The following is a 55987-nucleotide window of genomic DNA, read 5'->3' as shown; positions in this document are numbered from 1 at the left end:
GAGGTCTGCACCGAGTTCGTGCGCGACCTGACGACCCCGGCCCCGGCAACCGCCTGAACGGCCCGGACACGCCCCGGACATGTCCACGGACGTGTCCGGGCGCTGCCCGGACAGTCGGCCGGACACCCGCGCCACCTGCCCGGACAGCGTCCAGACACACCCAACTCACCGACGGAGGACCCCCGATGGTCACCGCTCCGCACAAGGCCCGCACGGGACACGTCTACGTGATCCCCTGCTCCGGCAAGAAGCTCGACCACGCGGCACCGGCCCGCGAGCTGTACCGCGGCTCGTACTTCCGCGCCTGCTGGCGGACCGCCGCCGCGCTCGCCGGGGACGACGACCTGGTCCTCATCCTCAGTGCCCGCCACGGGCTCGCGCCGGTCGACAAGGTGCTGGAGCCGTACGACGCGCAGTTCGGGAACAGGTCTGCCGTGTCGGACCGGGTCCTCGCCGCGCAGGCCAGGTTGTTGGGTATCGAGCACGCCCGCGAGGTCACCGTCCTCGCCGGCTCCGCCTACGTGCGTGCTGTCCGTACGGTGTGGCCGCACGCCAAGGCGCCGTTGACCGGGCTCAACATCGGCAAGCAGCTCCAGCTCCTCAACGAGCTGCGCACCAAGGCCGAGTTGGATGAGCGGCCGGATGAAGGCGGCCCCGCCCCGGCGGCCGGGGAGACGCCGGAGTTCGCCGGGCATCCGGTCGACGAGGTCGCCGGGCGCGGCTCGCTGTACGAGCTGCCGTACGACTACAAGCAGACGGCCCGGGACTTCACCGTGGCCGTGGCCGGTCCCGGGCGGTACGAGGGCAAGCCGCCGTACAGGTACCTGGTGAAGGAGTACAGCACCGCGCTGGCCTGGGCGAAGGTCTTGGCGTGGTTCATGGTCGAGCAGGAGAGCCCGGACGCGTACGTGGTCGGTGCGCTGTCCTTCGAGGGCGCGCCCGAGCCCGGGTGCGGTTACTTCTGGACCGACTTGCGCGGGGAGTTCGCGCGCCAGGAAGCGCTCGACGACCTCGCCGACCAGGCGGCCGAGACCGTCACCGAGTTCGAGTCGAAGACGTACGGCATGACCCGCGAGGGCGTCGTGCTCCCCGACCGGCAGGCCGAGTACAACCAGGCCCGTGACGCGGCGGCGGCAGCAGCGTGGCCGCTCGTGGTGCGGATGGCCGAGAACGACGGCCGGTGATGGGCGGCAATGCGCGGGCGCGCGCCCTCCAGTGGTCGACCCGCCAGGCGGAACTGGTCGCCGCGGCCGACGCCGGGCAGCTCCGGTACGGCCCGGACGGCGTGCTCCGCGAGCACCCCCGCCCCGGGCAGGCCGGGCGTACCGTCGCGGACGGCCGTCTCGTACCGCTGCTGCGCGCCGGGTTTCTCACCCGCGACGGCCAGCGCGTCGCGGTCACGGCCGACGGCCGGGAAGCGCTGCGGCTGTGGCGCCGGTGACGTCCGGCCCCGGTCGAGCGGGACCGCAGCGAGGAGCGGCAGGCGTCGCTGCGGCCCCTGCTCGGCGGGGAGGAAGCCGCCCGCCGGGCCGCCGCCGCGGCCGAGGACGAGCGGCGGCGGGCCGAAGAGCGGGAAGCCCTGTACGCGGCGCTGGAACGGCTGCACGCGTGGGAGGCCCGGGACGAGCGCCTGTATGCGGTGTGGGCGCGGGTCCAGGGCATCACCCACCGGCTCGGCCGGCGACGCCCTCCCGGCTGGGTGCCCACCGCCGAGGAGATCGCGCGGCACCACCTCGACCCGGAACTGGTCGACGAGCTGCGCGCCGACGCCGAGTCACCGCAGGAACGGCCGGAGGTCCCCCGCACGCCAGCGCTGCGCACCCCGGAGCTGCCGCCGCTGCCCGCCGCGCCCGACGCGGTCGAACAGCTCGACCTCTTCGCCTCCGCGGCGGGCGTGGGTGAATGCAGCCGTACGGCTGCCTCCGCCGGATAGCCTGACCGCATTCACCAGGAGCAAGGAGCCGACCATGGGAGCCATCCAGGAGCCCACGACCACGATGGGGCCGTACCGGACGGAGATCCGCAGCGAGTCGTTCTACCTCACGGTCAGCGGCCCCACGGCGACGCCTGGCGCGCGGCGCGTCGACCGCCAGACCCTGAGCGTCCCGGCCGCGCACGCTCCGTTCATCCTGGCGGCCCTGGACCAGGTCACCGCGCACAACGGGTGGAAGGACTGGAACGGCACGCGCCGCACTGGTGCGATCACCGTGACCCGGGACGGCGACGAACTCCTTCTCCGCGTCGACGAACCGGTCTACGCCCAGGAGTGGAATGACGAGGACCGCGCGGACACATCTGTCTCCACCGAGATCGGGTACGAGGATGTCGGCGACCTCCGGGAACAGGTCAAGCCCTGCGCCTGACCCGGCGCGCACGACGACGAAGGCGTCCCGCACAACAGAGTGCGGGGCGCCTTCGCGCGTATCGGGGTCTCGCCGGGCGGTGGGTCAGGAGTCGGGCTGGACCGTACGGCGGGGGCCGGGCTGCCGTGAGTGGCCCTGGATGATGTCGCTGACCCGCTGGGGCTTGCAGTTGATGCGCTGGGCGATCTCGTCGCGGCTGTGCGTGTGGCGGAGTTCGGTGACGACCCGGCCTCGCTCGGTCTTTAGCCAGCGCTGGAGCGCGGGCACGTTCTCCAGCGCCCGGGTCAGCGCCTCGGCCTGGGAGAGGGTTGGTTCGCCGTCGGCGAGGCGGGCCAGGTAGGCGTACGGCTCGGGGAGCTGATCGTGATCCATAGCCTCATGCTATTGGGTACCCAATAGCTCTGACGATCAAGGTCCCGCTAGTCGTGTTTTCGCAGGCCAAGGGCCTGATATTCCGTCGCGATCCAGGTGCCCAAATGGATTTACCCAAGTCGATTTGTGGAATGATGTATGTAGTTCAACAAACCACCCCGAAAGGACACGAGATGGACGCCGCGACCGCTCTGAAGCGCCTCACCGACCGCGCCGAGGTCCATATCGAGGCCGACGAGAAGGCGCGCACCGCGCTGGCCGAAGCGCTCGCGAACGCGCCCGCCACCGACCTCACCATGCAGATCGACGGCACGTTCAGGGAATCCGCGAACGCGACGCCCTGGCGGCAGCTCATGAAGCGCGTGGAGCGCCACGGGGTCCGCGAGGGCCTGGCCAAGCAGAAGGCCGAAGTGCTGGAAGTCCTTCTCTCCTACGGGATGGGCATGAGCACCAGCATGGTCGCCAACAGCGCGCGCCTGGCCGAGCAGGACGGGCTGCGCCGCTTCCTCGACGTGGTGGACACCATCGAGATCGACGAGGACAGCGACCTGGCCGGCACCCCGGTCGAGGTCCCGGAGACGACCGAGGGTCAGCGCGCGGTCCTGCGGGCCATCAAGGAGACCGGCGTCGTACTCAAGGAGGCGCACGTCCTCGACGGCGGCGTTCGCACCGAGAACCGCCAGGGCACCACCGCGCCGACCCCCGACCGCATCGACTGGGCGGTCAGGCAGGGCTGGGCCGTGGTGGACACCTCCGCCGAGCTGCGCGAGGGCCAGGCGGTGACGCTCACCAGCCTCGGCGAGGCGATCATCGCGGGCTGACCGGACGCCCGCTCGGCGGGGCCGACCGGCCCCGCCCCTCCCCACCGTTCGAGAGAGGTGCACCCATGCCCACACAGCAGCTCACCCCCGACCAGGTCGAACAGCTCGGAGAGGCCACCGGCAAGATCGCGGCGCTGGCGGCGAAGGCCCTCCACCACACCTGGCCGCACCTGCGGTTGAAGGACCTGGTCGAGCAGTTCACGCGGGACAGCGCACTGGAGCTGATCGCCCTCACCTACCCGGAGGGGATCGAGCACGACCGTACGCCGGGCGAGGCAGCCGGCGAGGCGGGCGCCGTCCTGATCCGCGTCTGGGCGGACGCCCGGCTGGAGGCCCGCGCCCAGCTCGACGCGCAGCGCACGGACGGCCCGGCCACCGAGCCGGTCGTCGTATGCGCCTGCGGGACCTCGGTCCCCGACAACGACGAGGCCCGCCGCGGCCACGCCGACGCCTGGCACTCCGAGAAGTCCCCGGCGGTGTGGGGGCCGCCGGTCGTCCCGCGCCGCCACACCTGACCACCCGTCTGGGCGGGGCCGACCGGCTCTGCCTCGACCAGCAACCGGAAGGAGTTCGCCCCATGGCGGACATCACGATCACGCACAGCAGACTGGAAGGAACGCTCATCGACGGCTCCGTGAAGGGGGACGGCGTTTGGGATGTCGTCCGCCACCACGGCTTCCGCTCCTCCCGCAACGTCGGCCTGTACGTACCGCACTCCCGCGACAAGGAGGCCGACCTCTGGCGGATCAACAGGGCGAAGCTGGCCCTGGAGGCAGACGGGCACTCCGTGACCGTCGAGATCGACGAGGAGACACGGCGGACCTTCGCCGAGGCCGAAGCCGACCGGGTCGAGCGTGCCGAGGAGCGCGTCGAGCGGTTCGAGGGCTACGCCGACAACGCGGCCCGCTCCTCGAACGCGCGCCGCGCGAGAGCGGACGACATTTCCCGCCGGTTCGAGTTCGGGCAGCCGATCCTCGTCGGGCACCATTCCGAGGGGAAGGCACGCCGCGACGCCGCCCGCATCGACACCAACATGCGCAAGAGCTTCGAGGACGCGGACCGTGCCGGTCACTTCCAGCACCGGGCGGGCGCCGCAGCCGCCTACGAGCAGCACCGCAACGACCCGTACCGGACGCTGCGCAGGCTGGAGAAGCTGCGGGCCGAACTGCGCGTCATCGAGCGCCGCAACGGCGGTCCCGTTGCCGACGACGTCCCACCCACCGACCGGGACGGTCGGATCATGCGCGACCTGCGGGAGGAGATCGCCCACTGGGAGGAGGTCGTCGCCAAGGCCGAAGCGGACGGCGTGAAGATCTGGCGGCCGGAGGACTTCGCGCCCGGGGACTTCGTGCTCAGCCGCCGCACCTGGTACCAGATCGCGCGGGTCAACCCCAAGACGCTGTCGATCGCGTGGAACCTGCGCCTCGCGCCGAAGCAGGTGATGACCCTGGAAGACGCGACGTTCGACGACGGCCGGGTCGGCACGTTCACCGTCGACTACACGAACGCGCGCGCCCGCTGCCCGGAGAAGGCGATGGCTGCGTTCCTCGCCGACGGCAAGGTGCCCGGCGCCAGGTCGGTCGGCGAAGCGTCGGCGCAGTACCCGGCCGAGGACGTCCGCCGGGAACAGGCGGAGGCGAAGAAGGCCAGGCCGAAGGCGCCGAAGAAGCGCAGCGACCCGAAGATCCCGAAGCGGGTGCTGGTCGAGTGCGAATTGGGCGCCAGTGAGGCCACGCTGACGTGGCTGAACGGCAACAGCCAGCCGCACCCCGACCACAAGCCGGAGACGATCACCGCCCCGGAGGGGGAGAAGTACCACCGGGCGACCTGGTCGCGGAATCTGATGAAGCAGGTGGACGAGCTGCTGGCCGAGCGCGGATACGAGCGCAGCGGGAAGTGGAAACCCCGCCGGGGCTGGGGCGAGGTCACCGCGATCGTGCCCGCCCCGGCCAAGGACGGCGAGCCGAAGCAGGAGGAGCTGTCGTGATCGACATCGACGAGCTGGTGCGGATCGGCCGCGAGACTCCGGCGTACCACACCGAGGACGACTGCCTGGACTGCGGCGCTGCGGCCGGCCAGCCGTGCACGGTGCACTGCGAGCACCGCGGCGGTGAGGCGCGGCAGGCGGTGAAGGAGCGGATCACGGATCTGGGCGACGTGGAGTTCCGTGAGCTGCTGGACGCGGCCCGGCACCGGCGGGGCTTCGGCAAGGACGAGCCTGGGTTCTCCTGGGCGTGGCTCGCGATCGAGGACGAGGTCGAGGAGCGCGGCCTGGTCCCCGTCGAGTAGGCGTCTGACCTGCGAAAATTCGTGGATTTTCGCGGTTCACCAACTGTACGGGCTATTGGGTACCCAATAGAATTGATCTTGTTCACCCCCTCCCAACACCGGTTGGGAGGGGGTGCGGCATGTGCGCAGCGAGAGAGAGGACAGCGACGTGATCACCTTCGACGAACTGGTGAAGATCGGCCGCGACACCCAGAACGACGACCTCGGCGACGAGTGCCTGATCTGCCAGGCCGAACCCGGCCAGCCGTGCGGCGTCGAGTGCGACAAGCGCGGCGAGCTGGCCGCACGCCGCGTGCGGGAGATGACCGTCAACCTGCCCGGCGCCCAGTTCGAGGAACTGCTGGCCGCCGCGCACGAGCGCGAGGCCCGCGACGACGAGACGCCCGGCTTCTTCTGGGCCTGGTGCGCGGTCGACGAGGAGGCCACGGCCCGCGGCCTCGGCGTCGCCCGGCCCTCGCCCGCCGAGCACCTGCGGGACTTCTGGTCCTGACCATCGGAGATCCGCACACCACCCGACCGCTCCTCATACCCGAGAGGAACAGACGATGACCGCCACCAAGACCGACACCCCGAGGAAGCCCGCCAAGCGCAGGGCGCCCGCCAAGAAGACGGCGACGACGGCCGCTCCGGCCCGGGCCAAGAAGACCGTCGAGCCGACGAAGGTCAGCAAGCGCCGCGAGGTCGTCGCCGAGCAGGCAGCGAAGACGGCCGAGCAGGTGCGCACCGTACTGAAGCGCATCCCGGTCGACCGGATCGACCGCGACCCGAAGCAGCCGCGTGAGCACTTCGACCAGGCCAAGCTGAACGAGCTGGCCGGCTCCATGAAGCGGATCGGACAGCAGCAGGCGATCAGCGTGCGGTACAACCCGGGCAGCCGCCGGTACACGCTCATCATGGGTGAGCGCCGCTGGCGGGCCGCGAAGATCGCTGGCTTGACCGAGCTGGACGCGCTCGTGCAGCACGGCATCAAGGACGGCGACCGCACGATCCTGATGAAGGCCGTCGCCGAGAACGTGAGCCGCGCCGACATGACCGAGATCGAAGAGGCCAAGGCGTTCCAGCGGCTCGTCGAGGACGACGGCTACACCATCGAAGAGGTCGCCGAGGGCGTCGGCCGCTCGGCCGCGTACATCGGGTGGCGGATCGACCTGCTGAAGCTGTGCCCGACCGCCCTGGAGGCCATGTCCAAGGGCCACTTGCCGCCCACGCTGGCCTGGTATGTGTCCAAGCTGTCGGCCGACAACCAGAGCCGGTTCCTCGCGAAGTACCTGCGCGGCGCGTTCTCGAGTACGCGGGACGCGGAGGCGTTCGTCAACGCGTGCCGCGCCGAAGAGGAGCGCCGGGCGTCGCAGGGCAGCTTCTTCGTCCTCGCCGACGAGACGGCCGCGCCCGGACGGCCCGGTGCGCAGGATGCGCTGCCCGGCGCGCACGACGTGCCCGAGGAGGAGCGCGAGCGGATCGTTGCGGACCGGAACCGGCTGACCAAGCGCGTCGACAAGCTCAGCACGGCCGGCGAGATCCTGTCCGAGCTGGTCGCCGCGGACCCCGACGAACTGGCCGTGCTCCTCGCGGGCGTCGGCGGCGGCGTCGCCGGATACCGCACGCGCATCGAGCACCTGCGTGACCTGACGACGAAGGCGATCAAGAACCTGCGCGACGCCCAGGCCATCGCCGCCGTCCGCGCGGGCGCCATCGAGATCAACCCCGAGGCCGCGGCCTGACGTTCCGTTAGGCCGGGGCGACTCGACTGCGCCCCGGCATGTCCCGATCCCCGCACCTGGAGGTGCCATGCAGTTCCCGCCCGAAGTGCTGCGCGTGCTCACCGACCCGCGCACGATCATTCGAGACGACCGAGTCCACATCCCGTTTCAGTTCGAGCTGACGGATTGGAGGCGAATGAACGAGATCCTGAAGGAGATGGGTGGCCGATGGGACAACCGCAAGGCGGTCCGCGCGCACGTCTTCCCGTACCGGATCGAGGAGTTCATGCGTCAGTGCCTCGCGGCCGGCGAGTACCCGAGCCGGTACGAGCAGGGGTGGTTCCCCACTCCGCCGAGTCTGGTCATGCAGATCTGCGACCTGGCGGGCATCTGCGCCGGGATGACCGTCCTGGAACCCTCGGCCGGATCGGGAGCGATGACGAGCGAGATCGCCCGGCGCGGCGGCGTCGTGGACGCCGTCGAGCTGGACGCCCGCCGGACCGAGGTCCTGCGCGAGCAAGGCGACTGCCGCCGCGTGGTGCACGGTGACTTCCTCGACCTGGACCCGCTGGACTACGCGGAGGAGGGCTTCGACCGGGTGGTGATGAACCCGCCGTTCGCGGGCGGGCTCGACCACATCAAGCACGCGCTGGGGTTCATGAGGGACGACGGGATTCTCGTCTCCGTCATGTCCAACGGGCTGATGTGGTGGAGCGACAAGGCGACGGCCGAGTTCCGCGAGATGGTCGAAGAGGTCGGCGGGGAGATCGAGGCCCTGCCCGAGGACGCGTTCGCGGTGTGCGGGACCAACGTCCGCACGTGCCTGCTCTTCCTGCCCGGGTACGCGGGCAGCCGGCTCCCGACGTACGACTGGCTCCTGCGGCAGCCGCGCCAGCTCGACCTGTTCGCGGCGGCCTAACTCCCCGTATTTCCATGGCCGTTCCACTGGTTGGACTATTGGGTACCCAATAGACTTGATCTTGTTCTCATCACCTCACCACCAAGGGAGCCCCATGGACAACGAGACCACCAAGGCAGTTCAGGAAGGCGACCTCTTCCTCCTCACCGGCGAGGAAATGCGGCTCCTCCTGCCCTGGCTCCGCGACACCCTCACCGCACAGGAGAAGAGAGACGAGAACTCGGACCTCTGCCAGCTCACGAGCCGCATCCTGCGGCTCTCCAGCCGGCTCTACGGCACGGCCTCCGAGTCCCGCGAGACCTGCATCTGTCGCGGCTAACGTCCTCCGGCCGGGCCATCGGGTCCGGCCGGAAAGGCACAACAGAAAGAGATCAACGTGACCCAACAGATCAAGTTGGCGACCTGCACGTACCAGGAATTCACCCCCGCCATGGGCACTCCCGTGCGCACCACGGTCGGCCATCCGCGATTCCCCCTCGCCTACCAGCTCGGCGGCATCGCGCGCTCCGTGACGCCCACACGGACTCTGCTGAAGATCGAGGCCGAGGACGCGTACGAGTGGGCCTACCGGCGGCTGCTGGCCGAGCGGGGCGTCGACGCGATCCGCGAAGAACTGACCGCCATCGCCGGAGCGAACGATCTGGAGGTGCCGGTCGTGCTGCTGTGCTTCGACAAGCTCAGCAAGCCCGGCAACTGGTGCCACCGCACGATGTTCGGCCGCTGGTGGACCGAGGAGACCGGCGAGCCGGTGCCCGAGCTGGGCGCCTCGCCCACGCCGAAGCCGACGCCGCCGCCGTCCCTGTTCTGACCGCGGCATTCGACCGGGGCGGGCTGGCACGAACAGTGCCAGACCCGCCCCGACCCATGAGCGAAGGGAGAGACCGTGCACCGCGTCATGGTCAGCAACAACGACAGGGACAAGTACCCGGCGGCCACCGACCCGGCCGAGTGCGATGACGAGGGGTACGTGAAGCCGTACTTCGACCTGGACACCGTGCGGGAGCTGGCCGCGAACACGCAGGCTGCCGCGAAGGAGTTCGGGCACGACTCGATCGACACCGTGCACGTCGTCGACGGCGACGCGGACGGCAAGCCGCCCGCCTTGGTAGTCGTCGTGACCTGGATGGACATCGAGTCCAAGGGCGTCGCAAAGGCCACGACGATCGTCGAGCCGATCCGACACCGCGAGGACGAGGACCAGGACGACGACCCCGAGGACGCCGGCGACTGGCTCTGGCCGGTCGGCGGACTCGCCTGGCGCTGGTACGCGTTCGGCCCCGACGGCATTCACCCGCAGATCCCGTACAAGCCCGAGCAGTAGCAGCGGGCCACCTCCGGGCGGGCGCGGGCCGGGAATCCCCGCCCGCCCGGAAGCAGCGAAGAACCTCACCCAAGGAGAGCAGCGATGGCTGTGATCAGCACCTTCGTGTGCGTCGACGACGAGCACGCCTACCCGGCCGTGGTGGACCCGACCGAGCGGTGGAACGGCTGGGTCAACCCTGGCTTCGCCATCGAAGCCGTGTGCCAACTTGCCGCGCACACCGAAGAGATGGCCGAGGAGTTCGGCCACGACTGCACCGACCAGATCAAGGTCATCGAGGGCGGCCCCGTCCCTGTTGTGCTGCACATCCGCTGGCAGTACCTCGGCGACGAGCCCGGCAGCGCGGCGAACGTCGTCGAGCCCGACAAGAACGGCCTGTACTGGATCGGCGGGTATGAGTGGACCTGGTACATCGTTGAGGACGGCCCGCTGTTCTACAGCAAGAAGGCCGCGTTCAACGCCTGGGTCGGGATGCTCGACGCCACCGCGCGCCGTATCGGCGAAGTCGGGCGTTCCCAGATGCCCGACGCGCTCGCCGCGATCGTTGACCTCCACGGCCTCGGCCACATCCAGGCGGTCGCCTCCGCCAGTGGCAACGACTGGCCGAGCGAAACCGAGGACGACGGCGAGGACGAGTACGGACCGTTCGACACCGAGACGCTGGGCGAGGGCGACGAACTGCTGCGCAAGGCACTCGACTTCGGGCGCGATCCGATCGAGCTGGAGATGGGCGGCTGGCGCCTCGCCCGGGAGATCGGCCCGGGCCTGCACCGGATCGTGTTCGGGCCGCTGGATGCCGAACCGGCCGGCGACGGCCCTCTGGAGACGATCCGCGAGCGGTTCACCGAAGCTCGGCGGAAGCTCCTGACCGACTACGTGCCGACCCTGGCCGAGGTGAGCCGCGATGCCGTTCCGGGCGCGACCGGTGTCGTCGCCTCGCGCATCAGCCCCCGGCGGCTGCTCTGGTTCACGACCAGCGATGAAGGCGTTCGCACGCGGAGCATCAGCATCCCCGCCGACAAGACGCAGGTCGTCATCGACCGGCTGTCGGTTGTACTCGCGTACGAGCCGACGACCGAGGACCTGGCCGCGTGCGGCTGGAAGCCGGTCGACGGCCAGGAGGACATCGACGCGCACCTGCTGTTCTTCCCCGCCGCGTAACCCCCCTGTGCCCACTGCCGGGGCGGCCCTCGTGCCGCCCCGGCCCGACCCCTGCCCGGAAGAAGGATCACCGTGCACAACGAACCCGAAGCGAAGTCCTACCCGCTGCCAGAAGGCCCCGACATGGGCCAAGCCGTCGACTCGGCACTGAAGGCGAGCCAAGCGGCTGCGCAGCGCCTCGGCCGCGTCATGTGCGTCATCACCGCCGCAGCGGTCCGCGACGTCCTGACCGACCGCGACCACGACGCCCCGTTCGACGCCGAGTGGGTCGAGGTCGCCGTGAGCGGCGACGGCTCCCTGTTCGCCACCGGCTGGTACTGGCCGGTGTCCGGCGAGCGCACCGCGTTCGCAGACGTCGTCGACGACGCCGCCAACGAGGTCTTCGACATGAACGAGTGGACGCCCTACCTCGACGACAGCAACCGCGAGGTCTGGGAGCCGATCAGCGAGCGCCTGCCGGACCACCGCGACGGCCGGCGCGTGTGGCGCATCAACCTCGCGGCAGCAGCGGCTCTGCCGCTGGCCTGACCGATCCCCGGGCGGGCGCGGGGCGGGAATCCCCGCCCCGCCCGGATGACAGCAGCGATGAACCTCACCACCAGGAAGGCCAGAGAGCGATGGCGTACCTACACGACGGCACAGACCTCACGGTTCAGGACTGGTTCTGTGGCGCAGGCGGCTCCAGCCAGGCGGCGGCGAAGGTGCCCGGGCTCCGGGTGTCCTTCGCTGCGAACCACTGGAAGCAGGCGATCAAGTCCCACATGTTCAACTTCCCCGGCGTCGCGCACTACACGGGGGACATCCGCCGCGCCCCGGTCTGGTCGTGGCCGGTCGCTGACCTGCACTGGGGATCTCCGGAGTGCACGAACTGGAGCATCGCCAAGGGCCAGAAGCGCAGCTTCGCGAAGGCGGTGCAGGGCGACCTGCTGGAGCTGTACGCGGACGAGGAGGCGGACAAGTTCCGAACAGCCGGCGACGGCGACCCCGACGGCCCCACCGAGGAGGAGAAGGAAAGCCGTGCGCTGATGGAGGAGGTGCCCCTCTACCTGCGCGGCGTGATCGAACGCGGGCGGCTGGTTAAAGCGGGTGTGGTCGAGAACGTGGTCGACGTCCGAGCGTGGGCCGAGTGGGATCGGTGGATCGCCGAGTTCCACAAGCTCGGCTACCGCACGAAGGTGATCGCGCTCAACTCGATGCACGCCGATCCGCGCAGCGTGCATCGAGCCCCGCAGAGCCGCGACCGGCTGTACGTGGCGTACTGGCACAGTAGCCTCGGCCGCGAACCCAACTGGGACAAGTGGCTCAGGCCGAGGGCTTGGTGTGCAGACTGCGACGAAGTCGTGGCCGCGCTCCAGGTGTTCCGCAAGCCGGGCCGGGACATGGGCCGCTACCGGCAAGCGTACGACTACCGCTGCCCGAGGAAAACCTGCCGGGCCATCGTCGAGCCCGAGACGCTGCCCGCCGCAGCGGCGATCGACTGGAGCATCAAGGGCACGCCGATCGGCAGCCGCCCCAAGAGCAAGGACTGCCCCGAGGGCCTGGCCCCGGCGACCATGACACGCATCCGGGCCGGGGTCGCCCGGTACTGGCCGCAGTTCGGCGGCACTGACGACTTCGACGGCCAGGGCTCGCTGTTCGGCGACGACGAAGCGGTGCCGGTCCCCGGGGCCTCGCCGCTGCTCGTGCCCACCGGCGGCACCTGGCGCAACGGCGCGAGCAGCGTGGACGTGCCGATGCCCACGCGGACGACGACCGAGGGCGACGCCCTGGTGGTCCCGCCGCTGCTGATCCCGTGCGAGGGCCGCGACGGCAAGAAGGCGATGCCTCTGGGCATGCCGCTGCGTACCCAGACGTCGCGGGCCGAGACCGCCATCGCGTACGCCCCGTTCGTGGTGCCCATGCGCGGAGGCGGCGACAAGGAGAAGGCCCGCCACATCCGGCAGCCGCTCCACGCGGTGACGGCCGGCGGCAACCACCACGGTCTGGTGACCCCGCCGCTGCTGATGCCGTACTACGGCAACGGGCAGGCCCGCACCGCGCACGAGCCGATCGGCGCCCTGCCGACGCGGGACCGGTACGCGCTCCTGGAGAACGGCGAGTACGACATCTCCAAGATCCTCTTCCGGATGCTGCAACCGCATGAGATCGGCAGGGCGATGGCGTTCGCGGACGACTACCGGGTGCTCGGGTCGAAGCGGCAGCAGGTCAAGCAGTACGGGAACGCGGTGACGCCCCCGGCCGCCGAGGTCTTGTTGTGCGCGCTCGTGGAGTGCATCACGGGTGAGCCGATCGACCGGTATGCCGACCCGGACCGCATGGCGCTGGTCGCCTGACCTGCACATTCATACCCCCAAACAGGGTTACCCAAATGCATTTGGGGAAGAATGTGTATGTAACACCTTCAACACCAGCGAAGCGGCCGACGGGCACAAAAGGGAATCCCGTCGGCCGCGCGCGCCCAGCAGCGATGGGCCTCACGACCCGACCAGGCGTGACGCCCACCGTACCCACATTCAGATCACGGAGGTACGCGTGAGCAGCATCAATCCCCGCTCCACCTGGAGCGCGCAGACCATCCGGGCTGTGGACCTCGTCGACAACGACGACGTCCTGATCGGCGGCCGATGGCGGGAAGTCCTCGACACCTGGCAGGACACCGACGATCCGGCTGCCCAGTTCGGCGACGACCACGAGACGACCAAGGCGATCGAGGCCAAGACGGCCTGGTTCTCCCCGTGTTGGATCGCCGTTCGCTACGTCGACGAGGACAACTCGACGCCCGACGAGATCCATGACCGCCTGCACTTCTTCCGCCTGCGGGACCTGGTGCAGGTCCAGCGCGAGCACAAGCCGGACCCGGCCGAGGACGGCCCCCTCGCGGACCTTCTCACCCTGATGAGCCCCCTCGACCTGCGCGGCGCGCTCCGCGCTGGCGCCGAGCTGCACGCCGCCTACGGCGACCCGAACGACGAGTTCAGCTCCTCGCAGCGCCGCAACCTGCGCGCGCTCGCCGAGCACTTCGCCCACCTCGACGCCCAGTGACCGAGAAGGAAGACACCGCCATGAGCAGCGAAATCCGAGAGTTCATCCTCATCGGCCAGGACAAGGGAGCCGACTACGAGCTGTGGGACATCGCGCCCGCACCGACCGACCCCGTCAACCGTGCGATCAGGCTCGAAGAGATCGGCGTCGACGCCATGGACGCCCTCGGTGGCGTGACCACGGTGTGGGCCACCGACGAGGACGCCGCGATCGAGAAGTTCCGCCGCGAGCAGGCCGAGATCAGCGGCCTGGACGACTTCCGCGTCATCCGGCACGGGCAGGAGGCCGTGACCACGGTGAGCACTGCCACGGCCGCCGGAGGCGTTCTGTACGGCATCGAGGCCGAAGTACAGCGCGGGGTTCCCTCGTTCACGATCGAGGGCGCGGGTCGCTGGTCCCACGAGGTCAGGGACAGGGTGCGCGCGGGCATCTCGAACGCGGGCCTGCCCTGGCCGCTGGCCCGGGTCACCGTCCGGCTCACCCCGGCCGGTGAGCCCGCCCAGGCCCGGACCAGCACCCTGGACTTCTCCATCGCCTTCGCCGTCCTCGCGGCGTCCGGTCACCTTCCGGACGAGTGCCTGGACGGGGTTGCCCTGGTCGGCGAACTCGGACTCGACGGGTCACTGCGGCCTGTGCGCGGCATGACCGCAAACGCAGCGGTGCTCGCCGAGCACGGACACCGGACCTTGATGGTGCCCGGCAGCGTCCGGCTGCGCGACGCAGACCTGCCGCCCGGCGTCTTGGCCGTACATGTCCACGGTCTCAACGAAGCCCTTGCGGACCTGACCGGACACGTCCACCACCCGATGGACTGCCTGCACTGCGGACGCGGAGACCGGCCGCACGGCCCGTGCACCTACGACCTGCCGTGCCGTACGTGCCGCGACGACGGCATGGAGCCCGTCGGCGCCTGACCGCCCACGGCCACCGGGGCCGGTCGCGACGCACAGCGTCCCGGCCGGCCCCGGCTCATTCCCCTCAGACTTCACCACCCGAGAGGACCCTGTGATGGGTTACGCCATGCCCACCGTCCGCTTCAAGCCGTACGGACCCGACCGTTTCCTCCGCCACCTGCCGTTCGGCGCCACCGGCTACCTGTTCACCGTGCCCGGCAACCACCCGGCCGACCTGCCCGACTTCTTCCGCGTCACCAACTGGGAGATGGCCGTCTACCGCACCCGCGGATCGGGCGCCCCGATGTGGGAGGTCCGCGACGTCAACGGGCACCGCCGCGTGTGGGGCGAGGACACCACCCGGCGAGGCGCCGTCGGCCTCGCCTTCGCGGAGCTGGCCCGCCACCGCCGGAAGCAGGCCGACGAGGTCCGCGACCGTCGCGTCAACGTCCTCGGCCTGGAGCCCGTCCCGCCGTATCGCGTCGAGACCAGCGGCGGCGTCTGCCTCATCCTCAGCCTGGCCGGCGTCGGCCGCCTGACCCGCGTCGAACCTGCCGATGAAGGCCCGGCCACCTACCGGTACACCGACCTTGCCACCGGCAAGGAGCGCACCGTCGCGGCCGACGGCCCGGTGGAACTGCGCGACATCACGGCCGGACTGCTCCACGACCGGTGCACCTGTTCCGTCCCGGGGCTTGTCGGGCATCACGAGCATCGCGAGGACGCGACCGCGTACCTCGAAGAGAACTACGACGCGTGGTGGCCGTGCACCGGCCGCGCGGCCTGACCCGGAAGGACCGCGTCATGGACGACTGGAAGCCGCGCCCGATTCGTATGCCCGACGAGCACCTGCCGAACAGTGCGCGCGAGATCTGGAACTGCCGGGCCTGCTTGACACCGTGGCCGTGCGACACAACGCGCGGCTACCTGACCCCCGGCCGGTGCCAGTGCGGCTCCGCCACCTGGTGGGAGGAGCGCGGCCCGCGCAACTGGCACCTTGGCCCGCGCTGCTACACCGAGCAGGACCGCATGGACGCTCTCGCCCGCGAACTGCGGCAGATCCACAACGCGCACCCGCACTTCCCACCGAGCCACTACTACCCGCCCAAGCCGCGCCGCCCGGTACGGCAGCGCCCGCCGTACACGCACACCCCGCGCAGGTCCGGCGACATCGCGCCGGGCACCTGGCTGTGGGTCAAGCCCGGCGGCCTGCACCCGGGATGGGGCGACCTGCACCATCTCGCGATGCTCACGGCGGTCGGCACCCCGACGTGCGAGGTGTGGCTGCACCTCGACGGCACCGTGCACCAGGTCCGTGCTGACCTGCTGATTCTGGAGCTGACCGCCCGCCGCGCCGGAGTCGAGGTCACGCGGAACCGGGCGCTGCCGGACGCGTACCGGTGGCTGCGCTGGACCGTCGCCCAGCACCTCGACCACCGGGCGCCTGCCCGGCCCGAGCCGCCGGTCGCCGAACAGGAGGCCCTGTTCGCGGCCTGATCCCGCGAACCCCCGGAGGGGGCCTGACGGCACACGCCCGTCAGGCCCCCTCCCCGTGTCTCCAAGCCCTCCCGTACGACCGCCTTCCCCCACTCCACACGGGCGCTCCGCGGCGGTCACAGGCCCAGCCAGCCCCGCCCAGAGATCGTCTCCGCGCCCGCCCGACCGCATCGCCCCAGGTCACAGCAGTAACCACGATGCCGAAGCGGCCACTCTGAGTGTGTGTATCATCCCTGTCCGCGATCGGCCGTCCTGAGCAGCGGCGCGGCCGATTGCGGCAGGCGCCGGTGGTCGCAACGCAGCACGCTCGCCTTCCGGGCGAGAGGTCCAGGTGCAAGCCCTGGCCGGCGCTCTCCCCACACCCGTACCAGGGGGCGGCGCCATGTTCCACGGATCGATCCCGGCTCCCCTCCGCTCGATCATCTACGAGCACGCCGGGGCCTGGCCGGAGACCGACATCTACGTCGGCTGCTCGGGCAACTTCACCATCGAGCGCGTGCTGCACAGCAGGTTCGGCAACGCCCGGCCCGTGCACGGCAACGACATCACCGGCTATAGCTGCGCGTTGGGCTGGTTCCTCGCTGGGGAGGAGCTGCCGTTCAAGCTGCGCGAGGAGTACGAGGACGAGCTGGGGTGGGTCGTCCCGTACATGGAGGACCGCACCGACCGCCTGGCCGTGCTCATGCTCGGCACCCGCTTCCTCCAGTACGTCGGCAAGGAGGGCACCTACTACCGGCGGATGCTGGACGCGACCCGGGCGCAGTGGCCCCGGATGCACGAGAAGACCGCGGCCAAGCTCCGCGCGCTGGAGACCCGCCTCGGCTCCTTCTACGCCGGCGACGTCCTGGACTACCTCCGCGACGAGGTGCCCGACGAGGCCCCCGTCGTGATGTTCCCGCCGTTCTACGCGAAGGACTACCAAGCCCAGTTCGCGCCGATCGACGCCGCTTTCTCCTGGCCCGAGCCCACGTTCGGCGAGCTGACCGAGGACGGTAAAGAGGAGATCATCCGCCAGGTGCAGGACCGGCCAAACTGGGTGCTGGGTCTGCACATCGAGCGCCCGGAGCTGCGCCACCGTCTCGCCGGGGTCGTACAGACCGCGAACCGCGGCCTGCCGATCTACGTGTACGCAGCCGGAGGCCACCGGCGCATCGTCCGCCCCCGGCAGCCGGTCGAGCCGATCCCCATGCCGAAGATCGGCACGGACGAGGATCTGGGCGACCGCATGACCCTGCACGTCCTCTCCAGCGGCCAGTTCGCGGGCATCCGCTCCCAGTTCATGTCCAAGACGATCAAGCCCGGGTCGCCGCTGCTCGCGTGCGGCGTCGCCGTCGACGGCAAGCTCGTGGGCGCGTTCGCGTACCTGCCGCCGAAGTTCGACCCGGCGACCGCGTACCTGATGAGCGACTTCCCGGTGAGCTGGACGAAGTACCGGCGCCTAGCCAAGTTGATCGTGATGGCCGCGAGCACGTCCGAGGCGCAACTGCTGCTCCAGCGGTCGCTGTCGAAGCGGCTGACCTCATGGTCGACGACCGCGTTCACCGACCGGCCCAACAGCTCGAAGTACGGGCGCGGCATCCCCGGGGTGAAGCTTCAGAAGCGATCCGAGCCGGGCGACAAGGGAGACGGCATCCACCGCTACCAGCTCCAGTACGGCGGGCCGCTCGGCGGCTACGACCTCGCGGGCGCCCTGGAGCTGTGGAAGCGCAAGCACGGCACCGACATCAGGAAGGGCGGTGCCCGATGAGCACTCCCCGCGAGGACGGCGTCCCGGCCGCTTCCACCTACCGCGCCGAGCTGGCCTTCTACGAGATCCGCGACGGGCGCCGCGTCAACGAGATGACCGTCGACGTACGCGGCTCCACCAGCTTCGTGACCCGCCTGGCCGACGCGGCTGCCGGCGCCTTCGAGGAGGAGACCAGCCGATGAGCACCGACAACACGCAGGCCGCCCGGAAGATCCGGCCGCGCCTCGTCCGCCGCAATCCGCGCGAGCTGACCCCGCTGCCTGTGAACGCGAGGTTCATGCGCAAGGAGGAGTGGGACCGGCTCGTCGAGAACGTCCGCGCCGACGGCTGCCTCACGAGCGTGCCGCTGATCTACGGGGCCGGTGAGTACGACGAGGGCCACGAGCTGATCCTGTCCGGCAACCACCGCACCCTGGCGGCCGTAGAGGCGGAAGTCGACGAGATCGACTGCATGCTGATCGACGACCCGCAGGAGAAGGACGAGCTGATCGCGCGCCAGCTCTCGCACAACGCGATCAACGGCCAGGACGACCCGGCAACGCTGCGCGAGTTGTACGACCAGATCGAGGACGTCGACTGGCGCGCGTACTCCGGCCTGGACGACGACCAGCTCAACCTGCTCGCCGAGGTCTCGCCCGAGGGCCTGTCGGAGGCGAACCTCGACTTCGCCACCGTGAGCCTGATCTTCCTGCCGAACGAGCTGGAGGCCGCGCGCACCGCGTTCGCCGATGCCCGGATGGGCCAGAACGAGAGCTGGCTGGCCGCACGCGCCGACTACGACCGGGTCCTCGACACGCTCGCGTCCACGCACGCCGCGCACAAGGTCGGGAACGTGGCCACCGCTCTGCACGCCATCCTGACGATCGTCGAGGACCACCTGACGGACCTCCAGGCCGGCTACACCTCCCCGGACGGCGACCCGCTGCACACCGGGCACGTCGGACTGGAGACCGTCCTCGGCGCCCGTACGCTGCCCGCCCCCGCAGCCGTCACCCTCAACAAGGCCATCGCGGCAGCCGAGGGCAGGGGCGAGATCGAGCCCGGGCAGGGCTGGCGGCTCCTCGAACGCCTCGCGGGCGAGTACCTGTCCGGCCCGAACCACACCGCGGCCGAACCCGCGTCCTCGGCATGAGCGCCCCCACGCCGATCACGCTCGACTCCACGATCCCGGCCTGGGAGCAACAGCCCGGCGAGACCGCCAAGCGTTACGGACAGTTCGTGACGTACCGGGACCTAGGGCGCGCCCGGACGCTACCAAAGGCTGCCGAACTGCTACAGCGCCACCCGGTGACCGTGCGCAAGACGTCGGCCGAGTTCCGGTGGCTGGAGCGGGCCGAGGCGTACGACCGGCATCTGGACCGGATGTACGAGGCGATGTGGCTGGAGGAGCGCCGCAAGGCCGCCGAAGCCGATGCGAAGATCCTCGGCGCCGCCATCGGCAAGGTGGCGCAGCGCCTGCCGTCCCTGAACGCGCAGGAGATGTCTGCGAGCGACGTGATTCGGCTGATGGACGTCGCGATGCGGCACCGGCGCGTCCTGTTCGGCGACCCGACGGACACGGTCGTCGTCACCGACCAGCCGATGAGCCCGCTCGCCGGGCGTCTGGCCGAGTTCGCCGATCTGCCCGTCGACCAGCGGCACAAGCGGCTCGCGGAGATGGCCGCCGCCGTCACCCGCCGCGTGCAGGCCGTCGAGGGCGACGACGATGACGACGAGGAGGCGTACCCGGCCGGTGAACAAGGGGGTGCGGGGTGAGCATCGCCTACGCCGAGGAGCTGCCGTACCTCGACGACACCACGGTGTACCAGCAACTCGTCGCGGCCGAGCGGGCCGTCAGCCGTGATTTGCTGCGCGACCCGGTCACGCTCGCACGAGGGCTGGACGCAACATTTCGGTTGCGCCCGCATCTGCGGGTCATCGGCAACGCGCTGGCCGAGGTCGGGCGCGGCGAGTGCGACCGCCTCATGATCTTCACGCCGCCGCAGTGCGGGAAATCCACGGTGGTCGCGGAGTGGTTTCCATTCTGGTGGCTGTGCCTGTACGGCGGGGATCGGGTAGTGATCACGTCCTACGGTGACGACCTGGCGCTACGGCGCGGCAAGACGATCCGCTCTCATGTGGAGGAGTACGGCTCCGAGTACGAGCTGGCGATGAAGGCCGGGTCGGGCGCACAGCAGGACTGGTCAGTTACTTCCGGCGGCGGCGTCCGCTCCGTGAGCGTCGGCAAGGGCCTCACCGGACACAGCGCGAACCTCCTCGTGGTCGACGACCCGCACAAGGACCGCGCAGACGCCGAATCCGAGGCCAGCAGGCGGGCACTGCACGACTGGTACTCCTCGACCGCGTTGAAGCGGCTCCAGCCCGACCGCCACGCCGTTGTCGGCATTCAGACGCGCTGGCACCCGGACGACTGGGCTGGCAGGCGCCTCGCCGAGGAAGGCCGCAAGGAAGAGGGCGGTAGATGGCGAGTCATCCACCTGCCGGCCATTGCTGACCCGAAGTTCGGTGCCGACCCCCTCGGCCGCGCGCCGGGAGACCCGCTACCCCACCCGAAAATCCGTACCCGTGACCGGCGCGCGCTGATGGCGTGGTGGGCCGATATGAAGAGGACGTCGATCGTGAGGGACTGGCACGCGCTCGCCCAGGGCGACCCGCAGCCCGCCGAAGGCGCGCTGGTCTCGGATGAGCTGCTGCGCCTGCTGCGGGACACGAGCACCACGGTGGAGCCGCAGAAGATCGCCGTCGCGATCGACCCGTCCGGCGGCGGCCGGGACGTGGCCGGCGTAGTCGGCGGCTTCCTCGGCGACGACGGCCGGGTGTGGATCACCGACGACGTCTCCGCGGCGATGTCCTCGGCGGACTGGTCGATGGCCGCCTGCCGTCTCGCGCACCGCACCGAAGCGGCGATCATCTTCGTGGAGTGGAACTACGGCCGCGACATGTGCGAACTCGCCATCCGCACGAGCTGGGAGACGTTGCAGCGCGAAGGCGAGATCCCCGACGACGTCCTCATGCCGCAGATCGCCCCGGTCCGCGCCAAGCAGGGCAAGCTCTTGCGCGCCGAGCCCGTGGCGCAGCAGATGGTCCAGGACCGCGTCCGGCTGCGCGGAGTGTTCACCGACCTCGAACGCGAGTGGGCGACGTGGATGCCCACGGACCCGGACTCGCCGGGCCGGATCGACGCCTCAACGATCCTCGTGTACGGGCTGATCCCCGACGCGAACAAGGGCGCCATCGTGCACGCCCCGCTCCCGCAGGCCCCCCAGCCCGGCAGGACCCCCCAGCCGCCGCAGGCCGCGTCGGCGTACGGGCGGCGCATCGGGAAGTAGGTGATCCTAAGAGGTTCTTGCGGGCGATGCGATGGCAGATGCCGCGCTCGCAGACCCCTGATGTAGGTGCTGTGGGCGGGCAGCCCCACTCGCGGCCCCCATGGTTGAGTATCTGGACCGCCTGGAGAGGGGCACAGCGATGAACAAGGACGGCCTGGAGCTTCCCGCAACGTTTGACCAGGAGTTCGTCCGGCAGGACGGACACCGCGGCCACTTCGGCAAGAACGTGCTGAAGGGGCTGGTGGACGGGATGGAAGACTTCCTGGAGGAAAAGCGACGCACGCCGGGATTTCGGAGCATGGGGCCGGTGGCACTGGGCGGCTTCCTCTGGCTCGACGACCCGGAGGTGGCCGCCTGCCTGGCCCGGTTCGCCCATACCTGCGTGGTCGTCTCCAAACAGGGGCGCAGCAAACGCGAACTGCAGAAGCTGAGCGAACTCCAGCCCTTCGCCGACGGCGACAACGGAATGCCGGCCCGTGTCTTCGCCGAGCTGACCAATCTGGACTGGCGGGAGGAGGGACGCGCCAAGGTGGTGGGGCCGACCGCGCAGATGCCCGAGGTAATGATCCCGCCTCTACGGACTATCGGGTTCCGCCGCCAGCCCAAGAAGGACATGGTGCCCTTCCTCCACACAAAGATCATGCTGCTCGGCGAGCTGTGGTGGCACGACGAGGACGCCTTGGGCGGCGTCGCCGACGTCATCGGCTTCCGCCCGGAGCGACTGTGGGTGGGCAGCGCCAACGCCACCGCACGAAGCAGGTACAACCTGGAGTTCGGGATGTGGCTCGATGACCCGAAGGCGCTGCAAGCAGCGCAGACCTTCCTGGTGCAGCTCATGGCACACTCCGAAGCGCTCGACCCGGACAGTGACCTGTTCGAACCGGAGCTGCTGCCGGTGGACTTCGACGACGAGGCATTCGCCGAGTACGCCGCAGAGTACGGGTGGGGAGAACACGACGACGCCTGAAGAGCACCATCGCGAGAAGCGCAGCACCACGGCCTGACCCTCGCTCGGCACGGGGCTTTGGCCGCAAGTTCCCGCAAGTTCCTGGCGCTCGTGAGCCCGGGTTCGTGACAGTGAGCAGGTGACCCGTCTCTTCCGCGAGGTGCACCGCCTCGACAGCCACCACCGCACAATGCCGGGCACACGACCCCTGACGGAGCGGCAGCAGGGGTATCGGGCCGGGCTGCTCGCTGCTGCGGCCATCAGTCGTGGGGCGGCGCCGGAGCGCGGCGAGGAGATGTTCGCGGCGTGGCTGCGCAAGCAAGGAACCCGTCTCCCGCCGTGTGACTGCCAGGTGTGCACGGTCGTCGGTGAGGCGTTGGCCGCCCTCGAAGCGGACTGAACATGGGTGCGCGCGTACGGCACTGGGTAACGTGTTGCTTCGGCTTGTACCGCTCGAAGGGGGATTCATGCTCGGTTGGAAGCGCAAGGCGCCGAAGCACGAGCGGCAGTTGGCGTGGCGTGCCCAATTCCAGCTCGCGACTCGGGCACCGTTCGTGAATCACGGTGCCGACTCCGCCTCGCAGGTCGGTGAGGCGTTGTACGACAGTGGGGAGCTGGCCGACGCACTGCGGGATCTGGCACATGGCGTTAACCCCAACCGGCCGTTCATCGTCTCGCTGGTCGAGGCCGAGCGGGAAGTCATCAAGCTCGCGGACATGCGCCCGTCGTGGATCAACTACTGCAACGAGCGTTCCGGTCTCGACCCGTCCGCCACGGACGCCAACAGCGAGATGTCCCGGCAGTACGTGAACGGCGATGCGGTACGCGCCTGGCCCTTGTTCGACGATGCGCAAGCCGTTGTCGGCCCAGCCGCAGAGGCGCTGCGCAAGCTACAGAAGGAGCTGGCCAGCTTCTGCGGCAGCGACATCACCAGGGGCAAGGCCGCCTGATGCCTGGATCGCCCACGGGATGGACGCGCACGGGGACCGAGGTCGTGCATCGCGGCCCCTTCATCACGCTGAACCGTGACTCGGTGATCCGGCCGGACGGCAGCAGGGGCACCTACGACCACATCACGGTCAACGATGGGGTCCGCGTCGTTGCTCTCGACGACCACGGTCGAGTCGTCCTGGTCGAGGATGAGTTCTATCTCCAAGGTCGCCGTGTCCTTCACGTCCCAGGAGGCGGCATAGGCGGTCAGGAACCGCACGAGGCCGCAGGGCGCGAGCTGGAGGAGGAGACGGGGTTCGTCGCGGGCAACCTGCGTCCGCTCGGCGTGATCGACCCGCTGCCTGCCGCGACAATGGCGAGGACCCACCTCTTCCTCGCCACGGACCTGCGGCCTGGCACGATCCACCGAGATGACACCGAGATCGGTATGACCGTGCACTGGTGGAAGCTGACCGAGGCCGTGGATGCTGTTCGTGCCGGTCGCATCACCGAGGCTGGCAGCGTCGCCGCTCTGCTCCTGGCCGCGACTGCGGCAGGCGGCTGATTGGCCCTGGCCACAGTGTCCCGGGAAGCGCGGAAAGTCACAGCGCGCCCGGGGGCGTCCGCGCCACACTGGGGCCATGAAGCTGCCCCGTGTTCCGTGCCCACGCTGTGGCCGACCCATAGCGGCCGGCCCGGTCGCCGGTCGCATCAGCAAGGGTCGTCTGTGGCGGCACGACGATCCGGCGATGCTCCGCGTCCCCGACTGGCCCCTGGTGTCCTGCTCCGGCTCGCTGGACCTGGTCGATATGCCTCTGCCGGGCCGCCAGCTCGAACTCGACGTCGAGCCGCAGGAGCAGGCGAACGTCGAGCCCGAGCCGACGATGGCCCTGTTCTGACCTCGGCACCGCACAGTTATTGATCAGAAAACCCGGGTTGAGCTGCGGAAACTGTGCGGAATTGGGGTGCGCGGAGTGGTCTATCATCCACCGCTGACGTTGGCCGGATGATCTCCGCATAGGGGGCGGCAGTGCTCCAACTCCCCGAACTCGCCCTCCTCGCCCTGGCCGGGTACAGGGCAACCCAGCTCGCGGTGCACGACACCCTCCTCGATCCGGTACGTGACCGGATCTTCGCCTGGCACGAGCAGCGCCCCGAGTCCGGCCCGCGTACGGCGGTCATCACGCTGATCTCCTGCGTGTACTGCATGGGCTGGTGGATCACGGGTGCACTCCTTGCGACCTGGCTGCTGGCCACCGGCACCTGGCACGGTGAGCCGCTGGTCGTGCACGGCGCCGAGTGGCTGGCCGTGGCCGGCGCCGCCGTCCTCCTCAACCGGTGGGACGACTCCCGGGCGGAGGGCGACTGATGACCCGACGGGAGATCGTCGCCGCCGCCTCCCGGTACACGTCCCGGAAGATCCGCGGCCGGGGCGCGGGCGACCAGTCGTGGCAGCACCGCGCGTACGACATGTACCACCAGGTGCCGGAGGTGCGTTTCGCCGCGAGCTGGATCGGCAACGCGATGAGCGGCGCCCGCCTGTACGCAGGGCGCCGCGACGACGACGGCAGCGTGGACCCGGCGCCGCCCGGGCACCGCGCGGCCGAGATCGTCGACCAGATCGCGGGCGGCGGGGACGGCCAGGCCAAGATGCTCGGCCTGTTCGGGAAGCACCTGACCGTGCCCGGTGAGGGCTGGATCATCGTCCGCCCAAACGAAGAGGTCATGAGCCCGTACGTGCCGGAGGACGGGCACGACTGGCGTGTGCTGTCGGTGAAGGAAGTCCGGCAGCAGCAGGGCAAGTTGATCGCCGAGATCGACGGCGAGGAGGTCCCGATCCCCGAGGGCGACCCGGAAACCATGGACCCGGACGGCCCAGTCGCGATCCGTGTGTGGGAGCCCGACCCGGAGCACGCCATCGAGGCCGACAGCCCCGTCCGGTCCTCGCTGGAGCTGCTGGAGGAGCTGCTGCTCCTCAACGCCGCCGTGAAGGCCATCGCCCGCAGCAGGATCACCGGCCGGGGGCTGCTGCTGATCCCGAAGGGAACGCGTTTCCCGTCCGCCAAGCAGGGCGGCGAGGAAGACGACTTGATCGAGATCTTCATGACGGTCGCCGAAACCGCCATCCGCGACCCCGAGTCGGCCGCCGCGACCGTGCCGATCGTCCTCGAACTCCCCGCGGACACCATCTCCGAGATCAAGCACCTGAAGCTGGAGTCGGAGTTCGACGAGCTGGCACTGAAGCTCCGCGAAGAGGCCATCCGCCGGTTCGCGACCGGCCTGGAGATCCCGGCAGAGATCCTGCTCGGCCTCGGCGACGTCAACCACTGGGGCGCCTGGGCATTGACCAGCGAGGCGATCCGCCTGGGCATCGAGCCCAAGCTCGCGACCGTCGCGCACGCCCTCACGCATCAGTGGCTCCGCCCCATCCTCGAAGCCGAGGGCGACCCGGAGTGGCACCGCTGGATGGTCTGGTACGACACCAGCCCGCTCCGCGTCCGCACGAACCGAAGCGAGACCGCGCTCCAGGCTTTCGACCGGGGCGTCATCTCCGCCGACGCGCTCCGCCGCGAGACAGGGTTCGACGACTCCGACGCCCCCGACGAGTCCGAGCCGCAGCAGGACGAGGACGACAAAGAGGAGGAGTCGCCGGGCGACACCTCGCCCGGCGGGCCAGACCTTCCGGTCGACGAGTCCGAGGCCGAGCCGGTCACGCTGCCCGCGTCGGCCGGCCCCGGGGACGGGCTCCTCGCCGCCGCCGACGGCATGATCTGGGGCGCGCTCACCGCGGCCGGGGAGAAGCTGCGCAAGACTCCCGCCTGCCCACGTAGCGAGCGCGGGCGCGCCCGCGACGTCGAACCGGCCCGGCTGCACACGCTGTTGCCGGTCGACAAGGCGCAGGTCGAGCAGTGGCAGCTCCTCGATGGGGCGTGGACGCGTGCCCCCGAGATCGCCAAGCGGTACGGCCTCGACCCGGACTGCCTGTCCACGAGTCTCGACCAGTACGCCCGCGAACTGATCGCCGCCGGTGTCGAGCACGAATACCGGCTCGTGTCGAGCGTGCTCACATCCTGTGTGGGCGGCGGCCAGTGAACCGGCCCCGCGGCCCCCGCACGCCGACGCGCACCCCAAGCGGCGACGTGTCGCTGCACGCCGGGCATCTGCAATCCGGTTGGTGCACTGCGTGCAAGGCGTACACGTACCTGACGTGCGCGCTGCTGCTCCTCACCGAGCAGGGCGTCGCGACCGTCGGCACGTTGGGCTGGTGCGAGATCTGCGACGACCCTGACGACCCGTCCCCGCCGAGGAGGATTGACCGTGCCGGACCGTGATGCCCAACTCGACGCTGCCGATGCGCGGTTCGCGCGGGACGTGGGCGCCGCACTCGCGGCGACCGCGGACGAGTTCGCCGACGGTCTGGCGGGCGCGACCGAGTTGGTCGCCGCCCGGTTCTCCGTCGGCCGCATCGCCCGCATGTGGAAGGCCCGCGTCGCCGGCCTCGTACGCAGCCTCCTCGGCATCTCCGAGGAAGCCGCCCAGGCGGCGGCCGACGACGCCCGCGCCGACCTGCCCGACGGGTGGGACGACCTGCCCGGCCGCCACGCCGACGGCACCCTTCCCGACGGCATCGGCCGGTACGCCACCACGACCGAGGAGCTGCTGAACGCCGTCGGCGACCGCCTCGCCGACGCTGCCCGCCGGGAACTCGCCGAAGGGCTCGACGCCGGGGAGGACATCGACCAGCTCCGTACCCGGCTGAGGACGGCGTTCGCCCGGGACGGCGCCCAGCTCGGCCCGGGCCGTGAGCAGCGCGTGGCAGCGACCGAAGCGACCCGTGCCTGGAACACCGCCACGCTGGAAGCCGCCAAGGCTACGAGCGGCCCCGGCCGCGCCCTGGTGAAGCAGTGGCTCACCCGCCGCGACACCCGCGTGCGCGACTCCCACGCGGCCGTCAACGGGCAAATCCGCCTGCTCGATGAGGAGTTCACCGTCGCAGGGGTGCCGATGCAGGCGCCCGGCGATCCGGCCGCGCCGCCCGGCCTCACCGTGAACTGCCGGTGCCGAATCGCTGTCGCACCCGAACAGCCAACAGCCGCCTTGGAATCTCAAACCCCCTCGGCGGCAGGAGCTTCAAACCGAAGGATGATCTCCATGGAGAATCGGGTGACCGCCGCTGCGGGCGCGCAGACCGGCGCGATGATCGCGCTGATCCCGACCGCCGAGGACGCCGAACGCCTCGCCCTGCACTCGCCCGGAGCGGAGCCACCCGGCGAACTGCACCTGACGCTGTTCTACCTGGGCGAAGCGGCCGACTGGGACGAGGAACACCACACCGACCTGGTGCAGCGCCTCACCGCCCAGGCCCCGGTCGAACCCCTCACCGGGCGCGCCTTCGGCGCGAACCAGTGGAACGCGGACGGCGACGAACCGTGCTGGGTGTGGGCAGTCGGTGACGACCGCGAAGCGGACGGCCCCGGCCTGGAGTCCGCCCGGCACGCAGCTACATCCGCTCTGGAGGACATGCACCGGCAGCCGGAACTACCGGCCCAGCACTCACCGTGGCAGCCGCACGTCTGCGCCGCGTACTCGCGCAGCCCGGCCCTGCTGACGGCCATGAACGAACGCCTCGGCCCCATCGCGTTCGATCGCATCCGCATCGCTTTCGCGGGCGAGCGCACCGACATCCCGCTGGGACCGCCGACGGAGGAGGAACCCATGGAGGACAACCAGCACGACCAGGCGCAGGCCCTCGCGGCCCGGCCGTGGTCCACGCCCGGCGACACCGCGCTCGCCTTCGAGAACCAGCAGACCGGCGACGGCCGCGTGTTCAGGCCCAACTCGCTGTACTGGGACGGCTCCGGCCCCTGGCCGCTCCAGCACGCCGACGAAATGCTCATGGGCCACGAGGGCGCCGAACTCGCGGGCGCCATCCAGCAGATGGGCCGCGACGGTGACCGCATCATCAGCTCCGGCGTCCTCTACCCCGGCCGCCCGGCCGGCGCCGACGCCCTGATGCTCCTCGAAGAGGGCGCACCGCTCGGGGTGTCCGTCGACCTGGACGACGTGTCGCTGGAGTTCGTCGACAACACCGGCGACGTCGTCGACGAGCCCGAGGACGAGGTGGTGCTGCTCGCCGCCTCCCTGCCGTCCGCGTCGTTCCTCCGCCTCGACGACGGATCGTGGGCGGTGACCGCCACCGCGACAGCCGGATGGACCGCCTCCGGCCAGGTCATGTCCCGTACGGCGGCCGGGACGCAGCTCATCACCGGCCGCGACGGTCGTGTACCCGCTGCCGCTGTACGGGCCGCGTTCGGACCGACCGGCACCCTCACCGCCGGGGCCGGAGACCCGGACGCCGAGGACGGCGTCGTGCTGCACTCCGAGTCGTCCGGTGACCTGCTCATGCGCGTGACCAAGGCCAGGGTGCGCGGCGCCACCCTCGTCGCGATGCCCGCGTACGCGAACGCCCGGATCATCCTCGACGACCCGCCCGAGCCCGACGACGACGGCGAGGACGTGGCAGCGGCGAGCGGCCCCTCGGCCGTGCACCTGCGCGTCGTGAACTACGTCAAGGCCGCCCCGGTGCCGGTCGGCGCCCGCGAGGTCGCCAAGGCGCTCGGCATCCGCATGGAAACCGCGTGCGGGCACCTGACCCGTGCGGTGAAGGCCGGGCGTCTCGTCCGGCTCGCCCGGGGCCTGTACGTCGGCCCGGCGAACGAGGGCACCGAGCTGGCCGCCTCCGCAGTGGGGAACATGGACCTGCCGATCCACGACGACCAGGACCGCACCTGGGACGGGCCGGGCGCGAAGAAGCGCATCCTGGCGTGGGCCACCAGCGGCGACGAAGTCGACCCGGACAAGCTCGCGCAGGGCTTTCTGTACCGCGACGACGAGGCTGACCCGGCGACGCAGGGCGCGTACAAGCTGCCGTTCGCGGACGTCGTCGGCGACCGCCTGGAGATCATCCCGTCCGGCGTGTACACCATCGCGGCCGTTCTGCAGGGCGGCCGGGGCGGCGTCGATCTGCCGCCGGACGACGAGAAGACCATCCGCGGCCGGGTCGAGACCCTGTACAAGCGGATCGCGGAGAAGTTCGGGGACGAGTCGATCGTGCCGCCCTGGATGGGAGACGACGGCGACGGCACCGAGGACGACGAGGACAGCGACACCACGGCGTCGCTGGGGGAGCTGGAGGCGTCCGCGTGGACGGCGATGCGCGAGGCCGACCCGATGCCGGCGAGCTGGTTCCGCGAGCCCACCGAGGCCGAACTGCCGCCCGGGAGCGGCGGGGTGCACTACGCGGACGGCCGGATCTACGGCTGGGTCGCACAGACCGGTGAACCGCACGCGGGCTTCCCGGGGAAGAACCTCACGATCGAGAGCCTGGGGAACATCGACCTGACGCACTTCCTGCGGGCGAGGTTCAAGCTCGACGACGGCAGCATGGTCAAGGCGGGCGCCTTCACCATGAACGCGCCGCATCACCGCGACGGCGCCGAGTGCGAGTCCGCTGCCTGCCAGTTCGACGACACGAGGACCGTCGCCGGGATCGTCACCGTCGGCATGAACAGCAGGGGGCTCTGGTTCTCCGGCGCGGCTGCGCCCTGGCTGTCCGAGTGGGACCGCAACGTGTTCTCCGCGTGCCAGCCGAGCTACCACATGAAGCAGGGCAGCGGCGGCAGTTGGCAGCTCCGCGCGGTGCTGTCGGTGCCCGTCCCCGGGCACTCCTCGCCGCTGCTCGCCACCGCGGTCGCCGAGCGGGCGAACCTGGCCCTGGCCGCCTCTGCGGCGGCCGTCCTGCCCGCCCTGGACACCGTCCCGGACATGTCCGGCGAGCCCGCCCTCGACCTGCCCGGACAGCGGGCGGACAGCGCCCCGGACGTGCCCGGACGGCGTCCGCTGCCGTCCGGTGACGTCGACCAGGTCGCCTACTCGCTCCTCGCGTCGGTGCCGTTCGTCGACGCGCTCCTGACCGCGATGGACCACCGCCAGGAGCAGCGCGAGCAGGCCGCCCGCGCCGAGGCCGCCCAGCTCGCGGCATCCGTCATCGCCCCGGCCCGCGAGGAGATCGCCGCCGGGCACGCCACCGAAGAGGAGGGAGTCGCCTGATGGCCTGCGGCTGCCAGAGCAAGGGCAAGAAGTTCCAGGTCGTCACCGCGGCCGGGAAGATCGTCTTCGAGACCGGCAGCAAGCCCACCGCGGACGCCGTCTCGAAGCGGTACCCCAACAGCAAGGTCGAGGAGAAGAAGCCGGCCACTACCGGCCGTACGGCCAACACCTCGGCCGCGACGGTCTCCACCCGCAAGACGCCTGGTGGCGCGTGACGCCACCGCTTGACACCAGCCCGAGCAGCACCCACGGTTCGGGCTAGACTGATCCGGCGGCCGACCGGCTACGCCGGGCCGCCCCGCAAAGCCGCTGGTTCTGGGCCGGGCACTCCACTGCTTCACCGGAGGCCCGGCTTTCATGGCTGATTTCGAGATCCCCGAGGACGTCACCGCACTCAGCGACGACGAGCTGAACGAGGCGCTGGAAGGCGCCGTCGAAGCCTTCGACGCCAAGTCGCAGTCCACCACCGTGACCGGCAAGGATCTGGAGTCGCTGCGGTCCCTGGCGACCGCCGTCGACACCATCCGCACCGAGCAGGCCGCGCGCCGCGATGCCGCAGAGCAGGCCGCCGCCGAGATCGACGCGCTCGCCGCGCAGGTCCGTGGCGGCGACGAGCCCGAGGCCGACCCGGAGCCCGAGGGCGACGGCGACGCGACCGCTGCGGCCGACGCGGCGCCGGAGGCTGAGGCCGAGCCCGAGCCGGTCCCGGCGAAGACGGCCAGCGCGGTCGTGACCCGTCCGGCGCTCAACCTCGCGGGCGTACGGCGCCGCCAGCCCCGCGTGCTGCCCGAGGCCCCGCCGCCCACCACGAGCATCACCGCGGCCGTCGACGTTCCCGGTTACGCCCCCGGCGCACCGCTGGATTTCTCCGACATCACGGCCGGCATCATCTCCCGCGCCAACGCCTTGAAGACCGCGGGCGGTGGCGTGGGCCAAGTCATCAGCTACCGGCATCCGTACACGCACGACCTGATCGTCACCGACTCCAGCAGCGCGCCGGAGGGCACCACCGTGGCGATCACGGCGGCGAACCAGCGCCGTCTGCCGCAGGGCGACCTGATCGCCTCCGGCGGCTGGTGCGCACCGTCGGAAACGATCTACGACATCGTCGACGTCGCGTGCCCCGACATGCTCTGGGACGCCCCGGAGATCCAGCTCGCCCGTGGTGGCCTGCGCTACTACAAGACGCCGAGCCTGGATGTCGGCGCGATGACGTGGATTCACACCGAGGCCGACGACATCTCCGGCGCCACGAAGCCGTGCTTCAAGATCCCGTGCCCGGACCCGGTCGAGATGCGCTGCGACGCGGTCGGCGTCTGCCTGGAGGCAGGCATCCTGACTCAGAGGCATTTCCCTGAGCTGGTGTCGTGGTACCTGCGCAACGCGATGGTCGCGCACGAAATCAGGATCAGGCAGGCGCTGTTCCAGCAGGCCGTCGCCCTCGCCACGCCGGTCGTCGTGCCCGAGACGATGGGCGCGCTGTCCGCCGTGTTCGCGGCCGTCGCGCTCCAGGCCGCCGACATGATCGAGCGCCACAGCCTCTGTGACGGGACCGCGCTGGAGATTGTCTTCCCCTGGTGGTCGCGGAACCTGTTCCTGGCGGACCTCGCCCGCAGGAACGGCGTCACGATCGACCAGGTCTCCGCGCAGCAGGTGCAGGACCTGTTCACGCCGCTCGGCGTGATGATCCAGTGGGCGCGCGGCATCGGCCCCGCAGTCCCGACCGACATCGGCGGCGCCACCCCCGCGGTCAACTGGCCTGAGCTGCTGCGGTTCCTCATCTACCCGGCCGGACAGCTCCAGATCGGCCGGGGCGAAGAGGTCAACCTCGGCGTCGTCCACGACTCGACGAAGTTCTCCACGAACGACTACACGGCCTTGTTCGCGGAGGAATGCGTCGGCCTCGTTGACCGGTCCGTGGACACACGGATCGTGACCGTGCCGGTCTGCCCGAGCGGTGAGTCCGGCGCGCAGAGCCTCATCTCCTGCGACGCGTCCTGACTGAGGGCTCGTCCCTGACCGCGGTGGGCCGGTGCTTCGGGTGGCGCCGGCCCACCGCCCCAACCCAGAAGGAGGTGAGGCGCGGTGGCTCCAGGACTGCGGAAGTACGTCGAGGCCATCCCCGGCCGGCCCCTGCCGCACGGCATCCTCAACGCTGCGTGCACAGAGGTACGCGACGTCTCCGACGAGCACGAGCTGCTGGGCGTCGAGTGGCTGGCCCTCGGCTGCTGCCCGGTGCTCGCCTGGACCGACCCGTGCCTCGACGAGTCCCCGGGCGACGAGTCGCCAGGGGAGCCGCCCGGGCGGAAGGAGTATTGCCGCCCGGAGGTCGAGTTCGCCGAGCCGATCAACCTGTACGCGGGCTCGGAGTGCTCGACCATCGGCTGGACCTACGCGGAGGCCCGCGCGCACGCCGAAGCAACGCTGGAGCTGGGCGAGCAGTACGGGCTGGAGTCTGCTTTCTGGCGGCAGAAGCTCACCGCGGACGCCATCGACCTGACTCCGGCCGCCGGGCCGTTGACCGTTCAGCAGGGCGTTGCCCGGCTGGAGGGCTGTCTCGCCGAGGCGTACGGCGGCGTCGGCACCCTGCACGTCCCGGCCAGCGTCGGCGCCCTCCTGGGCTGCTGCGACGTGGCCAAGGAGGACCCGGCAACAGGTGGCCTGTCCACGCTCGCCGGGAACTGCGTCGTGATCGGCGCGGGATACAGCGCGGAGAACACCGGCCCCGGCGGAACACCCGCCGAGGAGGGCACGGCCTGGCTGTACATCACCGGGCCGCTCGTGATCCGCCGCGGCCCGGCCGTCGTCACCCCGGACCGGCCCGCCCCGTCCGTGAACACCCGAACCAACGACCGCAACGTGCTGGTCGAGCGCACCTACGTCGTAGGCACGACGTGCACGGTCTGCGCCGTCCAGGTCCAGGTCTACTGAGGAGCCGTCAGTGCCGGATCGCATCCACGTCGAACCGACCCAGGAGAACCGCCACGCGTTCGCCGCGTGGGCCGTCGCCCAGGACCCGAAGGTCCGCACCGCGTCGGCGACTTCGTTCGCGGTGCCGCACCACCTGTTCACGGAGGTGCCGGAACGCCTGTTGATCGGGTCGCTCGTCGATGGGCGGCGCTACGTGTCTCCCGAGGACACCCCCGAGTCCGGGGGGAGCGAGGCGGCGGCGCCGGTCACCGGGGACTTGACCGGCGTCGCCACCGCGGAGGGCTTCCAGGAGGCAGTAGCGGGGGAGCCGCTGCCGCCGCTGCCGGACGAGGCGTACCCGGCCGACGCCGAGCCGCTGCCCGAACCCGAGCTGGACCCCGGGCCGCAGCCCGAGCCCGAGCTGGACCCCGGGCCGCAGCCCGAGCCCGAGCAGGACGCCGACCCCGACGCGGGGAGGTGCCAGGACTGCGGGCGGGTCTTCCGGAGCCAGCGCGGTCTGGCGACCCACCGCCGCCAGGTGCACCAGAAGGAATAGCCGCCCTCGGCGGCCCCCGCCGGGAGCACCCCGCGTGCACGCAGCGCCGGGCACGCCGCAGAAGAACTTCATCGTCGATGCCGCTGGTTTTGGGCCGGGCCGACCACATCACGTAGTGGAGGCCCACGATGCCCTGCCCCCTGATCGCGAACGCGGACGTGATCCGCGTGACTCGCCTGGACCGCTGCGGAAGGCCGGTCTGCGGCGAAGACAACGGGTTCGTCTTCGACTGCTTCGCGACCCTGGCGATGAACGCCAACGTCGAGGATGGCGAAGACGTGGCGTACACCGCCGCGAACGGCCGCCAGTGCGGCTTCAAGCGCGGCTGCCCGACCTTCAACGGCTACGACATCGAGCTGAACTTCTTCAGCGTCTCCCCGGAGTTCGTGGAGATCACCACCGGCAACCCGGTGGTGTACGGCTTCGACGGCGAGCCGATCGGCTACGACGACTGCTCGATCCAGTGCAACAGCGCCTTCGCCATGGAGCTGTGGGCCGAAGTGCTCAGCGCGGACGTCTGCGACGCCGATGCAGGCGGCGACGGCGCCTGGATCTACTTCCTGATGCAGTGGGTGACCAACGGTCAACTCGGCGACCTGGAGATCGGCAACGAGGCCGTGTCCCTCGTCCTCAGCGGCGCCACCAGGGCCGGAGGCGGCTGGGGCACGGGCCCGTACGACGTGATGCCGGTCGACGCGGCCGGCACGCCGGGCCAGCTCCTGACGCCCCTGGGCTCGAACTGCCACCGCCGTACGTTCGTGACCAGCGTCGCCCCGCCCGAGCCGGTGTGCGCCTACACCCCGGTCCTGTGCGGCACCTCCTGAACGGCGGAAGACAGTGACCACACCCGAGGTCGACATCGTCGTGCCGGTGCGGGTCGGCGCCACGAACCCGCAGCTCCGCTTCGCGCTGCGCTCGTGGGCCGAGAACCTGCCGCACCGGCACGTCTGGCTGGTCGGCCACAAGCCCGCCTGGGTGCGTGGCGTAAAGCACCTGCCGACCCGCCAGACCAGCACGAAGTACCAGAACACGACGCACGCGGTCCGGCAGGCGTGCGTGACCGCCGGCGTGAGCGAGACCTTCCTGCTGTGCAACGACGACTTCTTCGTCATGAGCCCGCAGGACGAGGGGATGCCCGTGCTCCACCGCGGACCGGTCTCCGACGTCGAGGCGTACTACGCAGGCCGGGCATCCGGCCGCTACCTGCGGGGCCTGCGGGAGACCCGCGACCTGCTGGTGAGCCTCGGGCACGAGAACCCGCTCTCCTACGAGCTACACGTCCCCCTGCCGGTCGAGAAGGAGGCCATGCTGAAGGCCCTCGGCATCGGGAAGCGGCTGGAGGTCGTCCACAAGCGCACGCTGTACGGGAACCTCGCGGGCCTCGGTGGCGAGGAGATCCGCGACGTGAAGGTCCTCAACCGCGGCCCGAAGTTCGACCGCGCGAGCGCGTTCCTGTCGACGATGCCGGACAGCTTCTCCAACGGTCTCGTCGGCCAGCACATCCGCGCCGTCTTCCCCCGCCCCGGCCGCTACGAGGTGGGAGGCCGCTGATGCCGAACGTGTGCGACCCGTGGCCGACCGACCTGACGTGCTGCGACCTGCCCGAGGACACCGAGCCCGAGACGGTCGACCGATGGACCCGCGTCGCCAGCATCATGCTGTGGATGCTCTCCGGCCGCCGCTGGGGTCCGTCCTGCCCCGTGGAGGTGCGGCCGTGCCGCCGCTCCTGCCTCGACGGCTGGGCGTACGGCATCCGTTGGGACTCGGCCGGGCCGTGGGTGCCGTACAAGGGTGTCGACGGGCTGTGGCGCAACGCCTCCCCCTGCTCGTGCACCGGCGGCTGCTCGTGCGGCGAGCTGTGCGAGGTGTACCTGCCCGGCCCGGTGTACGACATCGTGAAGGTCGACGTCGACGGCGACGAGCTGACCGCGCCCGACCCCGACGAGGACGTGATCGGGGCGTACCGGGTGGACGCGCCGGGGATGCTGGTGCGCACCGACGGCGAGTGCTGGCCGACCTGCCAGGACATGTCCGCCCCGTCGGGCACGCCGGGGACGTTCACCGTGACGTACCGGACCGGCCTCGCCCTCGATGAGGCCGCCATCGCCGCCGTGTCCGACCTGGCGTGCCACTACATCAAGGGTTGCGGCGGCAGCTCGTGCGGCTGCAAGAGCAACAAGAACGTCTCCCGGCTGAACCGGCAGGGCTTCGAGATGGAGTTCTCCGACCCGACGCTGATCTACAGCGAGGGCCGCACCGGTCTGCCGCTCGTCGACGCGTGGCTCGCGGCCGTGAACCCCGGCCGGCTCGCCTCCGCCTCCCGCGTCTACAGCCCGGACTTCCCACGCCCCCGTACGACGACCTGGCCGTGAACGAAAGGCCCGCCCCATGCCGCTGACGCTGCACGAGCTGACCGAGACGGTCCTCGGCTGCGTGTGCGCCGCGCTCCAGGACACCGCGGCCCAGGTACCCGGACAGCCCGGATGCCCCTGCCGGGCGTGCGTCGTGCCCGGACAGCCCGCGTGGGACTGGTGCGATGACCCGTGCGGCGACAAGGGCGACGGCGGGCAGCTCTCCGTGCACGTGATCCGGTTGTTCCCCACCAACCCGTTCCCTACCGAGGACCGGTCCGTGATGGGCTCGCGGAACTGCCCCATGCCGTCGACCACCGCGGCCGAGATCGCGGTGACGGTGCTGCGCTGCGCCCCGACGCCGGACGAGGAAGGATGCCCGCCCTCGTGCGACGAACTCGACCAGGCCGCCCGGGTGTTGCACGTCGACTCGATGACCGTGTTCAACGCCCTGTACTGCTGCCTCAACGGCTCGGAGCCCGGGCGGCGGCGCGGCCGGAAGTACGTCATGGGCCAGCAGCGCACCGTCGGGCCGCAGGGCGGCTGCGTCGGTATCGAGCAGCGGGTGACGGTGGCGCTGCCCGGCTGCTGGCCCTGCCCCGAGGATTCCCCGTGAGGAGGCTGCCGTGACGGTGGAGATGCGTATCGAGCAGGGTCGGCTGGCGCGGGCGCTGCGCGCCCGGGGCGGGATCGCGGAAAGGTTCCTGTCCCGCCGTACGCGCCGCGTCGCCGACATCGCGCGCCGCGAGGCCCCGGGCCGGATGGGCGCCTACATCGACTGGAAGATTGAGTCCGGCCCGCGCGGCCTGGAGGGCGTCATCATCTGCGACCACCCGGCGACCCTGTACGTGCTGTACGGCACCCGCCCGCACATCATCCGGCCGCGCCGCGCGAAGGCCCTCCGGTTCGACGTCGGCGGGCGGACCGTGTTCGCCGCCGTCGTCCACCACCCCGGCACCCGGCCGAACGACTTCCTGGGCCGGGCGCTGCGCGCGGGCCGCTAGACCTCTCCGGCCGGGGCCAGGTCAGGCGCCTCGATGTCCGGGTAGAACTCGCGGTAGTCCGCGCGACGTGCTCGACGTAGTGCGCCCGGCCCTCCGCTGTGAACCGGTAGCGCCGCACCGTACGGCTCGCCTGGCGGCCCTCGTACGGCTGGCCGTTGAAGTCCCGGGGCGTATAGGCGACGAACTGCTCGTGGACCTCCAGGTACGGCCGATTTCCCCGGTGCATGCCGTAGCCGGTGACGAGGTACAGGTGCGCGGACCCGAACAGCTCCTCGGTCAGCAGCCCCTCGGCCCCGGCCCGGGCGACCTTGGCCATCTCGCGCCACAGCCACTCGGACAACTCCCACGGCTCCTTGCGCGGCGTCGGCGCGATGCCCAGCCCGGCCCGTACGGCAGCCCGGCCGGCGCGGGTGAGGAGCGCGAACTGCGCCCAGGTGTCGGTGGTGCCCAGCTCGATCAGCCCCCGGTCGGCGAGCGCCGCCAGGGTGGACCCTGCGCCCGACTCCCACACCCCGCGTGCCCGGAGCGCCCGAGGGGTCGGGGCGTACATCCCGGACAGGAAGATCCGCCGCCACACCCGGGCGGGGCTCTCGCTGAACCGGCCCTGAGCGGCGAGGGTCCGCCGTTCCTCTTCCAGCCCTTGGTCCTCCGCGTACATCACCTCCATGTACGCGCGCTGACGAGCGCTCAGTTCGTCCCAGGCCACCTGGGCTTTCCCCATCGCTGTACCTCCCCTTCTCGTTCACGGTAGGGCGTGACGCTGACGCCCAGGCGGGTCCTCGCGGACCGCGTACCCTTCGGTGCGCGCCGCTGGTTGTGGGCCGGGCGCTCAGCACGAGCACCACGGGAGCCACCCGATGAGCCAGCGCCGCCAGTTCACCCTCAACACCGAGCCCCACGTCGCCGAGATCGGCTCGACCGAGCTGCGTTTCCTGCCCGAGGTGATGGGCGCCCAGTTCCTCGACGCCTACGAGGACTTGCAGCAGACGCAGAAGCAGCTCGGCGTCGACATGAACGACCTGGCGGGAGTGGACCCGGAGAATCTGCGCTCCATCGTCCGGTCGCTGCGGGTGTTCCTCGCGCGGCTGATGCTGCCCGAGTCCGCCGAGGTCTTCGCCCGCTGGGACGTCATCAAGGGCGGCAAGGTCGTCGAGTCGTTCGGCACGCCGGAGGAGGCCGCCGATCACGCCGAGGGCCTGAAAGGCGCCACGGTCGCCGACGCCGGGATGCAGCTCCCCGACCGCGTCCTGGTCGAGCTGCTGGAGTGGGCGGTCGAGCTGTATGGGGGCGGCCAGCGCCCTACTGGGTTGTCTGGAGGCTCTGCAACAGCATCGCCTCCTCCTGGGACTCGTGGGAGGGCGGTCTCGCCCTCCAAGGCGTCGACCCGCGCGCGTGGACGCTGACGACCATGCTCAACGCCTCGGAGGCGGCGATGGACGCCGCAGCCGAGGACGACGCCGAGCGGCAGCGGAACCGGGCCAAGCTGTACGCGCCCCCGCCGAGTGAGCGCGGGCGCGGCCGACGCCGCCGACGGCCTCCCGGCATGGGCATGGACCGGGCTCAGGCCCAGTCCCTCGCCGCGCAGCTCGCCGCCGAAGACGCGCGGCTGGGCGCCCGTGGCTAACGGCTAACCTGGGAACACGCGCCCCGGGCGGCCCTATCAGCGGCCCCTGCGCAGCGCGTACGCCGCTGGTTCTGGGCCGGGCACCTTCCTTCACGCGAGGGGTGCCCGGTGGCCGGCGAGGACATCGACTACGGGTCCGCGCGGATCACGATCGTCCTCGACGACGAGGACACCGCGCAGGACTCACGGCGGACCGCCAACCGCATCCAGAACACGCTGGATCGGGGCACCCGCAACATCGGCGTCCAGATCCGCCGGAACATCCAGCGCGGACTGAACGCGGCGGCGGTCACCGTCCGCGTCGAGCCGGACCTGCGGCGGTTCGACGCCGCGCTGCTGACGGGGCTGCGCAACCTCAGCAGCATCAACATCTCGGTCGAGCCGGACCTGACCGGGTTTGTCGAGACGGTCCGCGCCCGCCTCGCCGGTCTCCAGGTCCCGGTCCGGGTCGTCCCGGACTTCGGGGACTTCGACGCCCGTATCCGGGCGCACCGGCCGCCCGACGTCACGGTCAACGCGCACGTCGACACCGACCGGCTGACCCGGTCGCTGGGCGCGCTTGGCGGGGTCGCCGGCCGGGTCGGCGGCGCCTTGCGCGGCCTCCTCGCCTTCGGCGCCATCGGCATCGCCGCCGCCGGGGCGGCTTCCTCCATCGGCGGGCTGGTCGCCGCGCTCGCCCCCGCGGCCGGGATCGTCGCCGCGTTCCCCGCGGCCATCGCCGGGGCGCAGATCGCGCTCGGCACGCTGCGCCTGGCTGTCGTCGGCGTCGGCGACGCCCTGGAGGCCGCGTTCTCCGGGGACGCCGAGAAGTACGCTGAGGCGATCGAGGGCCTGGCCCCGGCCGCGCGGACGGCCGTCGGGGCGGTCAAGGAGCTGGTGCCGCAGCTCAAAGAGGTCCAGCAGGCCGTCCAGCAGTCGTTCTTCGAGCAGTTCGCTTCGCAGGTCAGCGGGGCGATCAAGAACCTCCTGCCGCTCGGCAAGGGCCTGGAGGACATCGCCGCCGGGTTCGGCCGGGCCGCGTCGGAGGGCTTGCGGTTCCTGTCGACGCAGGCCGCGTTCTCCCAGATCCAGACCGTCATCGGCGGCACGAAGGCCGCCGTCGACGGGCTCGCCCAGGGCGTACGGCCGCTCGCGCAGGGCTTCCTCGACGTCGCCGCCGCCGTCGCGCAGGCGTTCGGCACGCAGCTCGGGCAGTCCATCGGGAACGCCGCCGTACGGTTCGGCGAGTTCCTGTCCCGCATCGCGGAGAGCGGGCAGGCCGTCGCGTGGGTGCGGGAGGCCGTCGGCGTCTTCCAGCAGCTCGGCGCCATCGCCGCGAACGTCGGCTCGATCCTGGCCGGGTTGTTCCGCGCCGGGAACGAGGCCGGTGGCGGGCTGCTGAACAACCTCCAGACGATCACCGCCTCGTTCCGGGAGTTCGTCAACTCGGCGCAGGGGCAGGAGGCCATCGGCAACCTGTTCCGCACGGTCGGCACGATCGCGGCGCAGCTCGGGCCGATCCTCGCGGCGCTGGTCACGCAGATCGGCGCTATCGCTCCGGCGCTGACACCGATCTTCACGGCGCTCGGCCCCGCCCTGGTCAACCTGATCAACGGGCTGGGTCCGGCGCTCGCGGCCATCGCCCCGTCGCTGGCGACGATCGGGCAGGCCCTCGCCGAAGGGCTCGGCATCATCGCCCCGGCGCTCGAACCGCTCGGCGCGGCGATCGGCCAGGCCCTCTCGGCGCTGGCGCCGCTGCTGCCGCTGGTCGGGCAGATCGTCGCGGTCGTCGCCGGGATGCTCGCGCCGGTCCTGTCGAACCTGGCGACGCTGTTCCAGCCGATCATCCAGGCGCTCGTCGGCGCGCTGATGCCGGTCCTGCCGCAGATCGGGCAGGCGTTCACGATGCTGGCGCAGGCCATGGCTCCGCTCGCCGCCGGCGTCGGGCAGGCCATCGCGCAGGTCTTCCAGGCCCTCGCGCCGGTCCTGACGCCCCTGGCCGGGGTCCTAGTGCGGATCGCCGCCGCGCTGGTGCCGGTGTACACGGCGTTCGCGAACGCCCTGCTGCCGGTGCTGCCGCCGATCATCGCCGCGTTCAACGCGATCCTCCAGGCGCTCCTGCCGATCCTGCCGCCGATCGCCGGGCTGGTCGAGGCGCTGGCTCCGCTGGTCGTCCTCGCGATCCAGCTCCTCGCCCCGGTCCTCCAGCTCGCCGCCGGGTTCGCCTCCTGGCTGACCATCAACGCGGTCGTCCCGATCATCCAGGGCATCGTCTCGGTCCTGACCTGGCTGATCACCAGCCTGTCGTCGGTCCTGACGTTCATCACGAACCTGCCGACGACGATCGTGACGGCGCTGACGACGCTCGGCACGACCGTCTCCACGTTCTTCACCAACCTGGTGACGACGATCGGAACGTGGATCTCCACCGCGTTCACGGCGGTGGTCGGGTTCTTCACCAGCCTGCCTGGCAGGATCGGCGCCGCCCTGGCCGCGTTGCCCGACTTGCTGGTCGACCTGTTCGTCAACGCGGTCGCGGCGGTCGGGATCGCCCTGCTCACCGCGCTCGCAGCGGTGATCTGGCTGTTCACCTCCCTGCCCGGCAAGATCGTCTCCGCGCTGGCGTCGCTCGGCTCGGCCATCGCCGGGGCCTTCTCCCGCGCGGTGTCCGCCGCCCGGTCGGCGATCTCCTCGTTCATCAGCAGCGCGGTGTCCTTCTTCGCGGCCTTGCCCGGCCGGATCGGCTCCGCGCTGGCCGCGCTGCCCGGCCGTATCAGCTCCCTGTTCCGGTCGGCCGGCTCGTCGGCGCTGGCCGCCGCCCGTAGCTTTGGCTCGTCGGTCGCCTCGTTCTTCTCGTCGCTGCCGAGCCGGATCGTGTCCGCGCTGTCCGGGCTCGGCAGCCGGATCGCCGGTGTCTTCCGGTCGGCTGTCGGCGCGGCCCGGCGCGCGGTCTCCTCGCTGATCTCGTCGATCGTGAGCCTGTTCTCGTCGCTGCCCGGCCGGATCGTCTCGTCGCTCGGGAACATCGGTGGCAGGATCGTCAGCAAGATCAAGAGCGGGTTGCCGTCGGCGGTCCGGAAGGTGCTGCCGTTCGCGGACGGCGGGATCGTGCGCTCCCCGGTCGTCGGCCTGGTCGGCGAGGCCGGGCCGGAGGTCATCATCCCGCTGACCCGGCCCGCCCGGGCGCGGCAACTGGCCGAGCAGTCCGGGCTGGTCGACATGCTCTCGGCCATGTCGCCGAGCGGCGCCGACAACGCGGGGGCGCCCGCTCCCGTCCGGCAGGGGCCGGTGTTCCACATCTACGAAGCAGGCGACGGCCGTACGACCGCGCACCGCGTCGCGTCCCGTCTCGCCCTGGCGGCTGGAGTGATCTGACGATGGCGATCGAGGACTACCTGACGCTCGGCGGCGTCGAGATCACCAACAGCGCGCGGCTGATGACGTACCTGGACACCGTCGGTTCGCCGCTCGCTGACCCCGGCGTGTGCCACTGCCCGACGCTCACCGCGGAGGTGCTGGGCGACGAGCCGTACAGCACCCCGGAGGAGGACGCCGCGCCCTGGTACGACCCGGACGTGCCCGAGTCCGCTGACTTCGCGGGCTTCCGCATCCTGACCATCGACGGGCTCGACGACTACCCGATGCGGCGTGCCACGACGAGCGCCGTGGCCGGAGGCGCCGCGCTCGGCCCCGCCCAGGTGATGCCGCGGACCATCACCATCACCGGCATCCTCCTCGGCGCGACCTGCTGCGCCGTCGAGTACGGCCTGCACTGGCTCGGCGAAGCGATGGCCGGGTGCGCCGGGTCCGGGTGCGACGGCGACTGCATGGAGGTGTTCAACTGCTGTCCGGGCGAGGACGAGGACCCGGAGGTCTTCCGGGCGCGGCACCTGCGCACCGTACGGCGCGTGGCGCTCACCCAGGGGCCGACGATCACCGCCCGGCATGGCACGGGCTGCACCGTCGGCGAGTGCTCGATCGGCGCCGACGTCATCACCGTCGAGATCATCCTCGTCGCCGCAACCCCCTGGTTGTGGACGGACCCGACACCTGTCCTGGACGTCCCTCTGCCCCGGGACGACTCGGATACCTGCGTGACGTGGTGCGTGCACGGGGCGCCTCCGCCGGTCTGGTGCGTGGAGGTGACCGACGCCGAGTGCTCGCCGCGCAACATCGCGGCGGCCGTCGTCGAGGACGCGACCTGTGCCTTGGCCTGGCCCGTCACCGATGCCGAGCGGGAGACCTGCCCGAACACCTGCCGCTTCGCCGCGTGCGTAGACCCGCTCAGCCGGTGCTCCGACCCGCTGTGCTCGATGCCGGCGCCGCCCACCCCGACCACGCTGGACACCTGCTACTGCCTGCCCCTGGCCGTGGAGCGCGAGGTGTACGAGATCGACCTCACCGACCGGCCGGCCTGGTCGCAGGACGTGCCGATGATCACGGTCCGCGCCGGCAGTACGGACCTGCGGAACGTGACGCTCACCTTCTACGAACGCCCCCTCGGAGGAGAGGAGTTGACCTGCGAGGAGGTTGCCGAGTTCCAGCGCTGCAACCCGCACAGCCAGTACCACGTCGCGTTCGTCCCGGCCGGGGGCGCCGTCATGCTCGACGGCCAGACCGGACGGTCCACGACCCAGTGCGGCGCCTACTGCGAGACCTCCCGAGACGTGTACGGCATCGACGGCGCCCCGCCCACCTTCGAGGCGTTCACCTGCGGAACGCTCTGCCTGTCCGTCGAGACGGACATCATGAACCCGCCGTCGGACCTGGCGAGCATCAGCTTCGACGTCTCCGGCCGGGGCTACTGACCGCCGATACCCTGTCCTCGCCGCTGGTTGTGGGCCGGGCACCTTCTCGACATGAGGGGTCCGGCATGGCCGTTGCGGGCTGCGGCACGCACACCGCATCAATCACCGACCGAAGCGGGTCCACAGTCAGCCCCGTGCAGATCCTCACCGAGATCGAGTGGACGCGGGCGCTGGACGACACCAGCACCGCCCGGGTCGTCGCCGTCCCGGAAGGAGACTGCTGCGAACGCCTCGGGCAGGTCCGCGCGTGGCGGCACTACCTCAACGTCTGGCGGGACCGGCAGCCGGTATGGTCCGGCCCCATCCTCCAAGTGGAATGGTCACGCGGCCAGATCGAGATCTGGGCCGGCGACATCCTGGCCATCCTGGACCGCCGGGTGCCGCACGACACCGTGACCTTCGGCGAGGCGGACCTGGCCGACATCGCCGCGTGGCTGATCCAGGACGGGTTCGCCCCGGATGACCCCGGGCACAGCGTCGAGACGATCGGCCGTACTCGAGTACGCGGAGGACGGTCGTACCGTCGCGGCATCGGGCAGACCGGCGACCATCTGCGCGACCTCGCGGAGGGCGGTCTCGACTACACCGCGGTCGGTTCCCGGATCATTCTGCTGCCGGAGACGCACATGAGCACGGTCGGAGCGCTCACGGACGCGGATATGCCCGAAGGGCTCATCGTCGCCGAGGACGGCACCGCGCTCGCCTCCCGCTGGGTCGTCGCCGGGGACGAGGATGGCGACGTGATGGGCGAAGCCGGGGGTACCGACGCGTACTACGGCCTGCTGGAGCGGTACGTCGAGCAGACCTCGATCACCACCACCCTCGCGGCCACGGACGCCGCGCGGTCCCGGCTGCGCAGTTCGCTGCCCGTGCCGGTGTTCATCGACACCCAGCAGGTCACGATCGCGCCGGAGGCTGCCGTCAGCGTGCCGACGCTCGTGCCCGGCTGGTGCCTGGACATCTTCACCCAGGCTACCTGTCGGCCTATCTCCCAACGGCTGAAGATCACTGGGCTGAAGGTCACAGAGAACGGCGGCACGGAGTCGACGCCCGGCAGCGAAAGCGTGCAAGTGCAGGTGGCAGCGACGGGAGCAGAGAGCACCACTGACAAGACGTTCGGAGCTGTGTGATGGCGCTACGAGGAGGGATGGCCCGCCGGGTGCCGGGCAACCCGATGGGGAGCATTCTGCGGGACATCGACCGGCGGACCCGTACGACGACGCGGCGAGCCCGCCCGGCTGCCCGCACCGAGCCCGACGAACAGCCTACCGAGCCCGAGCCCGTGCCGGTCCAGACGGCGCCGAAGCCTCCGACGCCCTGGGGCGTGGCGGCGTTTACCCTCGTCACCGGCGAGGACGGCGGGGTGCAGGTGGAATTCCCCCGGCCTTTCGCCTCACCCGTGGTGGTGGCCTCGGTGATCGGGTCGGCGTCGGCGGTCGCCGTCGTGGACGAGGTGACATCCAGCCACGCGTACGTGAGCGTCCTCAGAGGCACCGACGCTCGCCGCGCCCCGGGCTCGTCGGTGCACGTGATTGTCACGGAAGCGACTGGCTGATGCCGCATCAGCAGCGGTGACCTGATCCCATTGTTGTGATCAGAGACGCCGGTACGGTCGGTGCGTGGTTTCCAAGGGTCGGCACCAGAATTCGGATGTCGCGAGCGCGCTCGACCGAGCCAAGCGGGCAGGCTGCACCGTCGCGCCGGACAAGAATGGTCACCGCTGGGGCTGGGTGGTGTGCTGCTCCTGCGGAGCGCGCCTCGCCGTCTCCGGCACACCCAAGATTCCCGGCAATGAGGCGAAGAAGATCGACCGGTTCGTCCGCGAGCACCAGCACTAGGGAGACGACGTGGAGTGGAATTTCGGCCTTCTGCTCAGGAAGCCGCTCACCCGCGAGCAGGCCGACGCCTTCGACCACTGCGATGCCCTTGCGGACGGGGCGATCTCGTACACGCTTGCCCCCGAAGAACCTGACGCCCATCCGCAGCCCGCAGATCCGGCCCTGCTGCGAGAGCTGAGCTGCGACATCGAGGCCGCCACCCTCTTGGACGCCATTGCCGAAGCGGTACAGCGCATCCAGCTTGTCGACCTCCGTGCCGTCGGCGTGACACTGCCCGACCTCGTGACGCTCGACGAGGTAGCTCAGCGCAGCGGACACAGCGCACAGGCAGTGGCTGACCTGTCCCAGTACCCGCGGTTCCCCGAACCCGAGTCCGACGAGGGGACATTGCTCTACTCCTGGCTCCGGGTCGCCGCCTTCCTGCGGGATATCGGCGACCCGGTTCCCGACGTGCCGCAGGAGGCGGTGATCGCAGACCACGCGCTCGGCCTCACGGACGCCCTCGACGGCGCGCACGTCGCGCGCGGGACGCTCCGTGCCTTGGGGTTGCCGACCGCCTGACCGGGCACGAGAACCCGCCAACGTCAGGCGCCCACACGAAGTCAATTGCCGAAGTTGCGGTACCAGTCGTTCTCCAGCAGCCTCGTCCACACGGCGTCGGTGGACGGCGACGGCGGTGGGGCGTCTGTCGCGAAGGTTCCCCACAGGGCACCGTCCTCCGGCGCCACCACGGGCGTGAAGGGTCGGCGGCGTCCGTCGGCGTCCCTCGGCTCGTACCCGGGCTCGGCGTACATGCCCCATACCTCGTCAAAGAGTCGGGCACCGAAGTCGACGCCGTTCCAGTCGATGGCGGTGGCGGCGCCCTGACCCTCGAAGTCCAAGGCCAGCGCCACGAAGTAGGTCCCTCTGCGGCTCTGTTCGTCGTACGGTCCCCACGCTTCTGCCGCAGCGAATCCGGTGCGCGTAACGGCCCCCAGTACTTCGGCCAGCCCATAAGCGTCGCCGGGGCGCTCGGCGTCGATCTCCACGCGCAGCGTCTCCCACTCCGCCGGGTGGCCTGTGGCGCATATATCGCCCCAGCGGGCTTCTACTTCGCGCCTGGTCCTGTGGCCGGTCGTGAGGACGACCTGCCTGCCGGTGAGCGTCAAGGAGTCCCGGTCGATGAGGTGCCGGTGGGCGTCCAGCGGGGTGAGGCGCAACGTTTCTGCTCGGAAGTCCATGGCCGAAATGTAGTGCTGGGCATGAGGTGTACGCGACGGGTTCGGATCATGGCCTGATTCGAGCCGGATACCCTGTCGTTGTGCCGCTGGTTGTGGGCCGGGCCACGCGAGTCTGCCGTTGGAGGCTGACGTGGCATCAGTGTGCGTGTGCAGCGACTACTTCAGGATCACCGAAGACGGCGAGTTGTGCCTGGTCCCGGGCACGATGGGGCTCCGGATGACCCTGTACTTCAAGGACGCGGGCACCTACCAGTTCGAGAAGTCCGAGTACCCCTGGCTGGCCCGAATCCGCGTCCAGGCGCAGGGCGCAGGCGGTGGATCGGCGTCCGCCGACGCGGCGGCCAGCCAGTGCATCGTCCGGCCGGGCGGCGCGGGGGGCGGCTGGTCGGAGGCCGTCGTCGAGGCATCCGCGCTCGGGACGGTGGAGACGATCGTCGTCGGCGCGGGCGGAACTGCGGGGACCGGCAACGGCAACGGCGGGGCCGGGGGCAGCAGCTCCTTCGGCGGGTTCGTCGTCGCCTCCGGTGGAGACGGTGGGACCGCCGCGCAGTCCTCGGGGACTGCTGCGGACGCCGTGCAAGGCCCGGCCGGCCCTCTCGCCGGGACGGGACAGTACGCCTCCGGCGGCTGTGCAGGCGGTGCCGGTATCCGCCTGTCGGGAACCAACGGGCAGTCAGGCGCGGGCGGTGAATCCCGGCTTGGGCACGGCGGCCTTGCCCGCGCTGCGGAAGGTGTGGGGACCGCGCCGCGCGGCTACGGCGGCGGCGCAGGCGGCGCCCTGTCGTACGGCGGCGACTTCAACGGCGCGGACGGCGGGTCCGGCCTCGTCATCGTCGAGCTGTACGGCTGACGGTCACCTCCGGCGGGGCGCCGTCGGGGCGACGTAGACTCGTAGCGCTGCTGGTTGTGGGCCGGGCCGAGAACACCCCGAGAGGTGATCATGGCCCGGTGCGGATGTGCTGGCGACATGGCGACCACCGCAGTCCTGAGCGAGGACTCCGAGTGCATCGCGCTCGCGGGCAACGGCAGCATCGCCAGCCCCCTCGTCGCGGCGCCGATCATCTCCCCGCGCCCCGGCAACCTCATCTCCTGCGACGACGGCCTGTACGCGTCGAACGGCGGCACCTGGACCCCGCAGGACTTCGGCGCGGCCGGCAACGGCGTGGCGGACGACGCCCCCGCGTTGCAGTTGGCGCTGAACGCCGCGCTCGCGGCCGGGGGCGGCACGGTCTACGTTCCGGCCGGGATCTACCGTCTGGCGACACTGCCCTTGCGGATCTACCGCCGCACCCGGCTCGCGCTGACCCCCGGGGCCACGATGCGGCGCGGCGTCAGGGGCACGATGCTACTGAACGGGGACGCGGGCCAGAACTTCCCCGGGTACTCCGGGCATGGGGACATCGTCATCGAGGGCGGCACCTGGGACGCTCGCGGCACGCAGTTCGCCGAGCCCAGCATGTGCATCAGCATCGGGCACGCCGAGAACGTCCTGATCCGGGACCTCACGATCAAGGACGTCGGCGGGTACCACGGGATCGAGATCAACAGCACCCGGCACTGCGTCATCCGGAACGTCCGTGGCCTCGGGTACGTCGACACGGACGGGCGGGACTTCTCGGAGTTCATCCAGCCGGACCTGGCCAAGGGATCTGCCTATTTCGGCGGCTTCGGCCCCTACGACGACACCCCGGTCATCGACCTGCTCGTCGAGGGCTGCGTGACCGGCGCATCGGGCACGCCGGGCACCACAGCGTGGCCGCGCGGCATCGGCTCGCACTCCGCTTCACCGTCCCGGCCGCACCGCGACATCCGCGTCCGGGACTGCGCGTTCCAGGGGTGCAGCCAGTTCGCCATCGGCGCGTACACCTGGGAATCGGTCGTCATCTCCGGCGTGCAGTTCCGCGACTGCGGCGGCGGCATCCGCTTCCGGACGCTCGATTCCAGCATCACCAGCCACCGCACCCCGGCTGGCGGCAGCGGCCCGACCATCACGGGCAGTCAGCCCTTCGCCGGGCTCGTGGTCGACAACGTCACCATGACCGGCGGCGGGTCGTACGGCGCGGCCGTGGAGCTGGTCGGCGAGGAGACCGGGTACGTCCAGGACGTCACGGTCGGCCGCGTCACGGCGCGCAACGTCGGCCAGCAGGCCGTGCGGATGGAGTACGTCGAGGACTACGTCGCCTCCGACATCGTCGCGCACACCACCGGGGCCACCTCGATCAGCACCCTGGGGACGCGGCGCGGCCGGTTCGCCGACTGCCACGTCAACGGCAGCGGCGGCGCTGGCATCACCGTCGACTCGCGGTCGACCCCGGCCGCGACGGGGACGGACGTGCAGATCGTTGACTGCACCGTCACCGGGACGGCCGCGAACGGGGTGCACATCTGGGACGGCGCGGACCTGCTCGTCGACTCGTGCGAGCTGTACGCCCTGAACGGCTACGGCGTGCAGGTCAGCACGAACACCGCGCGGATTCTCGTACGGGACACCCGCACGAGCGCGACGACCTCCACGCCGATCAACTTCACGAGCACGGTCACCGGCGCCCACCGCGAGGGCAACTCGGCCGACGCGCCTGGCACCATCACCACCGCCACTGCGGCGAACACGACGACAGAGACCGTCGTGGCGAGCCTGCTCATCCCCGCCGCCGACGCGCTCCCCGGCACCAGCTACCGGTTCTCCGTCCACGGCCAGGCATCCACCACGGGCACGCCGACGCTGACGATCCGCGTACGCCTCGGCGGTCCCACGGGGGCGGTCCTCTCAGCGTTCTCCGCCGTCACCACCTCGTCCGGCATCAGCGGTCGCGGCTGGTCCGTGAACGGCGCGCTGCACGCCATCGCCCCTGGCTCCTCGGGGACTTGGGCGGCGAGCGCGCAGCTCATCCACCGCCTGGCCGCGACCACCGGCCAGACACTCCAGGACGTCACCGACGGGACGGTCACGCGGGACAGCACCGCGGACCAGGCCCTCGTCGTCACCGCCCAGTGGTCCGCCGCCTCCGCCTCCAACACCGCGCAGGCGCTCGCCTCCAGCCTCAACCGGGTCTGAACGAAAGGACGTTACCGATGACCGACACCGAGCCGAGCGGCGTCGCGGTCTGCTCGCTAAAGCGGGACACGAAGCAGATCATCCAGCCCGGCAGCAGCTACACGATCGTCCGCTTCCCCTTCGGCAACGCCGAGCCGTCAGACACCCACGGGATGCACCAGGTCCAGCAGCCCGACGGCTACACGATCACCGACTGGGACAACGACGAACGGTCCGGCCTCATCTGGCCGAGCCGGTCCGGCTGGGGACAGCTCCACGCCATGATCCAGTGGGAGGCCGGGGGCTACACCGAGCTGCGCGACCAGTTCGTGCGGGACGCCCTGCGGTTCGGGCCGGACCCGGAGAACACCACCGCGACCGACCATCGCACCCCGACGCCGGGGATGCAGTGCTTCACCAAGACCCACGGCATCTTCGTCAACCCTGCCGTGCCGCTGTCGCTGAGGGTCGCCCACAACGACAGCCGCGCGAGGGCCGTCGTCCTCGCCGAATTCAAGCTCGTCATCAACCCCGCCTAGGAGGCGTACATGGCTACTGCCCAGATCCCGTCCGTGGGCCGGATCGTGCACTTCGTGTCGGCCATCAAGGACCCGGACGACAGCACGGCGGCACCGCTGCCGGTGGCGAACCTCGCCGCCCTCATCACCGCGGTCAACCCCGTACCGGAAGGCGCGACCAGGACCGCGCGCAAGGCGGCGGAGAAGAACCAGAAGGTCTCGCTCACGGTGTTCGCCGAGACCAAGGTGACCTTCCGGCAGAACGTCGAGTACGACGAGGCCGGCACGGTGCCGGGCACCTGGCACTGGCCTGCGCCGATGCCCGCCGAGGACGGCGCGTGACGCAAGTCGCCCGCACGGCGCGGGGAGCGTCCTCCAGCTCCCCCGCCCCGGCCCGCCCCGTCACCACGCCTGCACCCTCGCGCCGGCCTGCTTTCCACGGAGATCCGCCATGCCTGCACCTCCCCGGCCGTCCGTCGGCCACACCGTGCACTACGTCAGCCACGGCACCCCGCTGCGCGGCGACGGCTCCCAAGCGTTCCCCGCGGCCTGTCGCGCCGCCGTCATCACCGAGGTTGACCGCGATGATCCGGGGCGGGTTGGCCTCGCTGTCCAGAATCCGACGGGGACGTTCTTCCATCCGCTCGCCGCTGGCGGCTCGGAGTTCGCGGACGCGGAGACCGCGCTCGGTGGCTCCTGGCACTGGCCGGAGATCTACCAGTGAGCACGCCGATGTCCGCCTCCAGACACTCCGCGACGAGCCCGCCGAGTAGTCGGTGAACGTGGACGCGACCGGCATCCCGGCCCTCGACGTCGCCGTGGTGTGGGGTGGCGCGGTGACCATCCTCGCCGGCGTCGGCACGGTCGTATGGCGAGCTGTACAGGGTACGGTCCGGCTCGCTGGCCGCGTCGACGACTTCATGGACGACTGGACTGGCGCACCGCCCCGTGCAGGGGTGCCGAGACGCCCCGGAGTCATGGAGCGCGTGGCCGCGATCGAGGAACGTCTCCAGCGCGTCGGGTACGAGCTGTACCCCAACAGCGGCTGTTCTCTGCGGGACGCCGTCGACCAGGCGAACGAACGGCTCGCCCGGCTCTGGCCGGAGCCGGAGGAGTGCGGGCCAGCCCCGATGCCCACCGATCCGCCGCCGGACTCTCCACCGGCCGCTCCCTGACCAGCCGCCCGCCACACAGCTCCGGGGACGGGCGGCCTCCTCACTCCACGCCGGACGATTCCCGCCGTTGCGCAGACGACAAAGGCGTCCGTGGTGGACGCTGAAGGAGGAACCGGCCTCCAGGCCGGAATGCGCCGCATCCCCCCGTGCGGCACGGAGACGAGCCCGACCATGTTCCCCCGCATGGCCGGGCTCTCTCATGTCCGCGGCGCGGCCGAGCAGAGGCCGCTGGCCCTACCCTGCCCCTCGCCCCCAGAACCCTTCTCTCTGTGCACACGGTCGGCGGCGTTCCACAGCTCCACCAAGCGGGCGTACTCGCCTGCCCGGCCGTCCGCACTCGGGCTGGACATCAGCAGCCGGATGCACTCGTTCAGCACGTCACGGCAGGCGTGGTCTGGCAGCACGTCCGGGGAGGTCACACCGAGAGAGTACGGCCGCACACTGACAGTGGGTGAGTCGCGGGGTCAGGTCGGCCTGGGCGAGCGCGGTCGAACGCGCTTGGCACCCTCCTACATGTCGATCACGCGGGTACGTTCTCCGGGGCCGTCGGCACGGCTGAACCAGAAGCGGCCTGTCTCCCCTGTTACGGGCGGGGGGAGACAGGCCGCTTTGCGTATCAGATGCGCCTGGTCAGAGAACGTCGAACCCGTTCCTGTTCACAGCCGCGATGAAGCCGCTGAACGCCTCCGGTGTGAACAGCAGGGCAGGACCTTCAGGGTCCTTCGAGTCGCGAACGGCGATGCTGGCATGGGTCTGGGTCACGTCGGCGCACTCAACACACTGCCCCTGAGAGTCGCCACTGTGGGAAGACTTCTTCCAGACGGCGCCCCCGAACTCAGGGGCCATGAGGACGCGTCCGTTCTTCATGGTCACTTGTGCAGTCCTTCCAGGTACTTGTTGAGTAGATCCCGTGATTTGTCCACGGGGAGCGCAGCGGAAGCGATGTTGTCGAACTCGGCTTCCAGATAGGCGACCTGCTCCGGGTCGTAGGTGTGCGACCCACCCATGGGGTTGTCGACACTGGCGACAGGGGTCCAAGGGTGACGGAACGTGAGAATCGTCATCGCTCCATTGGACCCGTAGGAGGGATGGGCGGTGAGCGGCAGGATCTGGATGGTCACGTTCGACATCTCGGAGGCATCGAGCAACTTGCGTAGCTGATCCCTCATGAGAGCGGGTCCGGACTCGAACCGGGCATGGAAGGCAGACTCCGGCACCAGCCCGTGGAACTTGGCGCGACTGAGGACTTCCTGTCGAGCCAGACGAATAGCGATCAGCGACTCCGGGTCGTTCGAACGCGCGCTGGAATGCATCTCCCGTACGTAGCCAGGGGCCTGCACCAGGCCGGGGACGACCTTCGGGTGCTGGATGCGGATGGTCTCTGCTTCGGCCTCCAGCTCGACGAAGTCCAGGTACGCCTCGCTGACCTTGGCAGCGTATGGCGCCCACCACCCCTTGTTCGTCGGCTCCTCGGCGACACGTGCGACCTCTTCTACCCCTTTCGGGTCATCGACGTCGAGTTTCCCGCACAGGTCATAAACCTCATCACGACCAATGCGGTAGTAGCCGCGCTCGACGCGGGAGAAGCGCGCCTGGCTCCAGCCCATGGCCCGGGCAGCATCGCCGGAGGGCACCCCCATCCCCTCGCGCCACCGGCGCAGTTGGGCGCCAACCCGTCGCCTTCTGACTGACGGCGTCGCTCTGCTCTGCGTCATGGGCGCAGTCTCGCACGCCTGCGTCATCGTGACCATGGGCACAGGCGTCCGCTCCTCTTTTGATTTTCTGCGAAAGCATTGCACGCAGAACCAAAAAAGGAGCATGATGAGGATCCAGCGGGACGTGACTACCCGTCAAATCAAGATCATTTGTCACGCTCGGTTACTCCCGCTGGACGTTCGGGCCGGATTCCTTCCCGGCCAGAGGAGCTACCAACTGCGCTCCGGCGCTGCCGACGGCTCCTAATCCCCACGACGGAGCCGAGGCCAGCAATGAGCCAGAGCACTACACGCCGCAACGGGCGCAACTGGATGGACCGCCAGCGAGCTTTCGACGCGGAGGGCCGTCTCGACAAGGCGCGCGTGGAAGCTGATCCGCTCGTGCGGCTGATGAATGCTCGCCGTGGAGCGCTCGATTACCGCGTTGCGCAACTCCGAGGACTGGGCCGCGTGCCGCGGGTTTGTCTGTACGCGCTCGCTACACGCGACCAGGTGCCGACGCACTCTCTGAACGGGGCCCGGGAGTTCGCCGCACGGCAGGACTGGCAGGTGGGGGCAGGCCAGTGCTTCACGGATCACTTTGGCCCAACCGACCCGTTTATCCGGCCGGGTTGGTCGCTGGTGCGCCATCAGATCCGTTTCGGGTATGCCGACGGGGTCATGACGCTCACGCACTCCGTCATCAGCCCGCTCCTGGTTGAGTACGAGCTGCAACTCGATCTGGTCAACAACTACTTAGGGTTCATCGCCCTGGCGACGTCCGAGACCGCGGGCGGGCAACAGTGACCGCCGCGGCCCCCCGCAGGGGGTGCTGTGTTGGACCCCGCCTACGGAGGACTGACGCAGCGGAATCCGGTGTCGTTGTCCTGCATGGTGGCGTTCGCTGTGTTCTGCAAGGACGGTGCGGCGCGCTCAAACGGCGAGGTGAAGGCCGACCCCTTCAGCTCGTACCGGCCGCTCCCGCGCCGCTCCTCGGTGGAGCACCACTCCCAGACGTTGCCGCACATGTCGAAGACGCCGTACGGGCTGACGCCCGACTGGTAGCGGGAGACGGGTGTCGTCGCGTCGATGCCGGTCTCGGCGACGTTGCACTTCGCGGCCGTGGGTCCGTTGCCCCAGGGGTAGGCGCGTCCCTTCGAACCGCGGGCGGCCTTCTCCCACTGCGCGGCGCTAGGCAGCTCCTTGCCAGCCCAGCGGGCGTACACGGTGGCGTCGTGCCACGTCACCCACACCACCGGATGGGTCGCCAAGCCGGCGGGGCACCGGCCGCCGACCCAGTGCTGCGGTGGCCGGTGACCAGTGTCCTGCACAAACGTCGCGTAGTCGGCGTTGGTCGTCGGGTAGACGTCGATGCGGTACGACTCCAGCCACACCGAGCGGCCTTCCGCACCGGAGAGGTAGATGCCCTCCTCGACGAGGGCCATCAGCTTCCCGTCCACGGGGTGCTTGCTGGCGCGCGAGTCGCGGCGCAGCAGCTCCTCTGCGCGCTCGTCGTGCTCGACGGCGGCTCGCTCGGTGAGGAGCGCCGCGAACCGCTGCTGGGCGTCGCGGTCGGCTTGCGCGAGCACTGTATCGAGAGCCGCTTGATTGACGAGGCTGAGTTCCAGCGTCTCGCCCCGGCGTTCCCACCGGGGGATCTGGCGCTGATTCACCCCCACGAGATCGGCGAAGGTCTTGCCGGTCTTGCGCATGGCCTTACGCAACAGGCCGGCTTCGCGGCCCGTCCACCTGGTGACCCCCGACATGGTCTCGTCCTACAGGGTCTCGCCGGGGACCGACAGGTACGCCTCTTGAAGCCGAGTCAACACGGCTTGCTCGGTGGGGAATTCGACCTCGTCGATGGCGGACAGGGCGCGAACCCCGATGCTCGTGTTCGTCGCGAACGCAGCTTCCATGCCCTTGGCCTGCTCCAGGGTGACCGTGGCGACCTTGTGCTCGGCGCGCTGCTGGAGCAGGGCCATAGTCACGCCGGGCAGTACCGGCGCTTGCGGCCACACGACCGTGCCGTTCTGGTCGACGAAGGCGACGTTCCAGGTGCCGCCCTCGCTCACGAGTCCGTCGCGGCCGACGAACAGAGCGTCGCCGTACCCGGCGAGCTGCGCGGTACGGCGGGCGTGGAGTGCTCCGAGCAGCCCGACGTGCTTGACCTCGGGAAGATCGCGTTCGTACGGCACGCTCATGGCGCGCAGCGGTGCTGGGGGCATCGCGCCGGCACCGCGCACGGACACCAGGATGTGCGGCTCGTCGGCATCTGCTGGGTGTCCCATCTCGACCTTCGGGTCGTAGACCGTGACGCGGACGACGCACGGCCTGCTCTGCCCTTCCAAGCTCTGGCGGACGTAGTCGCGGACACGTCCGGTGTCCAGGTCTGCACCCCAGACCACTTTGCAGTCCCGCACGAGGCGTTCCATGTGCAGCGTCAAGCCACGGATGTTGCCGGTCTCGTCGACACGCATGGACGTGAAGTGGCCCAGATTGGTCAGGGCCAGGGGCATCAGGTCGTCGGTGGATACGGGCTTTCCATTGAGCGTCACCATGCGGCCCAGCATGTCAGGGCAGTCGCCTCCGGCGGCACCCCAGAAGAGGTTACTGACGGGTCAACGTCATCGGGAAGTCATTCCCCTGTCGCTATCACGCGGTGTTCTCTGGTCACCGTCCGGACACGCTTGGTGATCTACGAGGTGAAGCGTTCCGCGCCACGCACCCGTGCTGTGAGCCGCACGGTCAACCACACTCGTGACCATCTGGGAGGCACCCGATGACCCCGGTCACATCCGCCGCACCGGTCGTTGCGAGCGCGCCTCCCGTGCGCGCG

Annotated in this window: 66 protein-coding genes (1 of these 66 cut by a window edge); 59 read left to right on the top strand and 7 right to left on the bottom strand. The window is 70.5% G+C overall.

The annotated features are described in order from the left end of the window. The 5 genes from E0L36_RS21995 to E0L36_RS21975 form a co-directional block, all read left to right on the top strand. Window positions 1-57: the 3' end of a hypothetical protein gene (locus E0L36_RS21995; protein ID WP_180931040.1), read on the top strand. It extends 597 nt beyond the left edge of the window; 57 of the gene's 654 nt are visible here — the last part of the coding sequence; its start codon lies beyond the left edge, outside the window; the stop codon is at window positions 55-57. Between the two features lie 128 nt (window positions 58-185). Beyond that, a complete protein-coding gene (locus tag E0L36_RS21990; protein WP_180931039.1) occupies window positions 186-1184 on the top strand; it encodes a DUF6884 domain-containing protein in 999 nt (332 codons plus the stop codon). Next, window positions 1184-1441, top strand: coding sequence for a hypothetical protein (locus E0L36_RS21985; RefSeq protein WP_180931038.1), 258 nt, complete (start codon window positions 1184-1186; stop codon window positions 1439-1441). Before E0L36_RS21990 ends, E0L36_RS21985 begins: the two co-directional genes overlap by 1 nt. A gap of 198 nt (window positions 1442-1639) precedes the next feature. After that, complete coding sequence (locus E0L36_RS21980) at window positions 1640-1933, top strand: hypothetical protein (RefSeq protein WP_180931037.1); 294 nt, start codon at window positions 1640-1642, stop codon at window positions 1931-1933. 34 nt (window positions 1934-1967) lie between these two features. Continuing rightward, window positions 1968-2363: a hypothetical protein gene (locus E0L36_RS21975; protein ID WP_180931035.1), complete on the top strand. Its 396-nt coding sequence runs from the start codon at window positions 1968-1970 to the stop codon at window positions 2361-2363. Between the two features lie 84 nt (window positions 2364-2447). Here the strand turns inward: E0L36_RS21975 and E0L36_RS21970 are convergent, their stop codons facing one another. Beyond that, window positions 2448-2735: a sigma-70 family RNA polymerase sigma factor gene (locus tag E0L36_RS21970; RefSeq protein WP_180931033.1), complete on the bottom strand. Its 288-nt coding sequence runs from the start codon at window positions 2733-2735 to the stop codon at window positions 2448-2450. Window positions 2736-2908: 173 nt separating this feature from the next. On the opposite strand from E0L36_RS21970, the gene E0L36_RS21965 reads away from it, so the two are divergent. The 47 genes from E0L36_RS21965 (at window position 2909) to E0L36_RS21735 (ending at window position 46071) form a co-directional block, all read left to right on the top strand. Next, window positions 2909-3556, top strand: coding sequence for a hypothetical protein (locus tag E0L36_RS21965; RefSeq protein WP_180931031.1), 648 nt, complete (start codon window positions 2909-2911; stop codon window positions 3554-3556). 65 nt (window positions 3557-3621) lie between these two features. Next, on the top strand, window positions 3622-4071 hold the full coding sequence (locus E0L36_RS21960) for a hypothetical protein (protein ID WP_180931029.1): 450 nt from the start codon (window positions 3622-3624) through the stop codon (window positions 4069-4071). A gap of 62 nt (window positions 4072-4133) precedes the next feature. Next, entirely contained in the window at window positions 4134-5543 is a 1410-nt protein-coding gene (locus tag E0L36_RS21955; RefSeq protein WP_180931027.1) for a DUF3560 domain-containing protein, read from the top strand. Further along, window positions 5540-5845, top strand: a complete 306-nt coding sequence (locus E0L36_RS21950; protein ID WP_180931025.1) for a hypothetical protein — start codon at window positions 5540-5542, stop codon at window positions 5843-5845. Before E0L36_RS21955 ends, E0L36_RS21950 begins: the two co-directional genes overlap by 4 nt. Window positions 5846-5966: 121 nt before the next feature. Beyond that, window positions 5967-6335 carry a hypothetical protein gene (locus E0L36_RS21945; RefSeq protein WP_180931023.1) on the top strand — a complete coding sequence of 123 codons (369 nt, stop codon included), beginning with the start codon at window positions 5967-5969 and terminating at the stop codon, window positions 6333-6335. 55 nt (window positions 6336-6390) lie between these two features. Beyond that, window positions 6391-7566, top strand: a complete 1176-nt coding sequence (locus E0L36_RS21940) for a ParB/RepB/Spo0J family partition protein (protein ID WP_180931022.1) — start codon at window positions 6391-6393, stop codon at window positions 7564-7566. Between the two features lie 67 nt (window positions 7567-7633). After that, window positions 7634-8464, top strand: a complete 831-nt coding sequence (locus E0L36_RS21935; RefSeq protein ID WP_180931020.1) for an RsmD family RNA methyltransferase — start codon at window positions 7634-7636, stop codon at window positions 8462-8464. Between the two features lie 94 nt (window positions 8465-8558). Continuing rightward, a complete protein-coding gene (locus E0L36_RS21930; protein ID WP_180931018.1) occupies window positions 8559-8783 on the top strand; it encodes a hypothetical protein in 225 nt (74 codons plus the stop codon). 57 nt (window positions 8784-8840) lie between these two features. Then, window positions 8841-9272, top strand: coding sequence for a hypothetical protein (locus E0L36_RS21925; RefSeq protein WP_180931016.1), 432 nt, complete (start codon window positions 8841-8843; stop codon window positions 9270-9272). A 75-nt stretch (window positions 9273-9347) separates the two neighbouring features. After that, the gene (locus E0L36_RS21920) at window positions 9348-9785 is read left to right on the top strand and encodes a hypothetical protein (RefSeq protein ID WP_180931014.1); all 438 of its coding nucleotides are present in this window, start codon (window positions 9348-9350) and stop codon (window positions 9783-9785) included. 84 nt (window positions 9786-9869) lie between these two features. Beyond that, the gene (locus E0L36_RS21915) at window positions 9870-10946 is read left to right on the top strand and encodes a hypothetical protein (protein ID WP_180931012.1); all 1077 of its coding nucleotides are present in this window, start codon (window positions 9870-9872) and stop codon (window positions 10944-10946) included. A gap of 72 nt (window positions 10947-11018) precedes the next feature. Then, the gene (locus E0L36_RS21910) at window positions 11019-11474 is read left to right on the top strand and encodes a hypothetical protein (protein ID WP_180931010.1); all 456 of its coding nucleotides are present in this window, start codon (window positions 11019-11021) and stop codon (window positions 11472-11474) included. Between the two features lie 89 nt (window positions 11475-11563). Continuing rightward, window positions 11564-13279, top strand: coding sequence for a DNA cytosine methyltransferase (locus E0L36_RS21905; protein WP_180931008.1), 1716 nt, complete (start codon window positions 11564-11566; stop codon window positions 13277-13279). 199 nt (window positions 13280-13478) lie between these two features. Then, window positions 13479-13988 (top strand): hypothetical protein, encoded by a 510-nt coding sequence (locus tag E0L36_RS21900; RefSeq protein WP_180931006.1) that lies wholly within the window; start codon window positions 13479-13481, stop codon window positions 13986-13988. A gap of 20 nt (window positions 13989-14008) precedes the next feature. Then, window positions 14009-14902 (top strand): magnesium chelatase domain-containing protein, encoded by an 894-nt coding sequence (locus tag E0L36_RS21895; protein ID WP_180931004.1) that lies wholly within the window; start codon window positions 14009-14011, stop codon window positions 14900-14902. A 94-nt stretch (window positions 14903-14996) separates the two neighbouring features. Further along, complete coding sequence (locus tag E0L36_RS21890) at window positions 14997-15668, top strand: hypothetical protein (protein ID WP_180931002.1); 672 nt, start codon at window positions 14997-14999, stop codon at window positions 15666-15668. A gap of 17 nt (window positions 15669-15685) precedes the next feature. Further along, window positions 15686-16378, top strand: coding sequence for a hypothetical protein (locus E0L36_RS21885; protein WP_180931000.1), 693 nt, complete (start codon window positions 15686-15688; stop codon window positions 16376-16378). A 382-nt stretch (window positions 16379-16760) separates the two neighbouring features. Then, window positions 16761-18125, top strand: a complete 1365-nt coding sequence (locus tag E0L36_RS21880) for a hypothetical protein (protein WP_180930998.1) — start codon at window positions 16761-16763, stop codon at window positions 18123-18125. Further along, window positions 18122-18307 carry a hypothetical protein gene (locus E0L36_RS21875; protein WP_180930996.1) on the top strand — a complete coding sequence of 62 codons (186 nt, stop codon included), beginning with the start codon at window positions 18122-18124 and terminating at the stop codon, window positions 18305-18307. Before E0L36_RS21880 ends, E0L36_RS21875 begins: the two co-directional genes overlap by 4 nt. Next, the gene (locus E0L36_RS21870) at window positions 18304-19257 is read left to right on the top strand and encodes a ParB N-terminal domain-containing protein (RefSeq protein ID WP_180930994.1); all 954 of its coding nucleotides are present in this window, start codon (window positions 18304-18306) and stop codon (window positions 19255-19257) included. Before E0L36_RS21875 ends, E0L36_RS21870 begins: the two co-directional genes overlap by 4 nt. After that, window positions 19254-19880: a hypothetical protein gene (locus E0L36_RS21865; RefSeq protein WP_180930992.1), complete on the top strand. Its 627-nt coding sequence runs from the start codon at window positions 19254-19256 to the stop codon at window positions 19878-19880. Before E0L36_RS21870 ends, E0L36_RS21865 begins: the two co-directional genes overlap by 4 nt. Then, a complete protein-coding gene (locus E0L36_RS21860; protein WP_308416877.1) occupies window positions 19877-21454 on the top strand; it encodes a terminase large subunit domain-containing protein in 1578 nt (525 codons plus the stop codon). The genes E0L36_RS21865 and E0L36_RS21860 overlap by 4 nt, the downstream gene beginning before the upstream one ends. Window positions 21455-21593: 139 nt before the next feature. Continuing rightward, window positions 21594-22421: a phosphatidylserine/phosphatidylglycerophosphate/cardiolipin synthase family protein gene (locus tag E0L36_RS21855; protein WP_180930991.1), complete on the top strand. Its 828-nt coding sequence runs from the start codon at window positions 21594-21596 to the stop codon at window positions 22419-22421. A 118-nt stretch (window positions 22422-22539) separates the two neighbouring features. Beyond that, the gene (locus tag E0L36_RS21850; protein WP_180930989.1) at window positions 22540-22800 is read left to right on the top strand and encodes a hypothetical protein; all 261 of its coding nucleotides are present in this window, start codon (window positions 22540-22542) and stop codon (window positions 22798-22800) included. Window positions 22801-22867: 67 nt separating this feature from the next. Beyond that, the gene (locus E0L36_RS21845) at window positions 22868-23350 is read left to right on the top strand and encodes a hypothetical protein (protein WP_180930987.1); all 483 of its coding nucleotides are present in this window, start codon (window positions 22868-22870) and stop codon (window positions 23348-23350) included. Between the two features lie 44 nt (window positions 23351-23394). After that, on the top strand, window positions 23395-23895 hold the full coding sequence (locus tag E0L36_RS21840) for an NUDIX domain-containing protein (RefSeq protein WP_180930985.1): 501 nt from the start codon (window positions 23395-23397) through the stop codon (window positions 23893-23895). 184 nt (window positions 23896-24079) lie between these two features. Further along, complete coding sequence (locus E0L36_RS21835; protein WP_180930983.1) at window positions 24080-24229, top strand: hypothetical protein; 150 nt, start codon at window positions 24080-24082, stop codon at window positions 24227-24229. A gap of 131 nt (window positions 24230-24360) precedes the next feature. After that, entirely contained in the window at window positions 24361-24699 is a 339-nt protein-coding gene (locus tag E0L36_RS21830) for a DUF1360 domain-containing protein (protein WP_180930981.1), read from the top strand. Next, window positions 24699-26423, top strand: coding sequence for a hypothetical protein (locus E0L36_RS21825; RefSeq protein ID WP_180930979.1), 1725 nt, complete (start codon window positions 24699-24701; stop codon window positions 26421-26423). Before E0L36_RS21830 ends, E0L36_RS21825 begins: the two co-directional genes overlap by 1 nt. Window positions 26424-26648: 225 nt before the next feature. After that, a complete protein-coding gene (locus E0L36_RS21820) occupies window positions 26649-30440 on the top strand; it encodes a phage minor head protein (protein WP_180930977.1) in 3792 nt (1263 codons plus the stop codon). Next, window positions 30440-30655, top strand: a complete 216-nt coding sequence (locus E0L36_RS21815; protein WP_180930975.1) for a hypothetical protein — start codon at window positions 30440-30442, stop codon at window positions 30653-30655. The genes E0L36_RS21820 and E0L36_RS21815 overlap by 1 nt, the downstream gene beginning before the upstream one ends. A 142-nt stretch (window positions 30656-30797) precedes the next feature. Continuing rightward, window positions 30798-32441, top strand: a complete 1644-nt coding sequence (locus E0L36_RS21810; RefSeq protein WP_180930973.1) for a major capsid protein — start codon at window positions 30798-30800, stop codon at window positions 32439-32441. Window positions 32442-32525: 84 nt separating this feature from the next. Further along, window positions 32526-33371: a cupin gene (locus E0L36_RS21805; protein WP_180930971.1), complete on the top strand. Its 846-nt coding sequence runs from the start codon at window positions 32526-32528 to the stop codon at window positions 33369-33371. Window positions 33372-33381: 10 nt separating this feature from the next. Next, complete coding sequence (locus tag E0L36_RS21800) at window positions 33382-33906, top strand: hypothetical protein (protein WP_180930970.1); 525 nt, start codon at window positions 33382-33384, stop codon at window positions 33904-33906. A 128-nt stretch (window positions 33907-34034) separates the two neighbouring features. Beyond that, window positions 34035-34730, top strand: coding sequence for a hypothetical protein (locus E0L36_RS21795; RefSeq protein ID WP_180930969.1), 696 nt, complete (start codon window positions 34035-34037; stop codon window positions 34728-34730). Window positions 34731-34743: 13 nt separating this feature from the next. Further along, window positions 34744-35457 carry a hypothetical protein gene (locus E0L36_RS21790; RefSeq protein WP_180930967.1) on the top strand — a complete coding sequence of 238 codons (714 nt, stop codon included), beginning with the start codon at window positions 34744-34746 and terminating at the stop codon, window positions 35455-35457. Beyond that, window positions 35457-36278, top strand: a complete 822-nt coding sequence (locus E0L36_RS21785) for a hypothetical protein (RefSeq protein ID WP_180930966.1) — start codon at window positions 35457-35459, stop codon at window positions 36276-36278. Before E0L36_RS21790 ends, E0L36_RS21785 begins: the two co-directional genes overlap by 1 nt. 16 nt (window positions 36279-36294) lie before the next feature. Next, complete coding sequence (locus E0L36_RS21780; protein WP_180930964.1) at window positions 36295-36873, top strand: hypothetical protein; 579 nt, start codon at window positions 36295-36297, stop codon at window positions 36871-36873. A gap of 10 nt (window positions 36874-36883) precedes the next feature. Next, window positions 36884-37261, top strand: coding sequence for a hypothetical protein (locus E0L36_RS21775; RefSeq protein ID WP_308416876.1), 378 nt, complete (start codon window positions 36884-36886; stop codon window positions 37259-37261). An 857-nt stretch (window positions 37262-38118) separates the two neighbouring features. Then, window positions 38119-38664 carry a hypothetical protein gene (locus tag E0L36_RS21770; RefSeq protein WP_180930962.1) on the top strand — a complete coding sequence of 182 codons (546 nt, stop codon included), beginning with the start codon at window positions 38119-38121 and terminating at the stop codon, window positions 38662-38664. A gap of 5 nt (window positions 38665-38669) precedes the next feature. Next, window positions 38670-38885 carry a hypothetical protein gene (locus E0L36_RS21765; RefSeq protein ID WP_180930960.1) on the top strand — a complete coding sequence of 72 codons (216 nt, stop codon included), beginning with the start codon at window positions 38670-38672 and terminating at the stop codon, window positions 38883-38885. Window positions 38886-38993: 108 nt separating this feature from the next. Next, window positions 38994-42239: a hypothetical protein gene (locus E0L36_RS21760; protein ID WP_180930959.1), complete on the top strand. Its 3246-nt coding sequence runs from the start codon at window positions 38994-38996 to the stop codon at window positions 42237-42239. 2 nt (window positions 42240-42241) lie between these two features. Beyond that, complete coding sequence (locus tag E0L36_RS21755; RefSeq protein WP_180930957.1) at window positions 42242-43672, top strand: hypothetical protein; 1431 nt, start codon at window positions 42242-42244, stop codon at window positions 43670-43672. Window positions 43673-43806: 134 nt separating this feature from the next. After that, window positions 43807-44802 (top strand): hypothetical protein, encoded by a 996-nt coding sequence (locus tag E0L36_RS21750; RefSeq protein ID WP_308416875.1) that lies wholly within the window; start codon window positions 43807-43809, stop codon window positions 44800-44802. A 17-nt stretch (window positions 44803-44819) separates the two neighbouring features. Then, window positions 44820-45227 (top strand): hypothetical protein, encoded by a 408-nt coding sequence (locus tag E0L36_RS21745; RefSeq protein ID WP_180930955.1) that lies wholly within the window; start codon window positions 44820-44822, stop codon window positions 45225-45227. 64 nt (window positions 45228-45291) lie between these two features. Continuing rightward, window positions 45292-45510 (top strand): hypothetical protein, encoded by a 219-nt coding sequence (locus E0L36_RS21740; protein WP_180930954.1) that lies wholly within the window; start codon window positions 45292-45294, stop codon window positions 45508-45510. A 9-nt stretch (window positions 45511-45519) separates the two neighbouring features. After that, the gene (locus E0L36_RS21735) at window positions 45520-46071 is read left to right on the top strand and encodes a hypothetical protein (RefSeq protein WP_180930952.1); all 552 of its coding nucleotides are present in this window, start codon (window positions 45520-45522) and stop codon (window positions 46069-46071) included. Window positions 46072-46112: 41 nt separating this feature from the next. Here the strand turns inward: E0L36_RS21735 and E0L36_RS21730 are convergent, their stop codons facing one another. After that, window positions 46113-46730 carry a hypothetical protein gene (locus E0L36_RS21730; RefSeq protein ID WP_180930950.1) on the bottom strand — a complete coding sequence of 206 codons (618 nt, stop codon included), beginning with the start codon at window positions 46728-46730 and terminating at the stop codon, window positions 46113-46115. A gap of 130 nt (window positions 46731-46860) precedes the next feature. On the opposite strand from E0L36_RS21730, the gene E0L36_RS21725 reads away from it, so the two are divergent. The 6 genes from E0L36_RS21725 (at window position 46861) to E0L36_RS21700 (ending at window position 51457) form a co-directional block, all read left to right on the top strand. Beyond that, window positions 46861-47580: a hypothetical protein gene (locus E0L36_RS21725; protein WP_180930949.1), complete on the top strand. Its 720-nt coding sequence runs from the start codon at window positions 46861-46863 to the stop codon at window positions 47578-47580. A 117-nt stretch (window positions 47581-47697) separates the two neighbouring features. Beyond that, window positions 47698-49785 (top strand): right-handed parallel beta-helix repeat-containing protein, encoded by a 2088-nt coding sequence (locus E0L36_RS21720; protein WP_180930948.1) that lies wholly within the window; start codon window positions 47698-47700, stop codon window positions 49783-49785. Between the two features lie 17 nt (window positions 49786-49802). Next, the gene (locus E0L36_RS21715) at window positions 49803-50303 is read left to right on the top strand and encodes a hypothetical protein (RefSeq protein WP_180930946.1); all 501 of its coding nucleotides are present in this window, start codon (window positions 49803-49805) and stop codon (window positions 50301-50303) included. A gap of 9 nt (window positions 50304-50312) precedes the next feature. Beyond that, on the top strand, window positions 50313-50624 hold the full coding sequence (locus E0L36_RS21710; protein ID WP_180930944.1) for a hypothetical protein: 312 nt from the start codon (window positions 50313-50315) through the stop codon (window positions 50622-50624). 109 nt (window positions 50625-50733) lie between these two features. Next, complete coding sequence (locus E0L36_RS21705) at window positions 50734-51006, top strand: hypothetical protein (protein WP_180930942.1); 273 nt, start codon at window positions 50734-50736, stop codon at window positions 51004-51006. A 58-nt stretch (window positions 51007-51064) separates the two neighbouring features. Beyond that, the gene (locus E0L36_RS21700; RefSeq protein WP_180930941.1) at window positions 51065-51457 is read left to right on the top strand and encodes a hypothetical protein; all 393 of its coding nucleotides are present in this window, start codon (window positions 51065-51067) and stop codon (window positions 51455-51457) included. Window positions 51458-51654: 197 nt separating this feature from the next. On the opposite strand, the gene E0L36_RS21695 is transcribed toward E0L36_RS21700, so the two are convergent. The 3 genes from E0L36_RS21695 to E0L36_RS21685 all read right to left on the bottom strand — a co-directional run bounded on the left by E0L36_RS21695 (window position 51655) and on the right by E0L36_RS21685 (window position 53172). After that, the gene (locus E0L36_RS21695; RefSeq protein ID WP_180930938.1) at window positions 51655-51876 is read right to left on the bottom strand and encodes a hypothetical protein; all 222 of its coding nucleotides are present in this window, start codon (window positions 51874-51876) and stop codon (window positions 51655-51657) included. Between the two features lie 211 nt (window positions 51877-52087). After that, window positions 52088-52324 carry a DUF397 domain-containing protein gene (locus E0L36_RS21690; RefSeq protein WP_180931630.1) on the bottom strand — a complete coding sequence of 79 codons (237 nt, stop codon included), beginning with the start codon at window positions 52322-52324 and terminating at the stop codon, window positions 52088-52090. A 2-nt stretch (window positions 52325-52326) separates the two neighbouring features. Beyond that, window positions 52327-53172, bottom strand: a complete 846-nt coding sequence (locus E0L36_RS21685) for a helix-turn-helix transcriptional regulator (protein WP_180930936.1) — start codon at window positions 53170-53172, stop codon at window positions 52327-52329. A gap of 273 nt (window positions 53173-53445) precedes the next feature. Between E0L36_RS21685 and E0L36_RS21680 the strand changes: the two genes are divergently transcribed. After that, on the top strand, window positions 53446-53958 hold the full coding sequence (locus E0L36_RS21680; protein ID WP_180930935.1) for a hypothetical protein: 513 nt from the start codon (window positions 53446-53448) through the stop codon (window positions 53956-53958). A 41-nt stretch (window positions 53959-53999) separates the two neighbouring features. Here E0L36_RS21680 and E0L36_RS21675 read toward each other — a convergent pair whose 3' ends face one another. Both E0L36_RS21675 and E0L36_RS21670 read right to left on the bottom strand, forming a co-directional pair. Beyond that, the gene (locus E0L36_RS21675; RefSeq protein WP_180930932.1) at window positions 54000-54917 is read right to left on the bottom strand and encodes a formylglycine-generating enzyme family protein; all 918 of its coding nucleotides are present in this window, start codon (window positions 54915-54917) and stop codon (window positions 54000-54002) included. A gap of 9 nt (window positions 54918-54926) precedes the next feature. Next, window positions 54927-55709, bottom strand: coding sequence for an aminotransferase class IV family protein (locus E0L36_RS21670; RefSeq protein WP_180930923.1), 783 nt, complete (start codon window positions 55707-55709; stop codon window positions 54927-54929). Window positions 55710-55987 lie beyond the last annotated feature (278 nt).

The organism is Streptomyces sp. AJS327 (genome assembly GCF_013450295.1).
Taxonomy (GTDB): Bacteria; Actinomycetota; Actinomycetes; order Streptomycetales; family Streptomycetaceae; genus Streptomyces.
Note: the sequence above shows the minus strand (reverse complement) of the source record. Positions and strands in the feature narration are given on the sequence as shown.

Bases quoted from the DNA above. Each gene is read 5' to 3' on its own strand.
- E0L36_RS21855 (WP_180930991.1), top strand. From the start codon at position 21,594: ATGAACAAGGACGGCCTGGAGCTTCCCGCAACGTTTGACCAGGAGTTC.
- E0L36_RS21795 (WP_180930969.1), top strand. From the start codon at position 34,035: ATGCCCTGCCCCCTGATCGCGAACGCGGACGTGATCCGCGTGACTCGC.
- E0L36_RS21835 (WP_180930983.1), top strand. From the start codon at position 24,080: ATGCTCCGCGTCCCCGACTGGCCCCTGGTGTCCTGCTCCGGCTCGCTG.
- E0L36_RS21955 (WP_180931027.1), top strand. From the start codon at position 4,134: ATGGCGGACATCACGATCACGCACAGCAGACTGGAAGGAACGCTCATC.
- E0L36_RS21690 (WP_180931630.1), bottom strand. From the start codon at position 52,324: ATGAAGAACGGACGCGTCCTCATGGCCCCTGAGTTCGGGGGCGCCGTC.
- E0L36_RS21745 (WP_180930955.1), top strand. From the start codon at position 44,820: ATGGCCCGCCGGGTGCCGGGCAACCCGATGGGGAGCATTCTGCGGGAC.
- E0L36_RS21670 (WP_180930923.1), bottom strand. From the start codon at position 55,709: ATGGTGACGCTCAATGGAAAGCCCGTATCCACCGACGACCTGATGCCC.
- E0L36_RS21705 (WP_180930942.1), top strand. From the start codon at position 50,734: ATGCCTGCACCTCCCCGGCCGTCCGTCGGCCACACCGTGCACTACGTC.
- E0L36_RS21755 (WP_180930957.1), top strand. From the start codon at position 42,242: ATGGCGATCGAGGACTACCTGACGCTCGGCGGCGTCGAGATCACCAAC.
- E0L36_RS21780 (WP_180930964.1), top strand. From the start codon at position 36,295: ATGCCGCTGACGCTGCACGAGCTGACCGAGACGGTCCTCGGCTGCGTG.
- E0L36_RS21875 (WP_180930996.1), top strand. From the start codon at position 18,122: ATGAGCACTCCCCGCGAGGACGGCGTCCCGGCCGCTTCCACCTACCGC.
- E0L36_RS21770 (WP_180930962.1), top strand. From the start codon at position 38,119: ATGAGCCAGCGCCGCCAGTTCACCCTCAACACCGAGCCCCACGTCGCC.
- E0L36_RS21845 (WP_180930987.1), top strand. From the start codon at position 22,868: ATGCTCGGTTGGAAGCGCAAGGCGCCGAAGCACGAGCGGCAGTTGGCG.
- E0L36_RS21715 (WP_180930946.1), top strand. From the start codon at position 49,803: ATGACCGACACCGAGCCGAGCGGCGTCGCGGTCTGCTCGCTAAAGCGG.
- E0L36_RS21975 (WP_180931035.1), top strand. From the start codon at position 1,968: ATGGGAGCCATCCAGGAGCCCACGACCACGATGGGGCCGTACCGGACG.
- E0L36_RS21970 (WP_180931033.1), bottom strand. From the start codon at position 2,735: ATGGATCACGATCAGCTCCCCGAGCCGTACGCCTACCTGGCCCGCCTC.
- E0L36_RS21990 (WP_180931039.1), top strand. From the start codon at position 186: ATGGTCACCGCTCCGCACAAGGCCCGCACGGGACACGTCTACGTGATC.
- E0L36_RS21890 (WP_180931002.1), top strand. From the start codon at position 14,997: ATGGGTTACGCCATGCCCACCGTCCGCTTCAAGCCGTACGGACCCGAC.
- E0L36_RS21905 (WP_180931008.1), top strand. From the start codon at position 11,564: ATGGCGTACCTACACGACGGCACAGACCTCACGGTTCAGGACTGGTTC.
- E0L36_RS21765 (WP_180930960.1), top strand. From the start codon at position 38,670: ATGCTCAACGCCTCGGAGGCGGCGATGGACGCCGCAGCCGAGGACGAC.
- E0L36_RS21675 (WP_180930932.1), bottom strand. From the start codon at position 54,917: ATGTCGGGGGTCACCAGGTGGACGGGCCGCGAAGCCGGCCTGTTGCGT.
- E0L36_RS21810 (WP_180930973.1), top strand. From the start codon at position 30,798: ATGGCTGATTTCGAGATCCCCGAGGACGTCACCGCACTCAGCGACGAC.
- E0L36_RS21885 (WP_180931000.1), top strand. From the start codon at position 15,686: ATGGACGACTGGAAGCCGCGCCCGATTCGTATGCCCGACGAGCACCTG.
- E0L36_RS21935 (WP_180931020.1), top strand. From the start codon at position 7,634: ATGCAGTTCCCGCCCGAAGTGCTGCGCGTGCTCACCGACCCGCGCACG.
- E0L36_RS21825 (WP_180930979.1), top strand. From the start codon at position 24,699: ATGACCCGACGGGAGATCGTCGCCGCCGCCTCCCGGTACACGTCCCGG.
- E0L36_RS21965 (WP_180931031.1), top strand. From the start codon at position 2,909: ATGGACGCCGCGACCGCTCTGAAGCGCCTCACCGACCGCGCCGAGGTC.
- E0L36_RS21940 (WP_180931022.1), top strand. From the start codon at position 6,391: ATGACCGCCACCAAGACCGACACCCCGAGGAAGCCCGCCAAGCGCAGG.
- E0L36_RS21960 (WP_180931029.1), top strand. From the start codon at position 3,622: ATGCCCACACAGCAGCTCACCCCCGACCAGGTCGAACAGCTCGGAGAG.
- E0L36_RS21880 (WP_180930998.1), top strand. From the start codon at position 16,761: ATGTTCCACGGATCGATCCCGGCTCCCCTCCGCTCGATCATCTACGAG.
- E0L36_RS21815 (WP_180930975.1), top strand. From the start codon at position 30,440: ATGGCCTGCGGCTGCCAGAGCAAGGGCAAGAAGTTCCAGGTCGTCACC.
- E0L36_RS21710 (WP_180930944.1), top strand. From the start codon at position 50,313: ATGGCTACTGCCCAGATCCCGTCCGTGGGCCGGATCGTGCACTTCGTG.
- E0L36_RS21720 (WP_180930948.1), top strand. From the start codon at position 47,698: ATGGCGACCACCGCAGTCCTGAGCGAGGACTCCGAGTGCATCGCGCTC.
- E0L36_RS21915 (WP_180931012.1), top strand. From the start codon at position 9,870: ATGGCTGTGATCAGCACCTTCGTGTGCGTCGACGACGAGCACGCCTAC.
- E0L36_RS21685 (WP_180930936.1), bottom strand. From the start codon at position 53,172: ATGACGCAGAGCAGAGCGACGCCGTCAGTCAGAAGGCGACGGGTTGGC.
- E0L36_RS21865 (WP_180930992.1), top strand. From the start codon at position 19,254: ATGAGCGCCCCCACGCCGATCACGCTCGACTCCACGATCCCGGCCTGG.
- E0L36_RS21985 (WP_180931038.1), top strand. From the start codon at position 1,184: ATGGGCGGCAATGCGCGGGCGCGCGCCCTCCAGTGGTCGACCCGCCAG.
- E0L36_RS21730 (WP_180930950.1), bottom strand. From the start codon at position 46,730: ATGGACTTCCGAGCAGAAACGTTGCGCCTCACCCCGCTGGACGCCCAC.
- E0L36_RS21680 (WP_180930935.1), top strand. From the start codon at position 53,446: ATGAGCCAGAGCACTACACGCCGCAACGGGCGCAACTGGATGGACCGC.
- E0L36_RS21930 (WP_180931018.1), top strand. From the start codon at position 8,559: ATGGACAACGAGACCACCAAGGCAGTTCAGGAAGGCGACCTCTTCCTC.
- E0L36_RS21895 (WP_180931004.1), top strand. From the start codon at position 14,009: ATGAGCAGCGAAATCCGAGAGTTCATCCTCATCGGCCAGGACAAGGGA.
- E0L36_RS21785 (WP_180930966.1), top strand. From the start codon at position 35,457: ATGCCGAACGTGTGCGACCCGTGGCCGACCGACCTGACGTGCTGCGAC.
- E0L36_RS21870 (WP_180930994.1), top strand. From the start codon at position 18,304: ATGAGCACCGACAACACGCAGGCCGCCCGGAAGATCCGGCCGCGCCTC.